The sequence below is a fragment of the Sphingomonas sp. genome (assembly GCF_036387595.1).
Classification (GTDB): Bacteria; Pseudomonadota; Alphaproteobacteria; order Sphingomonadales; family Sphingomonadaceae; genus Sphingomonas.
In genome coordinates this window covers 115,344-173,014 of sequence record NZ_DASVTL010000117.1, presented here as the reverse complement: position 1 = coordinate 173,014, position 57,671 = coordinate 115,344, and the positions used below count along the sequence as shown (strand labels likewise).

Annotated in this window: 46 protein-coding genes, 1 tRNA gene and 1 pseudogene (2 of these 48 cut by a window edge); 22 read left to right on the top strand and 26 right to left on the bottom strand. The window is 64.2% G+C overall.

The features are described 5' to 3' along the window. The 4 genes from VF643_RS14400 to VF643_RS14385 all read right to left on the bottom strand — a co-directional run. Positions 1 to 768, bottom strand: partial view of a DEAD/DEAH box helicase gene (locus VF643_RS14400; RefSeq protein WP_331044075.1) — the start only. Its footprint begins 2,676 nt before the window's first position; only the first 768 of its 3,444 coding nucleotides appear in the window; the start codon lies at positions 766 to 768; its stop codon lies off the left edge, out of view. Positions 769 to 899: 131 nt separating this feature from the next. Continuing rightward, entirely contained in the window at positions 900 to 2,261 is a 1,362-nt protein-coding gene (locus VF643_RS14395; RefSeq protein WP_331044074.1) for an EH signature domain-containing protein, read from the bottom strand. Beyond that, complete coding sequence (locus tag VF643_RS14390; RefSeq protein WP_331044073.1) at positions 2,258 to 3,025, bottom strand: OmpA family protein; 768 nt, start codon at positions 3,023 to 3,025, stop codon at positions 2,258 to 2,260. Before VF643_RS14390 ends, VF643_RS14395 begins: the two co-directional genes overlap by 4 nt. A 1-nt stretch (position 3,026) precedes the next feature. Further along, a complete protein-coding gene (locus VF643_RS14385; RefSeq protein WP_331044072.1) occupies positions 3,027 to 5,204 on the bottom strand; it encodes a hypothetical protein in 2,178 nt (725 codons plus the stop codon). A gap of 334 nt (positions 5,205 to 5,538) precedes the next feature. Here VF643_RS14385 and VF643_RS14380 point away from each other — a divergent pair, with 334 nt between their 5' ends. The 4 genes from VF643_RS14380 (at position 5,539) to VF643_RS14365 (ending at position 10,282) form a co-directional block, all read left to right on the top strand. Further along, the gene (locus VF643_RS14380; protein ID WP_331044071.1) at positions 5,539 to 7,248 is read left to right on the top strand and encodes a DUF262 domain-containing protein; all 1,710 of its coding nucleotides are present in this window, start codon (positions 5,539 to 5,541) and stop codon (positions 7,246 to 7,248) included. A 285-nt stretch (positions 7,249 to 7,533) separates the two neighbouring features. After that, positions 7,534 to 8,145, top strand: coding sequence for a hypothetical protein (locus tag VF643_RS14375; RefSeq protein ID WP_331044070.1), 612 nt, complete (start codon positions 7,534 to 7,536; stop codon positions 8,143 to 8,145). Positions 8,146 to 8,147: 2 nt separating this feature from the next. Next, positions 8,148 to 9,305: an ImmA/IrrE family metallo-endopeptidase gene (locus VF643_RS14370; RefSeq protein WP_331044069.1), complete on the top strand. Its 1,158-nt coding sequence runs from the start codon at positions 8,148 to 8,150 to the stop codon at positions 9,303 to 9,305. After that, positions 9,302 to 10,282, top strand: coding sequence for a toll/interleukin-1 receptor domain-containing protein (locus tag VF643_RS14365; RefSeq protein ID WP_331044068.1), 981 nt, complete (start codon positions 9,302 to 9,304; stop codon positions 10,280 to 10,282). Before VF643_RS14370 ends, VF643_RS14365 begins: the two co-directional genes overlap by 4 nt. On the opposite strand, the gene VF643_RS14360 is transcribed toward VF643_RS14365, so the two are convergent. The 12 genes from VF643_RS14360 to VF643_RS14305 form a co-directional block, all read right to left on the bottom strand. Next, complete coding sequence (locus tag VF643_RS14360; RefSeq protein WP_331044067.1) at positions 10,253 to 14,452, bottom strand: Eco57I restriction-modification methylase domain-containing protein; 4,200 nt, start codon at positions 14,450 to 14,452, stop codon at positions 10,253 to 10,255. The two genes, VF643_RS14365 and VF643_RS14360, sit on opposite strands and share 30 nt — an antisense overlap. Before the next feature lie 762 nt (positions 14,453 to 15,214). Beyond that, positions 15,215 to 15,835, bottom strand: a complete 621-nt coding sequence (locus VF643_RS14355) for a hypothetical protein (RefSeq protein WP_331044066.1) — start codon at positions 15,833 to 15,835, stop codon at positions 15,215 to 15,217. Positions 15,836 to 16,007: 172 nt separating this feature from the next. Continuing rightward, positions 16,008 to 16,841: a hypothetical protein gene (locus VF643_RS14350; protein ID WP_331044065.1), complete on the bottom strand. Its 834-nt coding sequence runs from the start codon at positions 16,839 to 16,841 to the stop codon at positions 16,008 to 16,010. Positions 16,842 to 16,943: 102 nt separating this feature from the next. Then, the gene (locus VF643_RS14345; protein ID WP_331044064.1) at positions 16,944 to 17,432 is read right to left on the bottom strand and encodes a hypothetical protein; all 489 of its coding nucleotides are present in this window, start codon (positions 17,430 to 17,432) and stop codon (positions 16,944 to 16,946) included. A 140-nt stretch (positions 17,433 to 17,572) separates the two neighbouring features. Then, positions 17,573 to 18,508, bottom strand: a complete 936-nt coding sequence (locus tag VF643_RS14340; RefSeq protein WP_331044063.1) for an AAA family ATPase — start codon at positions 18,506 to 18,508, stop codon at positions 17,573 to 17,575. After that, on the bottom strand, positions 18,508 to 19,155 hold the full coding sequence (locus VF643_RS14335) for a hypothetical protein (RefSeq protein WP_331044062.1): 648 nt from the start codon (positions 19,153 to 19,155) through the stop codon (positions 18,508 to 18,510). The genes VF643_RS14340 and VF643_RS14335 overlap by 1 nt, the downstream gene beginning before the upstream one ends. Positions 19,156 to 19,201: 46 nt before the next feature. After that, positions 19,202 to 20,020, bottom strand: a complete 819-nt coding sequence (locus VF643_RS14330) for a ribonuclease H-like domain-containing protein (RefSeq protein WP_331044061.1) — start codon at positions 20,018 to 20,020, stop codon at positions 19,202 to 19,204. Positions 20,021 to 20,566: 546 nt separating this feature from the next. Next, positions 20,567 to 23,344, bottom strand: a complete 2,778-nt coding sequence (locus VF643_RS14325; protein ID WP_331044060.1) for a hypothetical protein — start codon at positions 23,342 to 23,344, stop codon at positions 20,567 to 20,569. Between the two features lie 382 nt (positions 23,345 to 23,726). Further along, entirely contained in the window at positions 23,727 to 24,422 is a 696-nt protein-coding gene (locus VF643_RS14320; protein ID WP_331044059.1) for a class I SAM-dependent methyltransferase, read from the bottom strand. After that, positions 24,415 to 25,677: a DUF3526 domain-containing protein gene (locus VF643_RS14315; protein WP_331044058.1), complete on the bottom strand. Its 1,263-nt coding sequence runs from the start codon at positions 25,675 to 25,677 to the stop codon at positions 24,415 to 24,417. The genes VF643_RS14320 and VF643_RS14315 overlap by 8 nt, the downstream gene beginning before the upstream one ends. Further along, complete coding sequence (locus tag VF643_RS14310; RefSeq protein ID WP_414713876.1) at positions 25,674 to 27,113, bottom strand: ABC transporter permease; 1,440 nt, start codon at positions 27,111 to 27,113, stop codon at positions 25,674 to 25,676. The genes VF643_RS14315 and VF643_RS14310 overlap by 4 nt, the downstream gene beginning before the upstream one ends. A gap of 11 nt (positions 27,114 to 27,124) precedes the next feature. Next, on the bottom strand, positions 27,125 to 27,862 hold the full coding sequence (locus VF643_RS14305; RefSeq protein ID WP_331044056.1) for an ABC transporter ATP-binding protein: 738 nt from the start codon (positions 27,860 to 27,862) through the stop codon (positions 27,125 to 27,127). A gap of 158 nt (positions 27,863 to 28,020) precedes the next feature. Between VF643_RS14305 and VF643_RS14300 the strand changes: the two genes are divergently transcribed. The 7 genes and pseudogenes from VF643_RS14300 to VF643_RS16160 form a co-directional block, all read left to right on the top strand. Next, positions 28,021 to 30,165, top strand: a complete 2,145-nt coding sequence (locus VF643_RS14300) for a TonB-dependent siderophore receptor (protein WP_331044160.1) — start codon at positions 28,021 to 28,023, stop codon at positions 30,163 to 30,165. A gap of 12 nt (positions 30,166 to 30,177) precedes the next feature. Continuing rightward, positions 30,178 to 31,956, top strand: coding sequence for a M14 family metallopeptidase (locus VF643_RS14295; RefSeq protein WP_414713870.1), 1,779 nt, complete (start codon positions 30,178 to 30,180; stop codon positions 31,954 to 31,956). A 670-nt stretch (positions 31,957 to 32,626) separates the two neighbouring features. Next, positions 32,627 to 33,307, top strand: coding sequence for a hypothetical protein (locus tag VF643_RS14290; protein WP_331044055.1), 681 nt, complete (start codon positions 32,627 to 32,629; stop codon positions 33,305 to 33,307). Positions 33,308 to 33,416: 109 nt separating this feature from the next. Beyond that, positions 33,417 to 34,310, top strand: a complete 894-nt coding sequence (locus VF643_RS14285) for a hypothetical protein (RefSeq protein WP_331044054.1) — start codon at positions 33,417 to 33,419, stop codon at positions 34,308 to 34,310. 71 nt (positions 34,311 to 34,381) lie between these two features. Continuing rightward, entirely contained in the window at positions 34,382 to 34,648 is a 267-nt protein-coding gene (locus VF643_RS14280; RefSeq protein ID WP_331044053.1) for a hypothetical protein, read from the top strand. Next, complete coding sequence (locus VF643_RS14275) at positions 34,641 to 36,695, top strand: hypothetical protein (protein WP_331044052.1); 2,055 nt, start codon at positions 34,641 to 34,643, stop codon at positions 36,693 to 36,695. Before VF643_RS14280 ends, VF643_RS14275 begins: the two co-directional genes overlap by 8 nt. Positions 36,696 to 37,039: 344 nt before the next feature. Further along, positions 37,040 to 38,119, top strand: a pseudogene (locus tag VF643_RS16160) (recombinase family protein); the annotation flags it as partial. Positions 38,120 to 38,638: 519 nt separating this feature from the next. On the opposite strand, the gene VF643_RS14265 reads toward VF643_RS16160, so the two are convergent. Continuing rightward, a tRNA-Leu gene (locus VF643_RS14265) sits at positions 38,639 to 38,725 on the bottom strand. Between the two features lie 105 nt (positions 38,726 to 38,830). Between VF643_RS14265 and VF643_RS14260 the strand changes: the two genes are divergently transcribed. The 6 genes from VF643_RS14260 (at position 38,831) to gltB (ending at position 47,480) form a co-directional block, all read left to right on the top strand. Then, on the top strand, positions 38,831 to 39,772 hold the full coding sequence (locus VF643_RS14260) for a complex I NDUFA9 subunit family protein (RefSeq protein WP_331044050.1): 942 nt from the start codon (positions 38,831 to 38,833) through the stop codon (positions 39,770 to 39,772). Between the two features lie 25 nt (positions 39,773 to 39,797). Next, the gene (locus VF643_RS14255; protein ID WP_331044049.1) at positions 39,798 to 40,598 is read left to right on the top strand and encodes an undecaprenyl-diphosphate phosphatase; all 801 of its coding nucleotides are present in this window, start codon (positions 39,798 to 39,800) and stop codon (positions 40,596 to 40,598) included. 151 nt (positions 40,599 to 40,749) lie between these two features. Next, entirely contained in the window at positions 40,750 to 42,192 is a 1,443-nt protein-coding gene (locus tag VF643_RS14250; protein WP_331044048.1) for an NAD(P)-dependent oxidoreductase, read from the top strand. Continuing rightward, positions 42,150 to 42,485, top strand: a complete 336-nt coding sequence (locus VF643_RS14245) for a nucleotidyltransferase domain-containing protein (RefSeq protein ID WP_331044047.1) — start codon at positions 42,150 to 42,152, stop codon at positions 42,483 to 42,485. The genes VF643_RS14250 and VF643_RS14245 overlap by 43 nt, the downstream gene beginning before the upstream one ends. Beyond that, a complete protein-coding gene (locus tag VF643_RS14240; RefSeq protein ID WP_331044046.1) occupies positions 42,482 to 42,973 on the top strand; it encodes a hypothetical protein in 492 nt (163 codons plus the stop codon). Before VF643_RS14245 ends, VF643_RS14240 begins: the two co-directional genes overlap by 4 nt. Position 42,974: 1 nt before the next feature. Then, a complete protein-coding gene (gene gltB / locus VF643_RS14235; protein WP_331044045.1) occupies positions 42,975 to 47,480 on the top strand; it encodes a glutamate synthase large subunit in 4,506 nt (1,501 codons plus the stop codon). A gap of 29 nt (positions 47,481 to 47,509) precedes the next feature. On the opposite strand, the gene argB is transcribed toward gltB, so the two are convergent. After that, complete coding sequence (gene argB, locus VF643_RS14230; protein ID WP_331044044.1) at positions 47,510 to 48,406, bottom strand: acetylglutamate kinase; 897 nt, start codon at positions 48,404 to 48,406, stop codon at positions 47,510 to 47,512. 9 nt (positions 48,407 to 48,415) lie between these two features. Further along, positions 48,416 to 49,093, bottom strand: a complete 678-nt coding sequence (locus tag VF643_RS14225) for a queuosine precursor transporter (RefSeq protein WP_331044158.1) — start codon at positions 49,091 to 49,093, stop codon at positions 48,416 to 48,418. A gap of 115 nt (positions 49,094 to 49,208) precedes the next feature. On the opposite strand from VF643_RS14225, the gene VF643_RS14220 reads away from it, so the two are divergent. Both VF643_RS14220 and VF643_RS14215 read left to right on the top strand, forming a co-directional pair. Beyond that, complete coding sequence (locus VF643_RS14220; RefSeq protein WP_331044043.1) at positions 49,209 to 50,543, top strand: NupC/NupG family nucleoside CNT transporter; 1,335 nt, start codon at positions 49,209 to 49,211, stop codon at positions 50,541 to 50,543. A gap of 56 nt (positions 50,544 to 50,599) precedes the next feature. Then, positions 50,600 to 51,067 (top strand): PilZ domain-containing protein, encoded by a 468-nt coding sequence (locus tag VF643_RS14215; RefSeq protein ID WP_331044042.1) that lies wholly within the window; start codon positions 50,600 to 50,602, stop codon positions 51,065 to 51,067. An 8-nt stretch (positions 51,068 to 51,075) separates the two neighbouring features. On the opposite strand, the gene VF643_RS14210 is transcribed toward VF643_RS14215, so the two are convergent. The 7 genes from VF643_RS14210 to gluQRS form a co-directional block, all read right to left on the bottom strand. Further along, positions 51,076 to 51,231 carry a hypothetical protein gene (locus tag VF643_RS14210; RefSeq protein WP_331044041.1) on the bottom strand — a complete coding sequence of 52 codons (156 nt, stop codon included), beginning with the start codon at positions 51,229 to 51,231 and terminating at the stop codon, positions 51,076 to 51,078. Continuing rightward, positions 51,228 to 52,097 carry a 3-hydroxybutyryl-CoA dehydrogenase gene (locus tag VF643_RS14205; RefSeq protein WP_331044040.1) on the bottom strand — a complete coding sequence of 290 codons (870 nt, stop codon included), beginning with the start codon at positions 52,095 to 52,097 and terminating at the stop codon, positions 51,228 to 51,230. Before VF643_RS14205 ends, VF643_RS14210 begins: the two co-directional genes overlap by 4 nt. 73 nt (positions 52,098 to 52,170) lie before the next feature. Then, positions 52,171 to 53,163, bottom strand: a complete 993-nt coding sequence (gene egtD, locus VF643_RS14200) for an L-histidine N(alpha)-methyltransferase (RefSeq protein ID WP_331044039.1) — start codon at positions 53,161 to 53,163, stop codon at positions 52,171 to 52,173. 2 nt (positions 53,164 to 53,165) lie between these two features. Further along, a complete protein-coding gene (gene egtB / locus VF643_RS14195) occupies positions 53,166 to 54,422 on the bottom strand; it encodes an ergothioneine biosynthesis protein EgtB (protein WP_331044038.1) in 1,257 nt (418 codons plus the stop codon). A 29-nt stretch (positions 54,423 to 54,451) separates the two neighbouring features. Next, on the bottom strand, positions 54,452 to 55,018 hold the full coding sequence (locus VF643_RS14190; protein WP_331044037.1) for a cob(I)yrinic acid a,c-diamide adenosyltransferase: 567 nt from the start codon (positions 55,016 to 55,018) through the stop codon (positions 54,452 to 54,454). Between the two features lie 7 nt (positions 55,019 to 55,025). Continuing rightward, positions 55,026 to 55,256, bottom strand: a complete 231-nt coding sequence (locus tag VF643_RS14185; protein WP_331044036.1) for a twin transmembrane helix small protein — start codon at positions 55,254 to 55,256, stop codon at positions 55,026 to 55,028. Between the two features lie 9 nt (positions 55,257 to 55,265). Then, the gene (gluQRS, locus tag VF643_RS14180) at positions 55,266 to 56,129 is read right to left on the bottom strand and encodes a tRNA glutamyl-Q(34) synthetase GluQRS (RefSeq protein WP_331044035.1); all 864 of its coding nucleotides are present in this window, start codon (positions 56,127 to 56,129) and stop codon (positions 55,266 to 55,268) included. Positions 56,130 to 56,191: 62 nt separating this feature from the next. On the opposite strand from gluQRS, the gene VF643_RS14175 reads away from it, so the two are divergent. The 3 genes in view from VF643_RS14175 to ppc are tightly spaced (at most 48 nt apart) and all read left to right on the top strand, a layout consistent with a single transcriptional unit that may run on beyond the window. Further along, positions 56,192 to 56,758, top strand: coding sequence for an HNH endonuclease (locus VF643_RS14175; RefSeq protein WP_331044034.1), 567 nt, complete (start codon positions 56,192 to 56,194; stop codon positions 56,756 to 56,758). Beyond that, complete coding sequence (locus tag VF643_RS14170) at positions 56,755 to 57,123, top strand: hypothetical protein (RefSeq protein WP_331044033.1); 369 nt, start codon at positions 56,755 to 56,757, stop codon at positions 57,121 to 57,123. Before VF643_RS14175 ends, VF643_RS14170 begins: the two co-directional genes overlap by 4 nt. Positions 57,124 to 57,171: 48 nt before the next feature. Continuing rightward, on the top strand, positions 57,172 to 57,671 hold the 5' portion of the coding sequence (gene ppc, locus VF643_RS14165) for a phosphoenolpyruvate carboxylase (RefSeq protein WP_331044032.1). The gene runs 2,197 nt beyond the window's last position; 500 of the gene's 2,697 nt are visible here — the first part of the coding sequence; its start codon is at positions 57,172 to 57,174; its stop codon lies off the right edge, out of view.

Here is a 57,671-nt window from a genome sequence, read left to right as displayed (position 1 = left end):
TGCTTCACGCACCACGGCGAGCGCGCGTTGCAAGGCTGGGTCGAGAAACAGAATCGACCCGTCTTCTAGCAGGAACGCGCGTCGGCTTCCGTCGCTACGCCGGAACCGCTTCGCGAACGAGGCCTGCTGTGCGGGCGGAAGCAGACCATCGGCGACCTCGTCGATGATCGTGCCGTCCTCGGCCTCGCTCAGCCGTTCGGGGCTGAACAGAACCGGATCGAAGTCGAAACCGTTGGCGTCAGGCCTCAACGCCAGCGAAAAACCCGACGCATAGCTGAGCCGCAGCCGCTCGATGAATCCATCGGCGCGGACATGACGACGATCGTCGTCACCGATCGCCTGTCGCAGGCCCGCCAACGCGCTTTGCCTAGCGGCATCGTCGGTGGTCGCGTTCAACAGCGCGGCGGCCTCAAGCGTTGACCAGATCGGTTCGGCGACGCGCCAGTCCTTGCCCTCAGACCTGACGCGGGCACCATCGACCCGGACTGCGGCCGGCAGACCATTGGGCCGAGTCCAGCGCGTTTCGACGCGGAAATCGGGCTGATGCGCGACTCCGATCGACTGGATGTTGAGCGATAGCCGGGCGACGGGGGGCAGGCCGAGCGCCAGCGCTTCCGGTTCGGCTAGTGACGCGACCAGTGCGGGGTGCAGCAGTGCAGCATTCGCCTCTGGTACGACGAACGGCTTTCCGTCGCCCCCCTGCTCGTTATCGGCCCATGCCTGAAAGACGCGTGCCACCGCGCCGCGGGCCGCATCGGGGGCGGTCATCGCCCAGTCGTCGAACGGGACGATCGCGCGCGTTGGCTTGGAGAATGGCATGCGGGAGGGCGTCGATATCACGAGGGTGATCCGCTCGCTGCCGTCGTCCTGGGACGCTTCGAATGCCGATACGGTCGTCATTACCAGCCCTGCCCGTAGGACGGGTGCACGACACCCGTCCGGTCATAAATTCGCTTGGCGAATCGATTCTGCCAAGTGCTGCCCATATGCGGGAGCGGCTCAAACCCCCGCTCTGCGTCCATTGATCGCAGTACTAGGCCGAAATAGACCGACTGATACATAGGCGGCGCCTTTGGTCGAGACACACGCCAGAAGCGGCATGATCCGTTATCTGACCATTCGGCAACACGCACATCGCCGATCGTCATCAACAGCGCCGATTGATTGGCACTGGCTCCCGCACCTTCGATCCGTGCGAAGGCCATGCTCTGATCCTTCATGAACCGTCGCGCTTCCCGTTCCGCCTGACTACCGAATGCGAACCATGCATCGGTGATGTACCCGGCATCCAGGTAGCCAAGCCAGAAGGCGGTGCGATCTTTCCACTGGTCGCGGCGGTCCGTGGTCTTCGCGACGACCGCGAAGAATTCGCGCACGGTTGCTTGCACCAGCCAGCGACGGAGCACGGCAAAAACAGCGTCGATCGCGAAATCGATGCCCTGAAGTTGCAACTCGGCGGCTAAAGCCAACCATCTCGCTGGCGCGAGCCTGGGATCGCCGATACGACCGATCAGCAGCGTCGTAACTTTCTGTTGGTGTTCCGCTGGAGGGCTTGATCCTACCCAAGGCGCCAGCAGAGCCAGCGCCAGCAGGGCGTCGATTCCCTCGGCACCCCTGATCGTTGATGCAAGGGCGATCAGTCGGTTGCCGCTCTCGACAGCGGTCGACCCCGTCTGGGTTACCGCCACGGCGCAGGCGGAGCGAACGGCCTGACGAACGAATGCACCGGTCGCTAGATCGCCGTCGAGGCCTGCTCGACGCAGAACCTCCACTGGGCGGTCCGTCGCCAATAACGCAGTCGCCAACCGCTGCGGCCCGGCCTGTTCGTCCCACAGCCGAAAGTCTTCACCGCGGGCATGCCAAGGCCAGTCGCGACGCCGGGCAACGAATTGGCTCGCCCCGCGCAGGTCCGAAAAGGCCGGGTGCAATGTAGGAAAGCGCAGGAGATAGCTTTCGAGGATCGCTCGATCGATGCTTGTCCGATCCCGCCCGACGCCATCGTCCAGCAGCTTGCATTCGACACCTTCGCAGCCCTGTTCGACCCACATATCGCGCAGCAGGCGTTTGACATCCCGCGCGCGCAACAAAGCGGGCGCGGATAGGTCGACGCGTTCAATGATTGATGCCCATGGTTCGGCGTCACGTGCCTTCGTCGCAGGCCGATTGGTGAGACGCTCAGCGGCGCGTTCGGTCATGCTGCGTTCCGGCAGATGAGCATGGCGGACCTTGCCGGGATCGCAACCGTTCTTGAGGAAGCTCATCGTTGCGCCACCAGGCTGCGGCTCAACGCGGCGTCCTCTTCGCCTTGGGGTGTCACCATAAGGAACCGCAGGTCGATCCGGCGATTGCGGCGATTAACGTCTGCTTCGTTTCCCGACCGGTCTGGGACGGGCCGAGTCTCGCCGTAACCGGACACACCGAAGATCGGCGTCCGTTCAGTTTCGTTGATGCTCACCAGCATCGGCAGTCCGCCACCGGCCGCCATCATCGCTTGGAAGGTGCGCGTTGCGCGCAGCGCAGAAAGGTCGAGGTTGCTGCGCACCGCGCCGCCGCCGGTCAGCGGCACACGATCGGTATGCCCCTCTATGAAGATCGAATCGACCCGGTGCGCTGCCATCTTGCCAGTGCATTTCGGACCACCGGGGAGAGTGTCGGTGTAGCACGGCAGCACCGACGCTAGTTCCCCGGCCACGATCGCAACCGCCTGCTGCCCCTGAGGGGAGAGTTCGTAAGCGCCCGTCTCGAATAGGATATTGTCAGGCAGTCGCAGCACGCCCGTGCGCGTGTCCACCGTGACCTTCAGCCCCTTCGCTTTCAGGTCGCGTTCCAACGTGCGGAGTAGCTCAGTACGCGTCTGTCCCGCTCCCGTCAGCGTGTCCGTGGTCTGGCGGAACTGGAGCGCAAAATAGACGAGCAGGATAAGGAATATGAAAACCAGGCCCACCATCATATCGGCCATCGATACGAAGTAGCTCTCTTCTTCTTCCTCGCTGCGACTTCGGCGCACGCCGCGTGCGTCACTCACCTCAAGAAGCCTTCGGCATGCGACCGATCAGGTCGTCGATCTGACCGGCCAGTTCGTTCAACGGTTCGAGCGCGGCGGACAAGCGATCCACGGCGTTGCCCAGCGCCAGATCGATCTTCCCGACCTTTTCGTTAAGATGCGTCGCATGTTCGGCGGACGCCGATTTGATCTGCTCCAGCGTCGTCGCCAGCGCGCGATCGACCCCTTCGAACCGCTCGCGATAGTCGGACCATGCCTTCGTCGCGCTGTCCGTCGTCTTGCCGAGCCGCTCGCCGATCGTATCGATCGCCTGCCGGTGCGCCTCTGCTGACCTCGCATGCGATTCAAGCGCATCTCCCGTCCGGACGGTGGCGTTGCCTATCATCTCGCTGGCGAGGCGTATGGGATTGGCGGCGACCTGCATATCGTTCGCCGCGCGCGTCAGCGTTGCCGCAACGCCCTGCGTATCCTGACCGACCTGGGTCAGACGCGTCGCGTGGTCGTCGGATGCGCGAGCTGATCGTTCGATGCTGGTGGCGAGTTCTTCCATTCGCCCTGCGGTCGTCCGCAGCGTCGCTACAAGCCCGCTACTCGCCGCCTCGAAGCGCTCGCCGAAATCAGCAAATGCCTTGGTCATGATGCGGGTGCTTTCCTCAGCAGCCTTACCAATGGCGGTGTCGATAGCGTTCGCCATACCGGAAGCCGCGCGCAGAGTACCCTGTTCCAACGCCTCGGCGGCCCGTGCGAGGACGTCGGCGTTCCTTTCGGCGGCAGCCGCCGCGCCATCTCGCAGCCCCGTCCCCATTTCCGCGATCTGACCGCGCAGTTCGTCGAACGATGCGCGGATCCCGGCATTGGCGTCGGTGAAGTTTGAAAGAGCGGCACGGACGCCGGCTCCGCTTTCTTCGGTGGCCTGTCGCACGGCTTCGCGGACGGCCGTTACCAGTTCGCCCGTAGCGGTGGTGGAGGCAGCCCGGATATCCTCGCCCATCGCGCGCATGGTGCCACGTTGTTCGTCTGCGATAGCCTGATACGCCGCACGCTCCTCGGCCACGTGCGCCGTTGCGCGCGTCGATGCGGCTTCGGATTGTTCCACGATCCGGTCAGCCATGCCCTCTATGCGATCGTTGAGCGTCGCGAACGCCCGACCAATACTGTCCGAAGCGGCGAGAAAGTCTCGCGCCGCCGAGGCGATCTGGTCGCTCGCGGCCTGGCTGCTACCTTCCAGCCGGTCGTTCACCCCGGCCAACCGGTCGGTCATTGTCGTCAGGGCACCGGCCAGCGCCTGCATTTCACCACCGGCCTGCCGACTAAGCGCTTCGCCAAACTCGCGCCCGATTTCGTTGAAGCTGCCGCTCTTGAAATCGTCGATGCTGGCCTGGATCCCGCCGAGCGCGCCGATCATCGGTCCCATCTGCCGCTCCAGATTGTCGCCGATGGCCAGCGCCAGATCGTGGCTGAACGTCTTCATAGCTGCCGTCTGTTCGCGCGCCTCATGCAGTTGCAGGGCGGCAATACGCTGGGTCGGCAGGTATAGGGTGCCTAGATCCAGCAGTTCGACGATCTTTTCGAGTTTGCCTTGGGTAGAGGCATGCCAGCGCCGATCAACAGCACGCAGCCAGATCGACGCACTCACGCCCGCGATCGACGTCCAGAACTTCACTGAAGTGATTTCGAGTAGCTTGATGAGCGCGACCGTCATGGCGCTATTGCCCTGGCCGGTCTGCAGGGCAATCACAGTAGTGGTCAGCGCCGCCACGATGCCGAGGAACGTAAAGGTAAGTCCTACCGCAACGAAGATGTTAGCCCACCAGGCAAGAATGCGGGTGTCGTCTCCCAAGTGCAGAAAGTACCCATCTGCGCGAGCGGTCGCGCGCATCGGGATCTCGGTCTCGTCAAGGATCGTCTCGCGAAACTCTTTCCACGCCAGCTGCAATTCTTGACTTCGGCCGGAGCCAGCACCCATAGCAACTTCAATTTCATTGAAATGGTCGACAAACGCCTGCTGGGAGGCATCCGCGCCGTCCGCGACATCGATCGGCGCCAGCGCGGCGAGGCGGCCGTTTAATGCGCGCGTGACCGGCACGTGGAATCGGTGCCGGTTGCGCATGATGATCAGCGCGCACGAGATGAGTATGCCGAGCGAAATCCAGATCGCCGCCCAGGGATTCCCGAAGACGGCGACGACTACCGCGTTCAACGGATTGATAGATGCCTGTCCCGCCAACGCTTTGCCCCTGCTTTATTTTACGCTTGTGTGAAACAATGGCGGCGAGGGCGAAAGCCCGAATTCCATGACAACGCCGCACGAACCAGAGTTGCGGTCATAAATGCCGCATCCATTCGGTTTGGATCGATCAGTTCGGGGGTCCCCGCCCCTCGGTGACACCTACCCCTTCTTCACGCATCAACAACTGGCGTGTGGGCCACTCGAGATCATGGAGACAGGCTGGCGCCTGAACAGCCAGAGGCTATGCTGGCGCGTCAGGAGAGGTCCGAACATGCACACATCCGGGGGTACGATCGCCGACGCGTTGGCCGCGATCTATAAGAAAGATTACGTGTTGCCAGCAATCCAGCGCGAGTTCGTCTGGAAGGCTGAACAGATTGAGCGGCTGTTTGACAGCCTTATGCAGGGGTATCCGTTTGGTACATTCCTATTTTGGAAAGTCGAGCCGAAGACGGCGACGCAATTTCAATTCTACGACTTCATGCTCCACTATCACGAGCGCGACGCTGCGCGCTGCAAAGAACTAGGCAAGTTGCCTTCGCATCCAGTCACCGCCGTGCTGGATGGGCAACAGCGGCTGACGGCGCTCAATATTGGGTTGCGCGGGTCGATGGCGGTCAAGCAGCGAGGGGGATGGTGGAACAATGACGCCGCCTTCCCCAAGCGCCGGCTCCACCTCAATTTGATTGCACCGCGCGACCCGGCTGAGGATGGCTCCATTTTGCAGTTCAAGTTCCTGACCGACGCACAAGTAGAACGTGCCACGGACGAAGCTTGGTTCCCGGTTGAGCGCATCCTGTCGCTAACTGACGGCTCCGCGCTGCACGACATGATCGAAGATTTCGAGCTCGACAAGGAGGGACGTAAGCTGGCGTTCGGCGCCGCCGACCGGTTGCGAACAGTCGTGCATACTGACCCGTCGATTAACTTTTACGAAGAAAAATCGCAGGACGTCGAGCGTGTGCTCAATATCTTCGTCCGACTAAACTCCGGCGGCACGACGCTATCCTATTCCAACCTGCTGCTGTCGATCGCGACCGCGCAATGGAAGAAGCTGGATGCGCGCGCTGAGATTAACGGGCTGGTTGCTGGCCTCAACACTACCGGCCGCCGCTTTGCCTTTTCGCAAGACTGGGTGCTCAAGGCCGGGCTGATGCTGGCCGACATCAAGAGCGTGGGCTTCAAGGTAGAGAACTTCACCGCCGCCAACATGGCAACTCTGGAAAAGGGCTGGCCCGCGATCGACCGCGCACTGCGGCAGACCGTCATGCTGGTCGACAGCTTCGGCTTGTCGGGGCAGACGTTGCGCGCGGACAGCGCGTTGTTGCCGATCGCCTATTATCTCCATCGCCGCGAGGCGCCGGACAACTACGTCACACACTCCTCCTTCGCCGCCGACCGCGAAGAAATCCGTTTCTGGTTGGTGCGCTCGCTGCTCAAGTCGTCAGGCATCTGGGGCAGCGGGCTAGACGTATTGCTGACCGCGCTCAGGGACCAGATCAAGAAGCACGGCGCCGCCAATTTTCCGGTCAAGCAGCTGGGGGCGGAGATGGAGAAGCGTGGCAAGTCGCTGAAGTTTGAGGCGGCGGAGATCGATGACCTCCTGCATCTCCCTTATGGTGATCGCGCAACGTTGCCGCTGCTGTCATTACTGTTCCCATTCGTCGACCTCCGTCACGAGATGCACATCGATCACGTTTTTCCCATTTCGCGGTTTACGCCCAAGAAGCTGGCCAAGGCGGGCTTCGATGAAGATGAAGCCGAGGCAATGGCTGAGCACGCCAACGCGCTGCCGAATCTGCAGCTTCTCGAAGGAGCGACCAACAAGGAGAAGCTGGCGGCGTTGCCGACGGATTGGCTCGCAAAGCACAAGCCCTCCAAGGCCGCGCACGCCGACTATTGCGATCGGCACATGCTGGGGACAGTGCCCAACGACCTCGACGGGTTCGACGCGTGGTTCACCGCGCGGCGTAAGCGGATGGCGGCGAGGCTCAAGGAGATATTAGGGACGTAAGTTGCGTTCCGTCGCGCCGATTACGACCGTCTTTGGCCGCAAGGGCGCATGCACCGCCGCGAGTTTGCACGTTGCTTATACCAGTGCCTTCAGAAAGGGAGCAGCAGGACGGTTCGAACGGCTACCTCTCGCAGGCGGACGTTGCCGGTTCGATCCGGCGTTTGACGACCAATCGCGCCATACGCATCAGATTTCAGGGTCCGTCACTGCGGTGGTTGACATCATTCTATATGGTTGACAGAATTACGCATTCGCCTGATAAGTGAGGCTGATTGGGGACACCAGATGCGGCCTTGGGAATATTATCAGGAATTGACCGCAGAGCGGCTGGTGAAAGTCGCTCAGTTGCTAGCCTTGGGGCGCGGTAGCGCAGTCGATCGTTTCGATCCGACCATCGGAGACGACAATTGGACGCTGGGGGTCTGCGCCTACAATTACGGGTGCTTCCGGATTAGTCAGGCCGCGGGCACGCAGGGGTTCGAGTGGCTGGGTGTCATAGATCCCGGCAAACACTTTCAGTTCAGTATCGACGGCATACCGATGCGGTTTTGGCGAGGTGATCCTACCGAGCCGACCGCGAAGATCGTCGTCCCAACCCCGCGCGAGCAGTTTCTGCTCGACCTTGAGCCCGGCGTGCCGACCGCCGGCGTATTGTTCCGCATTGGCGTCACCACCGACATCGACGGCGCTCTGTTGGGTGCGAGCTTCGTCGCCCTTCGCAACGATCAGCCGGAAACCGTGTGGCCGCTGCCGCTCGCCGAAGCGGAGCCGCTGATCGTGACGCTGGGTGATGAGCGGCCTGAGGGACGCGACCTGCCGCCGCCGTCCGTTGGCGACATTGGAGACGACGAGATTTATCGCGACACCGAGGCCGGGTCCGGCCCCGACGGAGCTTAACCGTGGCAACGAAGGGCAACACACCGGGCCGCGGTCCGGTCGATGGTGCACGGATGTTTCATGGCGACAAGCTACGACTGGCTCGTCTGCTCGCTGGCCTTTCGCTCGACGAGCTGGGCGGGTCGGTGGCAACAAGCCGACAGTTCGTTCATCAGCTTGAAACCGGTGCCAAAGACCCGACCGACGAAATGCGGGATGCGTTGGCTGCGGTCCTGACAGTCACCCCCGCTTTCTTTTCCACGCCGGCGATCAATCCCGTACGTGAAGAAGATTGCCATTTTCGTCGGTTGGCGAGCGCCCCACGCGGGTTAGTCGCCCAAGCCGTGGCGCGGGGGACAGCGGTAGAAGCGCTGGTAACCGGGCTTGAAGCTCTTGTGCGATTTCCGGACGTAAACTTTCCGGACTCTGCGCGCCCGGAAGGGGCGGATGCGATCGAGCGTGTTGCCGAGGACGCCCGACTGCACTGGGCACTTGGTCTCGACGGTCCGATTACTAGCATGACCCGCGTCTTGGAAAATGCGGGCGCGGTCGTTGTTCAATTCGACGATCTAACCGACCGCATTGATGCGTTGTCGATGGCCCGGCGCCGACCGATTGTTGTCCGATCGACAGCGAAGGCCGCAGGTGCTCGATTACGCTTCGATCTCGCCCATGAGGCTGCACATCTGATCATGCATCAGGGCATTATCACGGGCGACAGCGTCACTGAAGGAGAGGCCCACCGCTTCGCGGGGGCGTTTCTAATCCCGCGCGCCGCCTTTGCACGGGAGTTCCCGCGCACACGACGTTTGCTCGATTGGAACGCTTTGTTCGCGATGAAGCTGCGCTGGAAGGTTTCGGTTCGCGCGATCGCCCGACGTGCGTTCGATCTGGGACTGATCGATGCCGCGCAATACCGAACGGCCAATATTCAACTGGTGAAGACCGGGCAGGCGAAGACGGAGCGGTATGATGATCGCATCGCCATTGAAGAGCCGGAGCTGCTGAATTCAGCCATTGCGTGGCTCAGGAACCGAGAAGGGGTCGATCTTCATCGCCTGCTGTCCGGCCTCGGCATGGCACCGGAGCTGTTCACCCGCCTGACCGGCCAGCTGCTGCCAGACCTCCCCGACAACGTCGTGTCATTCCCTACGACCGGCACCATAAGGCCACCGTCATGACCACCGGTTTCATTTCCTACACCCACGCGGACGCCGCGCTGAAGGAACAACTCGTCCGTCACCTTACCCCACTGCGGCGAGAAGGCTTGATAGACCTTTGGCATGACGGCCTGCTTCGCCCGGGCGAACATCTAGATCCGACGGTGCAAGCTGCACTGGCGTCGTCGGATGTCGTGATCCTGCTCGTGTCAGCCGACTTCATCGCCTCCGAATATTGTTACGAGCAGGAGATGCTGCGGGCGTTCGCGCGGCAGCGGGACGGCACGGTGCGTGTGATCCCGATCATCCTGCGACCGTGCCAGTGGAAGGGCGTACCGATCGGCAACGGCGAGACACTGTCGGAATTCGTTGCGCTGCCCAAGGACGGCAAGGCAGTCATCAGCTGGTCCGATACCGACACCGCGTTCGACAACGCGGTTGGCGCGATCCGGGACATGCTCAAGGCGAACCACGGGAATAGCACGCAGGACAAAGTCGGCAGTAGGCCCACGAATGATGCCCTGGTACGGACCCATCGAGCCGGTTCGACCAACCTGCTCGGGATCGCGGCGAAACCGACCGACCTCGACCGCGATCGCTTTCTCCGCAGCGGCTACACGACGACCGCCGCGCTCTTCGAGGAGAAGCTCGCCGAGTTGAAGGCGTCGGATGCCCGCATCGATACCGATTTCGAGCGGATCGACAGCCGCTCGTTCGCGGCCAGCGTCTATCTCGACGGCAAGCGCGTCGGCCAGGTGAGTATATGGCATGGCGGGGACATGTGGCGGAACGCGCTTTGCCTCAGCTACGACACCGCCACCAGCACGCGAAACTCGATGAACGACTGGTTGCCGATCGAGGATACGCCGCAGGGTCTCGCCTTCGGCGCCGGCAACGCGATGTCCCGACAGCGGGCCAACGGACCGCTCGATGCCGATGGGGCCGCGAACTATTTTTGGCAGAACTTCCTAGAGCAGGTCCGCAGCCGCATCCGTTGAGATCGGTTCGGTCGGCATCGGAGACGCCAGCGGCATGCGCGGCGGCGCTGTGCGCCACATCAGCGCGATGTCCTCCGGCGTCAGACCATAGGCGCGGTTGACGATGTCCGAGAGCGTGCGCTCATCGCCGAGCGCAGCTGCGCGTGCCGCCCGGGCCGGCTCTGCGGTGTCGGCGAAGGCGGCGCGCAGTTGCGCCAGCCGCGTCGGCGTGATTCCTGCTCGCTTCGGTAGTGCGGCTCGCACCGCAGCGACGAAGCCGTCACTGTCGAAACGGCTGGCGTGGGTCAGCGCAGCAGGCAACTTGGCGAGGCCTATCTCAAGTCGAAGCCAGTCGGAGACTGCATCGTCAGCGGCTCGAACTGATCGCGAACTCGTTGTCACCGATGCGACGAGTTCCGCAACGGTGCTCGCCGTCACGCCGTCAATGGTTGGAACGGGCAACTTCTCAACATAAGGGATATCGAGAGCAAGGGCTTCGTCTTTTTTATGCGGAAACTGCTTGAACATAAGCGACCAGATCGCAGGCGAATTCAGACACGTTGCAATCCACGGATCGATTGAAGGCAATATTAGGGCCGAGTCATTGACGTGATATTCACCGCTATCAATCGCCACCTGAGCGTAAAAGGCGATGCGTCGGATCAGAGTTTTAGGCCGACTAAAATCTGCGTGATATTCAACAGGATCTTGGATTTCATACCACGCGTAGGACCCGCCTTTGCGGCCTGGCCATTTATCGTTGCGCTTAGCCGGAGCCCAACTGTCCGGCTTTGGCTCAAGCTGTGTTTTGAAGGACTGGAGGTGGCGTAGTACCGACGGGTATCTTTCTATCTGAATGCCTTTACGCGCGAAGATCATCCACAGCCCGGCCCAATCGGGTAGCCAGCGGTCGATGTCCTGCCCACGCAAATATGGTTTGATGATCTCAGCCGCGCGGCCGTCCTCGGCAATCAGCCGCTCCTTCGTCGCGGTATCGATCATGAACGCTTCATTGAAGCCAGTCTTGATTCCGTAAAGCGGCTTCACCCCGGCGTAATCGACGAGCGGCACACCGTTCACCCTGATCTTGGCGAGCAGAGCGGCGACATCTGGCGGCTCCAGCGTCCACGGTTCGGCGGTCAGCGTCTCGCGGCGCGAGATGTAGGTTGCCGCCTGCACCGCATCCGCCAGCCCGCTGCGCGGCACGTCGTCGCGCGGGATGACGGCGAGATCGAAGGTTTCCGGCGCGGTGCTCTCATCGGGCTTACGCACGGCGATGATGCACGGGAATACGTCGGCATCAGGAAAGAAGCGTTTGGCGTGGCCGAAATCGGCCATGAACTCGACCCACGCATCCTCGGCGAACAGCCGGCGCAACCCCTCGGCATAGCCCGCCTTCAGCCACTTGTTGGTGACGACATAGGCCATGCGCCCGCCCGGCCGCAGCAGCTTCAGCCCTTGCTCGTAGAAATAGACATAGAGATCGGCGGTGCCGGCGAAACTTGTATAGGCACGCTCCAGCGATGGCTTGATCGCGCCGATCATCTCCTGCCGGACGTAAGGCGGATTGCCGATCACCGCGTCGAATCCACCGCTGCGACCCTGCGACGCGAGATCACGCCACACACCTGGAAAAGCGATTTCCCAGTTGAAGAATCGATGCTCGCTCGCAAGCCCGCGCGCTTGGCTGACCAGTTCATCGGCAAGCAGACGGCGCTGCCGATCAGGGGCGATGTCGGGCAGCAAGCTGGTCTGGTCGGCGACGCCAGCCGACGCTTCCGCCCGATCCGTCGCGTCGGCAATGTCGACCGCGCCCATCGCGATCGCGGCGGGATCGCCGAAGCTCCCCTCTAGCACCATCTTGAACGCCTGCGCGCGCTCGAACCGCGCCTCGACGTCCCGGGCGCGGGCAATGGCCTTGTCTATTCGCTGCGTTGCGGCGGCCACCTTTGTGGCGATGGTCGCTTCCGTCGCGCCCTTGCGCATCGTTTCCCTGGCGCGCTCCTGTTCGATGACGGAGGCGCGGCTCGCTGCGAGCTGACCGCTTCTCTCGCGCACGCGCGCTGGCGTGTCTTCGAACACGCCCATCAGCGCATCGGCCTGTACGAGGCCCAGCAGTGCATCCAGCGGTGCGCTCGCTTCCGCGACGGTGTCGAACAGCGCCTCCGACTGCTTGACCTCCGTGATGTCGTTGTCCGGGATGGTCTCGATCGCGGCCATCGTAGCGGCGACGTTGTCGATCATCGCCAGATGACGGTTGACCATCAGCGAGCCGCGATTGGCGAGCCACAGGCTGGTCGGCCGGACCCAGGCGCCGAGTACGCTGTTGCCGCAGCGCAGATGATGATTCAGGAATGACAGCGGCGCCCCGACGGTGAAGCTGTGCAGCCACAGCGCCACCTTGGCGAGCTCGACTGCCATCGGGTTGAGATCGACGCCATAGATGCAGCGCTTGAGCACCATACGACGGACGATGTGCGGATCGTCCAATTGTTCGGCAACGATGGGCCAGCCGTGCTCGACGGCCCGTGCGAGGATATCCGCTCGCAGCGCCGCGATGCGGCCGACCAGCGGAGAGGTGTAGCCATCGCCCGCCTCGATCTCCGCGTCGGCGGTCGCCTTCAGCACCTTGTCCGAAAGCCAATCGACCAGGCTGACCAGGAAATGCCCGCTACCCATCGCTGGATCGACGATCTTAAGATCGAGCATCCGGGTGGCAGGGTCGAGCGCGGCGAGTGCCTCGCCAGTCGTGCCCGCGGCAACCGCGTCGGCGAAGGTGAATGTCACTTCGTCCACCAACGGACCGACGGCGCGCTCGATGATCAACCCGACCAGATCTTCAGGTGTGTAATAGGAACCCGAGCGATGGCGCGCGCTGTTGTCGGCGCGCGGTTGCACGCCGCCCGCGCCGTCGGCTTCCACGGCATATTCGAGAATCGATTCGTAAATCGACCCGAGCTGCTGCACCGACAGATCGCGATAATTGATGTAGCGCGGCCGCGGGTGCGCCGGCGGTGCCGCCGGTCGGTGAGAAAGCAGGAAAATCACTTCGCCGGTCACCGTGTCCGGCAATCGCACACGCGCCAGCAGCGGGGCGCCCGCCGGGTCGAACAAGCCGCCATTATAGGGCGGGATGCCTAAACCATCGTCGCCGTCGGCGATCGCCCCGAAGATCGTCTCCAGCCGCCCCCAATATTCGGTACTACGCGATGCCGGAGCAATCTGGTGCTCGCGTGCATCGGCGATCTCCATGCGCATTCGCGTCAGACTATAGCGCGCATAAGGCCCGCGCTCATCCGGCAGCAGGTTGCGATCTTCGGCATAAAGAATGAAGAGTAGCCGATAGAGCAACACCAGCGCACCCGATCGTACGTCTTCGAGATAACCGTCATCGATCGTCCCCGGTCGATCGCGATCATGCTGTGGCAATGCCCGAACAAGGAGTGGAAAGACGCGGTCGAACACCACGTCCGACAGGTCGCGTGCGACGCGTTCTTCCCATTGCCGTGCGTCGATTAGCGCCTGGTCATGGAACGAGCGCCCCTGATCGGCCGGCAGGAACGCCTTGCGGCCGAAAAGCAGCAGGAAAAGACGTAATGCATGATCGGAGCTGACGCCCGCGTCGAGCAGGTCCGGCGTGCAGCCTGGCAAGTCGAACACCTTGCCAAGATCGATCTCGAGATAATCGTCTGCAACCGACAGCGCACCCTGCCAGTAAAGCCGCCAATGCCGTCCGTTGGTAAGGATGCCCCAGCGCATCTTTCCCTGCGTGATGACGTCGGCGCGGCTGAGGTAATGCATCACCTGCGCGGCAGGCACCCCTTGATCGCCCTGCGCCGCACGATCGAGCGGACGGTTCCAGCGCTTCGCCTCGACCAGGGCGGCCCCATGACGGAACCGCTGCCACGAATCGAGGCCAGCCGCCGCGGCATCGGCCTCGGCGTTGGGAAACAGCAGCGCGTCAGGAACATCGTTGCGGCCGCGCGCGTCCATTCGCTGCTGTACCGAAATGTGATCCCAGCCGAGCACGCCCAGCACCGGATAGACCAGCTTGCTTTCGGTCTCGGCTTCAACCGGAGCCTTGCGCTTAAGCAGCGCGGCCAGTTGATCACCAATCCGCGTACGTGCGTCCGCAACCGTCTGGTCGTCGAGATCGCGCCATGGCGCGCTCTCCGTTATGCCCTGCGTCAACCAGTCTCTTGTAAAAAGTCCGCCTTGCAGCACGCGTTTCCCCCCGACCCAGGATGCATAGCCGATTGCGAACAATCGACAATGTGCTGAAGCGTCAGAGGTTTTCGTCGCGATCGCCGGCAGCGCGTATCATCCGCTCGTATAGAGAGCGACCTGGTGGGAAATGTTGCCCCGACGGAGCCAGGCTAAAACTTGCAGTCCCCGGCACAGGGTAGAGCACAGATGTGTGCGTGCGGGGTTTTGCAGGTTCCCACGCTGGTTCAAAACGGTGCCAGTCGATCCGAAGTAGAAACTCGACGCATCCGATTTTGTTAGTCGCGCTTATAATGAGGGGATGAGCCGCGCTCACAAACGAACGCCGAGGGACTTGGGCAACGTCTGCTAAAGGGCGCGTACTCTGATACAGCGAGCTGCAGACTGTATCTAGAAGGCTTGCGCCAATTATCTTCAGTTTTGCGTGTCCGCTACCCTGCTCACTATAGATGTAATTAAGATAACGATGATGCAGAACCCAATACCTGCCTCGACGTTCCAGAGCATCATACCGGTCAGACCATACACCCGTATGAAATCGATGCGGATCGATACGTTGGCGGGATATTTGTCGTTCCGTCCCGCCATATCGCGAAGTCGTCGTGTCCAGATCCGCGAGATCTATCTCGTGACGCCTGATCCAGCGTCGTCCTGCCCCCGATATGTATTCCATATGCTTTCTCCTTCTGATGAACGGATCAATCCCGCCAAGCATCAGAAGAGCACAGGCTATTCTCGAATTTTCCAATGCTCCGGCAGGGATATGCTTTCTTCGAAATCAGGCCATAGTCGCTGAACATGCCGCTTCAGCGTTCGACGCGCGGTGGCGAGATCCTTCAATGTGACGCCCAGACGATCGGCGAGGTCCTGTCCCCGCAGGTCCAAGCCTATCGCCTCGATCAGCGCCGCCTGGCTTAGCGACGCGCTTGCTAACTGCTCGAGGACGTCGGCGCATAGGGTTCTTACGCGCTCGATTTCGATGACCTGCTCGGCCGAGACTACCGTGTAACCGCCGCCGCCCATGCGTTCAGCGACGTCTTCGGTCGGCATGAAGACGTGATTTTCCTTGCCGCGCTCGCGCGATCGACGTTTCGTGGACGCGATGCTGCGCATGACGCCGCTAAGGAATTTCTCGACGGTCAGGTCTTCCCGGCACTGACGCGTGGTCAGCGCCTTGCAGACCGCATCGTGCAAAAGGTCGCGGCCATCTCCGGGCAGGTCCTGCGACATGATGTCGGCCACGCGGCGTGCCTGCCCTCTGTCGGAAAGATCGAGCTTCTCGATTTCCCGGTTGACCTCGTCGCGGCTCAGAGGCCGGAAACCACCGTCGATTGAAAATGGTGCGGACACTGATCGCCTTACCTACTCATGCGCCGGATGCCGAATTCTCAGACAGACTGTCCGAATATTTTCGGACCGGCGCATGAGTAAGTAAGGCCCGTTTTTTCCTTGCCACGACGCTAACAGGCGGTGGTAAAGCAAGGTTGAAGGTCACGACCGATGGGCCGTGACCCATCAACGCCTATGCGGCATCCTGAGTGAGCCACGCCGCCAGAACCGCAGCGTCATTCGCCGCTTCAGCCAGCTTCTTTCCGAACCTTCGCTCGCGGTGTGCTTCGAGCGCGGCGATGTAGCCGCGACCTTCACGCAACTGGATAACACGACGCAGGATCCGATCTTCGACCGCATCCGCCTCGGCGCGCGGATCGGTCAGCCTGCGCCAGCGGGCGAGCAGCAGCGCCGTTGAGATCACATCGACTTCGCAGGCGCTTTGCAGGTCGTCCCATCGGCCGGCGTAGATCAGGTTCGTGACCGCGAATGGCGGGCAGGTCAGCTTGCCCGGGATGTCCATGACCGCAAGCACCTCAGCCAGGTGGATCGGTTTCATGCGCATGCCACCGGTGTATGCGCGAGCGAGATCGATGTGGCGGTCCTTGTGGAACCCGCCGTGTGCCAGCCAGCGCCAACCATGCGGCAGGGTCAGCCCGTGTTGCACGCACCCGTTGATGATAAGCGGCGCATCATGGGCAAGTCCCATCCAGGTGCAAAGTTCGGCATCCGCCGGTGCGTCTGCCAGCACCTGGAGAATGCCGGTTAGCACCTCCCGCTCGCTGTGGTCCGGTGCCGACAGGGTGACGAAGCGCTGTACGTCGACGCCGCCCTGCGCATCCTCGACCAGCACCATCATCGCGGCGGTGGTGATGGTCTGAAAAACCCATCGCGGACACGTCAGCGGGTCTTCGGCGCGCTGGTAGCCGCGGCGGATCGGCTTTTCGTCGGACGGAACCCAGCGTTCCATCTGCTGGTAGCGCCTATGTGCGGTGTCATCGAGCACGGCCGATTCGATGTCGAGCACGATCCAGGAACGCGGACCGCGCGGCGTGGTGATGTTATCGATTTTCATGATGGTTTCCGAATGGGTAATTGGCGGGCACCGGATGGCACCCGCCGTTGTGGGTCAGGCGAAGCGGACGACGGTTTCGACCGAAGCGACGTCTGGCTCGATCCAACCCTGTCCAGTCGGCACGAACCGGTTGGTGGGCAGAAGCGCACCATCCATCGTCGCGGCCCTCTCCCGGATGCGCTTCATCGCGAGTTCACGCCCTTTGCGGATGTCCTTCGGCTTACCCGGCGCTCGAACGAGGCTTCCGCGCTGGTCGATTGCGAAGAATTCGTCGGCGCGGGTGTTGACGAGAGTTAGCGAAGCCGTGTCGTTGGCGGCATAAGGTAACAGTTTGTCGACGATGTCGATGCTGAACATCATACGGTATCCGACAGTGAATCCTGACGGTCTGGGGGCTTTGGTGCTGGACCACCCCGCGTAGATCACGTCCTTGCCCAACATCGTCGCGATGTGGGCGATCTCCATCCCGGTCTCGACGTCCATCTCCTTGCCGGATGTGAACGCCAAGCAATCGTTTGCGGGTTTGAAGCCGGGCCAGCCCATCTCCAAGCGTAGGGCAAGCATCGTGTTCTGGTGGCGAAGCATCATTTCCATTGTGGTTTCCTCTTTTGTGACGGCCTGCTGGCCGGAGCTTTTTTCCGTCTTCCACGGTGCCCAACCGTGACTTTCCGAAAATTACTTCTTCAGTTCAGCATCCGCGGCATGTGCCTTGCGGACACGGCAACGAGCGTCTCGATCGCTCGGCGCAAGCGACGAACCGAGCGCGTATTGCGAAAGAGGCGCAGCAGCGCTGTCTCGGCGCCAGCCTCGATGTGCGGCAGCGCCGATGGCGGCAGACCGGCGTCGCGGGCGACATTGCGCCACAACGCCGCGAGGATCATCTCGCCATGCTCCGGCCCAGGGCCATTCACCTCGACGATATCCACCCGTGACAGCAGCGGTGCCGGCAGGCCGTCAATGCGGTTCGCGGTGAGCACCCAGTTGACGTGGCTAAGGTCGATCTGGGTGGCGAGACAGCCGTCGAAATACTGCGCAGCGGTCGATTGATCGAGCATGCCGAGCAGCGTGGCGACCGGATCTCCGTTGTTGCCGGTGCAGGCCTTCTCGACCTCGTCGATGATGACCACCGGGTTGGCGGTGCTGGTGCGCAGCATCACCATCGCCGGAAAGTTCGGCTGCTGGTGACGATAGCCCCTCGGATTGCCCGCTAGCTCAGCGTTGCTTCCGACCTCGGCGAAGCTGAGCACAGCATCGCCACAACCGGACAGCGCACCCAGTCTCCGCGCCAGATGCGTCTTGCCGGCGCCCGGCGGCCCGACCAGCAGCATCGGCCGCAGCGACAACCACGGTCTTCCCGCCCACAGGCTCATCGTCGCCTGGTCCGCGATCCGGTCGATTGCCGGCGCCATCCATGGGGCTTCCGCACGCAAGATGGCAGCAATGCGTGGCTCGCCCCCGTGACGAACGGGCGTCAGCACCGATGAGCCTGTCAGCGGCGTCAACACAGTCAGTGACCCGTACAGCGTGCCGATCGACGCGATCCACTCGTTGGCCTCGTTGCCGTCCGACGGGATGGAACGGCACGGGCGGACATGCGGCTTGCCATCGACGACCTGCATCACAGCCGCACCTGCGCATCCGGGGTTGTCAACCAAGCCTCGGTCGCCGCCGCCAGCGACTCGGTGTCCTCGCGACTTGCCAGCCAGAGCTGCCAGATCGCCTTCACCCGCGTCACAAGATGTTCGCGGATCGCACCATGGCAGCCGGTTCGGTGGCTTTCGGCGAGATCGGCCCGCGTCATCGGCACGAACGGGATGCCTGCGCCATGCGCTATCGCGTCGAACGACGTGGCGCTGGTGCCGCCGTAAGTTTCGGCAACATCGATTACCTCGCCCGTGAAGACTGAGTCGAGTTCGCGCAGCAGCTTCGCCGCGGCAATGGTATCGCGCGCCGTCTCGGCGACGGCGATGAGCGAGGGCACGACGATGTCTTCCGCGCGCCACAACAGCAGTCGCTCCGGCGGGATGTGAAAGGCGTCCGCGAGCCAGGACATCGTCTCGGCAGGGTCATCGGTGACGGTGGTGCTGTGCGCCGCCACGTGGAACCCCATGCTGCCGAATCTGAACCGGCAGGTCAGCATGGCTGCGCCGACGAGTAGCGTGCGCGCCGGACGCTCGCCGAGGGCGGACTGTTGGATCCAGGATGTGGCAAGAACAACTGTATCGGTGGGCATGAACGTTCCTTGAAATAAAAGCGGCCCGGCCATCACGAGGATGACCGGGCCGACAGGCGTTGATGACGAATCGGAGGGTTTAGGAAACGGCGAAAGCGCGCTCGTCTTCTTCTCGCCGCAACCGGCCGGTGACTCGCGCCAAGGCAGCCTGAATGTCAGCTTTCAGCGCGCGAGGGCGGCACCAGCGCATCAGCGAGCAGTCCACGAAGGCGCGCAGGTGGTGCAGGTCCGGCGTGCTCTCGATATGCCTGGCAAGCGCTGCCATCGGTCGCGTGATCGCCGCTTCGTCGGCAGCTCGCGACGCCGACCAGGCCAGATAGAGGCAGATCGTGGCGGTAGCGTCTTCCATGACGTATCGCCGAATGCGTTCGTGTTCGCCTGCTTCCCACAGTGCAGCAACGTCACCGCCCGCAACATCGGTTTTCACCGGAATCCCGACCTCATCGCAGATGGAAGACAGCCCAACCTTCCGGCCATGCGAGGAATATAGATCCGCAAGATCGACATGTTCGCCGCCGAAGCGGTTGGCAGCCGCGTGATCTGCCAGTGCCTTCAGCCCCCACAACCGTTGCCGCTGAGCGGCGAGGCGAAGAACGAGGGAATCGAATTGCCGCCCGTTGTATGAGGTCACGACGTGCGCTTCCCCAATCCGTCGGTTCGCCTCGACAAGCATCGACGCTTCGTCGGATTCCCCAGGCCTTGCGGCCATCGCGTCGATGGCAAACGCCCAATTGCCGGCGGAATACGTGGCTTTGGCAAAGCCGATGGCGATAGGCCGGTGGGTCGGCCACGGGGGAAACGACCCATCGTCGGCCGGCGGGGCTATGGTCTCGATGTCATAGGCCAAGACCGATGAGCACGGACGCGTAAAATCGGCTAGTTGCGGCTTGTCGCGCATGGTTCACCTCATTTCGTTGAAGCGGGTCGGTGCCCGCAGACGTCGACCGAGCAGGAGCGAGGTTTTTCCTCTCCCCCCTTCTCGGTCTCTCAGGACGTCACTGGTCGGCTTTTCCACGCACGTAACAAGCGAGGCCAGATCATAGAACCGACCGTTAATGCTGCCGCGCTATTCAGCGCACTATGAAACTCACGGAGCAAGATCGTGTCAGATGACCGCGTGCCGGTACGCCCGACACCTTGGCCGCACCGCGGGCCCACCCTGCGATCGGAGCCGAAAGACGTTTTCGGCGAAGCACCGCCACTCTGCGCGGAATGCCCGTCCGCTTGGTGGTACAAGGTCGATCGTCGGTTGGAATGTTATTGTACGCAGTTCCACGGGGTCATGTTTGGCCCAAGGCATCCCGCAGTGACCGCATGCGATGCACGCGAAGAAGCCATCCGCAACGTTCCGAAGCGTCCTGCTCCCGGCTCAGCATGAGCGGCCGTGGCCTGTGACGCGAACGAGTATCAACCGGCATCCGAAACTTTGTCTGCGATGACACGCTCAGCCTGCGACGCCGTTTCCTTGCGAGATCATAGCCGGGTGAGCACGCGCGGGGCCTCGATCCTGCGGACGTGGCGCATCGGTACTCGGCGCAGCATCCTGCCCAGGACGGGCAAGCGTTCTGCCGGGCCGCGTCATGCCGTTTGCACCGCTGCGTCCAACTCTGTCCCAATCTGCCATCGCACGCTGACGGACTGTGGCGGCGTCCATCCAAGGATCATCTGGAACCATCGCAGGTTTTGCGCGAGCCAAAAATTCGGTTTTGGAAGCCGCGACCCGTCGAGGCGGGGTGTTCGCGTTATCGGTCCGCAGGTTCGGCCATACCTTGGCGAAAAACGACATAAATTGCGGATCGGTGCTCCAGCGGGCGACGTCATTCCGCAGTCCGACAGGGAACCGGGCATTGAGACGGATTGCGCCCTGATCGAAACGGAACGGTGCCACGCCGGAGAAATCGTTGAACACTGGATTGAAGCGATCCACCTGTTCACTGCCGATTGCCTCAAGCGCGTCCTGCACAGCGGTCGTGGCGAGATCCCTGCGACTTAAGCCGGCGGAATGAAGCGCTTCGTCGGAAAGGGTAAAGGTCCCCCGGTCGTCTTGGCCGACCCAGTCGTCGCGCAAGCGCAGGGCGTCGAACGCAGCTGCATGAACGGCAATGGCGAGCGCCGAGGTGTTGCTTTGGGTGGCAGCGTCGCGCTTTGCTTCCTCGGGGCCGACGATATCGCGAAGGCGCTTCCCCGTCGCTTCGTCCAAGGGATCGGCTGTAACCATCTGACCAAGTGCCCAGATCGCGGGGCCGGCCACAGGCACACGTTGGAGGTGCTTGCCGATGCCGATAATCACTTGCGGTACACTTACCGGCGTCGCAACCTGTCGGCCCACCGCTGCGATCGTCGGCGCGGTATCGATCTGCGGTGCAGGCACGGGACAGATATGCGGCACGTTGACGGGCCGCTGGTAAGGTGCCGCATTGCCGATCGCGACCATCATCGACGGGGTTGGCGATCTTGGGCCTATTGCGCCGATGCTGATCTTCGGCGCTGACGCCACCGGCCTCACCTCTTTGGCCATGGCCAATATGGGTGGCATGGGCGGACCGGAAGCCGCGGTATCCCCTAGGGTCCTGACCAGTATCGCCATTTCGCCACCGACATACGGTGGCGCCGCCGCCGGGATGGCTCTGATGTTTAAGGGCGCGGACGACGGACGAACAGGCGTCGTGCCGACACCAACGGACATGAGAGCCGGTGCCACGTCTATCCTGAGGCTGGTCGGTTCAGCATTCCACAAGAGCAGCGGGACAGATACCGCTGGCGCTTCGCTGGAAAGAGAAACGACTGCACGCAAGGATGGACCTGCGTTCGGCAGTTCTTGATCTGTGATCGAAAGGAACGATGGGATTATGTCGGTGCGCAACACCGCCACGGGGACCGCCGTGATCGACTCGGACAATGCCGTCGCGGATGTCTCCTCGGTGAAATCAGTGACGGCAGGCGGAACGGGTATGGCAGGAACATCGGCCGCCAAGGTTCCAGTGATCTCCGCCACGGCGGGCACCGTGTCCGATTGCGGCCCATCGGCTATCGCACGCTTCAGCTGTTCCAGCGCCTCCAGCCGCTCGCGCGCCTTTCGCGCTTTCGTACGCGCCTCGTCACGGCGCCTTTTTGCTTCGTTGCGCTCTATCGAGGCGACGTGCTCGCCGCGTCGATGCGCGGCAGTGCCTTCCTGCCCGACATGCTCGCCGCCTTCGCGATCCATGCCACGTTCGCGGTAGGACAGTGCGGTGAAGGTGCGCTCCAACCCATGTTCTTGGGCAACCTCGGTCATCGCCTGCGCGACCATGTGGCGGATGAAGCGCAACCCCTCCTGGCCGTCGATATCAGTTCGAAGGTCGTTAGACACGATGTAGCTGCCGTCTGCCTGGCGGGCCATCGGCAGCGCACCATAGTCGAGATGGAAATGGGGATTGTCGACCTCGGCTGCCGGATCGGCATCATGCGCTGCAGCGGACCAAGGCAGGCCACGCGCTCCAAATACTCGTTCGCCAACGCGCTTGAGCACGTCGCGGCGCGCATCCACCGGCAGACCGTAAGGGAATGTACCGACCATCCGGAACCCGAGCTTGGCATTCTTGCGCATTGCGCGCAGCACCTGCTCCTGCAAGCCCAGCCCCTCGGCCACCTCGTCGAGCGTGTCGCCAAGGTTGCTGAGCACAATCGGCTTGCCCTCGCTGTCGAGCGTTACCGCCGCTTCACGGGCGATATAACGCCAGTGTCGGCGCAGACAGCCCGGGCTGTCGTGCTTGCCGCCCGCGCGGACATAGCGAATGCGAAGCATGATGCCCTCGCGGCCAAGCCGGTCGCGTCGCGCGAGGGCACTGCTGCCCTGCGGACGGTTCGTAACAACCAAGCCAGAATAACCCGTTCTGCGGGGCCCCGACTTTGACTGCCGTTCTGTCGATGCGCGGCGCTGCACGTCCGGTTTGATCCGCACCTGCTTCGACAGACGGCGGATCGCCGCATCCGTTTCGCGCTGGCCGGCCTCGAACTCGCGGCGGACGCGGGCTTCGCTGATCCGGTCGGCAACATCGGCCAGTGCCTCGGCGCGGACCTGCCGAAGCCGCTTCAGCGTGGCGTTGCGCTCTTGGCGCAGCTGCGCCGCAAGGTCGCGGCAGGTGACGCGGAGCCGGGAACCGTCGGCGAGTAGGACGTTGAAACTACGGGTGGGGGGCGCAATGGACGGGCTTGCCCCGGACACCGAATTCGAAGAATTCATTTCCTGCGCCCCCCCACCTAACTCAACCTGTCTTCTCCTATCCCTGCGCCCCTCGCCGAAGTTCCCGTCGTTGCCTCCCCATCCACTTTTCCACGGCTGGGTAAAAATCGGGGGTGGCTGCACTATTCAGCACCGCGCGTGACCGAGCCGGGCACCGACTACAGGCTACCCGAACGTTTATGTGCGCGCCGTCGTACGCGGTTCATATCGATGGATGAGATGGCAGAAGACGGGTCTGTTACGGAAAGCCACCGCACGCGTGGAGCGTACCGGTTGGTCGATCGCCACCATGCTGCGTCTATGGGCTGTGCTTATGCCCCCGCGACCTCGAAAGTTCCTGTTGGGGACCGCGCATAGGATTGAGATTCCAGCCACTGTAACATCACGCGCGCGCGAGCCATCCGCGCCAGGTGAATGCCGCGTAGAACAACTCGACCTCGCCAAAGCCGGCGTCGCGAAGGCATACTTCGTCTTCGTCGGGGGTCAGCAGGGCCAAGCTGGCCGAAACGGCAATGCGCGCCTGTTCCGTTTGCGCCGGGTCTGCACCGGACGCGACGGCGAAGGCGGCGTAGCGAGCTAGCCATCGTGTGCGAGCGGGTTCGTCCTGCGGAAAGCTCGAGTGCACAACAACGAGCGGCGCGCCCGGTTTCAAGCGCCGGTGCATCGCGCTCAACGTCTGCACGCGTTCTTCCCGATCGAGAAAGTGGAGCGTGAGAAGACAGGTCGCGGCATCGAACGGCCCGACTGGCGCAGCGTCGACATAGCCTTCCACAAGCTCGGCGCGACCTGCCTCTTTACCCATGGTCTCCCGGGCCAGGTCGAGCATAGGCCCGGCAGGATCGACGCCCGTGAAACGCCACCCAAGATGGGTGTCTGCCAAGGCCTTGAGTTCGAGCCCACCGCCGGCACCGAGCACCAGCACATGCGCGTCGTCTGGTGCATGCTCGGCAAGCAGAATCGACGTCATGCGATGCACCGCGTCGAGGCCGGGGGTGAAGCGCTTCGGACCCTCGGAATAATTGGCGATGCGATCGCGATCCGAAAACATCTCGAGGAACAGTCGGTTGCTGTCAGCCATGGGGTGTATCCTGGAATTGGGGCGCACGGTCGAAATCGGCCTTCGCGAACGGCCGGTCGCGAAAAAGATAGCCGTAGTAGAAAGTCCGCAGACGCTGGTGGAATGCGCGGATGCGGTCCTGATAGGCGAGTTGCGCGGTGAGATCGGTGTGCGCCAGTCTCGTCAGCAGCGCCTGCACGCCGACCGACGGGAGTACCCAGCCGAGCGCGCGTGCCGTCGCATCGCGCCGTTCCAGCCCGCCGCGATAGGCGCGGACCGCCCCGGCGACGCTCTCGTCACCATTCTGGTGGAACGCGAGATACCATTTGTAGTGGAACTCGGGGCCGAGCGGGGCCGAATCCGCCCATTCGGGGTGGTTGGCGTAGAAGCGCCGCATCGTGGCTTCGCGGGGCACGTCCCACGCTCCGTTCACCGCCTCGCGCTGCGCCATCGTGATCTCCGCGCCCTGGTTGACCGGAGTGGCGGCATTGATCGCGACGTTGGCGAGCGTGGGGACGATCAGCACGAGCACGAGCCACGCCGCCGCCAGCGTCGCCGCATTGGCGACCGAGCTCCAGCGCAGCCGCCCGACCAGCGCCGCGAGCGCAACCCAGAACAGCAGGTAGGCCGCGATCAGCGCAAGCACGATCACGATCGTCGCGAACGCGACGCCCGCGATTGCCGCGGCCACCGCGAACGGTGCACTGAGCACCACCCACAGCAGCAGCAGGCGAAGCATGCTCCTGCGCCGCCACAACCCCCGCCCGCCGTTCGGCAGCGCGTCGAGCATCCGCTGCCGCCCGGCTTCGCGCTCGCCCGAGACGAGATCGTGGAACAGCGCGATCACGAACAGGGGCGTTAGAAACACCAGCACGAATGCGAAGTCGAACCGGCCGGGCAGCGCGAGCTCGGAATTGAAGGTGTCACCGTCATAGATCTGCGCCTCCAGCCCCAACGCGCGGACACGCAGGATGTAGGGCGACACGTCTCGCATGCCGAGCGCGGCGAACGCGAGCGGGGCGGGGGCGTCCCAGGTCGGATGGAAGCTGTAGTAAGCGGCGCTGCCGGCGTCCTTGGTCCGGTCGACATAGTCGCGGACGGCGCCGATATCCTCGGCCTGCGCCGCCGGAATGGCGGCGATCGCGGCGCGTTGGCGGGCAACTTCGGCCATGCCGGTCGCCAGTGCGGCAACTGTCAGTACCGCCAGCAAGGCCAGCGCGACGACCGTCAGCCGCTGGCGCAGCAGCAGGCGAAGTTCGTGTCGAAACAGGCTCATTGGCGTGCTCCCAAACGGCGGGTGGCTAGCGCCAGCAGCGCGACCGCACCCAGCAGCCAGCCGAGCACGATCGCCAGATCCGGCAATGCGTCGGCGGCGAGGGTTCGGCCGTCGGGCGCGACGAAGCGGAAGTCGGGCATCGCTTGCCAGTTCTGCGCGCCGATGCGCTTGCGACGGTCAGCACCGGCGTCGGCAGCGATATCGTTGGTGTAGCTGACGTCCTCCATCTGCAGACGGTTCAGCCGCTGGACGAGCGCGTAGCGATGCGCCTCCGCCTGCGCGAGAAAGCGCTGGTGGCCGGCAAGGTCTGTACCCGCGGCCGCCATCGACAGCGAGCGGAGCGCGATCGCTGGGCTGAGCAGCCCCGCCGTCTCGACCAGCTCGTTCTGCCGCGACTGAGCGGCGTAGCTCGCGTTCGAATAGCGATCGAACAGCGAAGAGGTCATACGCTCGCCTTCGATCGCGAGCGCCCCCTTGTAGTTGATCGGTAGGTCCTCGACCTTCGTGACAGCGTATCGATCGAGCACCAGTTGCTTGAAGCGGGCAAAATGCGGGTCGTCCGGATTATGACTGTCGCCCATCGTCCGCAGGTCACGCGCGACCGCGACTTCGGTCTGGAACCGGTTGGTCAGCGGGATAGCGGCGCTCGCCACGTCAGGCGCGACGCGAGGCACCAACACCACCGCGACCGCCCATAACGCCACCAGCGCCAGCAGCGCGTCACGGCTGCGGCGGACCAGCGCGGAGACGAGCAGGATCAGCACCGCCCAAAGCGCGAGATAGCCGGCATTGCCGAGTGCGAGCGTCAGCATCGGCAACGCCTGCGCGCCGGGTTGAGTCGAGATCGCAACTAGGCCGAGCATCGCCGGCAGCCCTGCAAGCAGCGCCGCGACCCCGAGCGCGAGCAACTTGCCGCCAACCACCTGCCCGCGGCCCGCCCCCTGCAACATCAGCAGGCGCAGCGTGCCCCGCTCGGTCTCCCGGGCGAGCGCGCCATAGCCGAGGAAGATCAGCAGCAGAGGTGCCACCACCTGAAGCACGAACGCCGGCGTCAGCTGGCCGAAGCGAACCAGCAGCGAGCTCTGCCGCACATCGCCGAAATTGGCGGTGTTCTGACGATGCCCCTCCAGGAACATGCTGTTGCCGGTGAACGCATCGACGCCGGGATCGAACGCGGCGAGCGGCCCGAGCGGGCGGAAAATGAAGGTGCCGTAATGGACGACGCGGTGCGGGTGGCGGTCCGGCTGCGCCTTGAACGCCGCCTCGGCGGCTTCGGCGTGACGCGCGCGTAGATCGGCGATGCCGCGCTGGTGCGCCCACGAACTCGCCACCGCCACCAGGGTCAGCAGCACGACCAGCACGAAGGCGATCACCGCAACGCGGTTGCGCCCCATCAGCCGCAGCTCGTCGCGCGCGATTAAGCCGGCGACCTTCATGTTGCCGCCGCTCATGCCGCCAGCCGCTCGCCGCCGACCTGGAAGCGGGCGTGTAGCGCGCGGACGTCGAACCGCTCGGGGCCGCTCGTACGCACCTCATGCGCGACGCGGCCCGCCTCGAGAAATGCGATCCGGTCGGCGATGTCGGCAGCGGACAGCAGGTCGTGCGTAACCATCAGCACTGCGGTGCCACGCTCGCGCACCTGTACCAGCAGCGCGTTGAAGTCAGCGGTCGCGCGCGGATCGAGCCCCGACGTCGGCTCGTCGAGCAGCAGCACCGGCACCTGCCGCAGCAGCGCGACCGCGATCGCGACCTTCTGACGCATGCCCTTGGAGAAGCCGCCAAGCCTTTGGTTCCACGCCCGTTCCTGCAAGCCAGACGCGGCGAGCGCGTCGGTGATCGCGCCACGATCGTGTCGCTCGCCGGACAGCGCGAGCAGATAGTCCGTATTTTCTACGGCAGAGAGATGCTCGTAGAGCGCGACGTTCTCCGGCAAGTAAGCGATGCGCCGCCGGACCACGTCGGGATCGGCAGCCGGATCGATGCCGCAGACCCCGATCGTGCCCGATTGCGCCCGGGTGAAGCCGAGCAACGCCGACAAGGTGGTCGATTTGCCCGCACCATTGCCGCCCAACAGCGCGGTAATGCTGCCCGCTGGGACCCGTAGGGACAGGCCGTCCAGCACGCGATGCGTACCATATGCGAGGATCAGATCATCGATCAGGATCGAGTCGGTCTTGGTCGGCATAGGCACCTCGGTATTGACGATCCGATATCCATGCCGCATCGCAGCAGATGTAACAAGATATCATTGACGATGTTATACCATTACCCTCATAGGCGCGAATTCGGGTGTGCGCGGTGCGTCCGCCGATATCACTAAGGGGGTTTCTCTTGCATCGTCTCATGCGGTCTGCCTCGATGGCAGGCACCTTGCCACTCATCGTCGCGCTCTCGTGCTCGCCTGCCCTCGCGCAGTCGAATGAAGTGCCTCGCGCTGAAGATGAGCGCGACACCATCACTGTGACCGGCGTCCGCCAGTCGTACCGTGGAAATTTCGCGTTGCGCGAAATCCCGCAGGCGATCGCGACGATCGATGACGCGGTCATCGAGCAGAACACCATCCTGCGCCTGACCGACGCTCTCGATCTCAACGCATCCGTGGTGCGGCAGAACACATTGGGTGGGCTGTGGGACAGCTTCGCGGTGCGTGGGTTCGCAGGCGATGAGAACTTGCCAAGCGGCTATCTGGTCAACGGTTTCAACGCCGGGCGTGGGTTCAGCGGCCAGCGCGATGTCGCCGGGATCGAGCGGGTCGAGGTTTTGAAAGGGCCGGCGGCGGCGGTGCTCGGCCGCGGCGAGCCCGGCGGCTCGATCAACCTTGTCACCAAACAGGCAGAGCTTGGCCGCACCTTCGGCACGGCATCGCTGCAGTATCGCAGCTTCGACACGGTTCGCGCGGAGGGCGATGCCAATCTGTCGCTGACCGACGGGCTGTCGGCGCGGCTGATCGCATATGCCGAGCGCGGCGACACGTTCCGCGACAGGGTGGAGCAGAAACGCTGGGGCTTCTTGCCGTCGATCGGTCTAAAGCTGGGTGATGCGACGCGGCTGACCTATGATTTCGAATGGACGCGCGTCGAGGTGCCGTTCGATCGCGGAATTGTGGTGCTGAACGGCAATTTCGCCTTGGTGCCGCGCACCCGCTTCCTGGGCGAGCCGAGCGATGGCGACACGGTCGCCCGGGCGACGGGGCATCAGCTCCGCCTTCAACACGACTTCAACTCGCGATGGAGTTTATCGGTCGGTGCCAGCCACCGCGACACGCGGCTGACTGGGGCTTCGTCCGATGCGGAGACGCTGCGGTCTCGCCAGAAGCTCTATGTCGATGGCCGATCGCTGTCGCGACAGCGCCGTACGCGTCTCTACACCTCCGAACATAGCGTACTGCGCGCCGAAGTCGCCGGCGAGTTCGATACAGGTACGTTCCGCCACCGCGTCCTGATTGGCGGCGATTTCGACTATTTCGATACGGATCAGCTCTTCACCCGCTACCGTGGTCCGGTGGTTACGCCCGCCACCTCGGATCAAGCGGGTTATGTGCTCGACCTGCAGAACCCGGCCTTTGGCCGGTTTCCGCCGGCCGTCACCGCCCCAATCACCAACCGACTCGATGTCCAGCGTACGATGGGCGCGTACGTGCAGGATCAGATCAGCCTCACAGACCGACTGCAGCTTCGCGTCGGCGGGCGCTATGACGACTTCTTGTTGCGCGTCGATAACCGCCTCACCGCCGTACTTGGCCGGCGCAAGCGCAGCCGTTTCAGCCCGCAGGTCGGCATCGTCTATGAGCTGAGCAAGCCGCTGTCGCTCTATGCGGCGTATGGGGAGGGCTATCGCGCCAATATCGGTGCAGACGCCGGGGGCAATGTCTTCGAGCCGGAGACGAGCAAGTCGATCGAGGCCGGCGTGAAGTTGACCGCGCTCGGCGGCCGGCTGACCGGTACGCTGGCAGCGTATCAGCTCGAGAAAACCAACGTCCTGGCCACCGACACACTGAATCCGGGCTTTTCCGTTGCCATCGGCAAGGCCCGCAGCCGCGGCATCGAGGCGGACCTGAACGGCCGCCTTCCCGGCGGCATCGACGTGCTGTTCAGCTACGCCTACACCGATGCGGAGGCTCGGTCACGTGTGTTGGACCCCAACTTCTCTTTCCAGATTGAGCCAGGCGACGCGCTGATCAACATTCCGAGGCACAATCTGAACATGCAAGCTGCCCAGCGCTTCACCTTCGGAACGCGCAACGCCCTGCTTGGAGCGGGCGTCCAGTATGTTGGTGAACGCAAGGGCGAGACGGGCACCAATTTTACGCTGCCGTCGCACACGCTGTTCCGCGTCTTCGGCCAAGCAGATGTCATCGACGGCGTTCAATTGTTCGGCTCGATCACCAATCTGTTCGACGAGCATTGGTACGCGAACAGCTATTCGCCCGTCTGGGTGCAGCCCGGCGCGCCGCGAACCGCCACGGTCGGGCTGCGCGCCAGTTTCTGAGCCAGGATCATCATGCGTTCCCCTTACCTGCTGACAATGGTCGCCATACTCGCGTCGGCCCCTGCCATGGCGCAGGGGCTGCCCACGTCTGTCTTGCCACCTGCACGACCCTGGTCGGGCGCAAGCGAGCGACTGATCGTGGCGCATACCGACCCGTGGATCACCCCCGCCGAACGCGCCGAGTTCGCGGCGACGCCGCGTTATGACGAGACGCGCGCATGGCTCGAACGGCTCGATGCCGCGTCGCCGTTGATTTCGATCGAGACGTTCGGGCGCACCAGCCAAGGGCGCGACATGCTGATGGTCCGCGCCAGCAAGGGCGTGACGGGAAAACCGATCGTACTTGTTCAGGCAGGGATCCATGCCGGTGAGATCGACGGCAAGGACGCGGGGCTCATGCTGCTGCGTGACATCGCGTTGCGGGGCAAGGACGCGCTGCTCGACCAGGTCGATCTGGTGTTCGTGCCCATCTACAATATCGACGGGCATGAGGCGATGAGTCGCTGGAACTTCCCGGCGCTCCGCGGACCGCTCGAGAAGGGGTATGTGGCGAATGCGCGCAACATCAACCTGAACCGCGACTACGCGAAGGCCGATGCTCCAGAAACGCGCGCGATGATCGCGCTGCTGCAACGGCTCGATCCGATCCTCTACATCGACTGCCACGTCAGCGACGGCTTCGACATGCAGTATGACATAACCTTCACTTATGCCGGCTGGGGACGCTACGCCTATCATCGCGCCACTGCCGACTGGCTGATGGACCGGTTCGGGCCGGCAGCGAAGACGGCGCTGGAGCGCGCCGGACACTTGCCCACGATCTATCCCAGCCCGATCGACACGCGCGAACCGACCAGGGGCATCCGCCAAGCTCCCGAAGGCCCCCGGTACTCCACCGGCTATGGCGACTTCATCGGCGTGCCGACCGTGCTGGTCGAGAACCACATGCTCAAGCCCTATCGCCAGCGCGTGATGGGCACATACGTTCTGCTAGAGGCCGCGATGAAGCTGGCGGCAGAAGACCGCGACCAGATCATTGCGGCGAAGACAACCGATCGTGCCAGCCGGCCCGCCACGATGCTGGCGCGCTGGAAGCCAGCGGCGACTCCGATCGGCTGGATCGATAGCTTCAAGGGCATCGCGTTCGAGACCTATAGTTCGCCCGCGACCGGCCGTATGGAACAGCGTTGGACGGGCAGACCGATCACCTTCCGCATGCCGATCATCGGTCAGGACCCGGTTGAGACGGTGACGCTGCCGACCGCTTGGTGGGTGCCGCAGGAGCAGACCGAGGTGCTCGACCGCCTACGCCTCCACGGCATCCAGTTCGAGCCGATCGCCGCGCCGCGCACGCTGACGCTCGACCGGGTGCGCCTGCGCGACGCGATGGTGCAGCGGGCCCGGGACGGGCGCCTGCCGCTCAAGGCGTTGTTCGATCACGCCCTCGTTGTCGAGACGTTGCCCGCCGGCACGATCCGCGTGCCGTCCGATCAACCACTTGGCCTGCTGGCCGCCGCGCTGCTTGAGCCAGAGGCACCGGACTCGTTCGTGGCGTGGGGCTTCTTCCCGGAAATACTCTCTCCCGCGCCGGGTGCCGAAGATTTCGTGCGCGCACCGCTCGCCGAAGCGTTGCTGGCGCAGGACAGCGCGATCAGGGTGGTGTTCGATGCGAAGCTGGCGGCCGAACCGTCGTTCGCGGTCGAACCGGATGCGCGCCTGAACTGGCTGATGGAACGTCTTCCTGATCGCAGTCGGTACTACCTAACCTACCCGATCCGACGGGAATTGTAGCGGCCAAGCCAAGCCGCTCGCACCTGGACCCGCCATACTGCGATTGACCAATATAGATTGGGTAAGCCCGCGGAACGGCTGCCGCGTTCCTGGTGTTGGGCTGAAATGACATGAAGTGGTGCTGTCGCCGTCGTCCAAGTGAACCGCCTCGTTATCTGCCGAACAAATTTTCGGCCTTCGACTTTGTGAAGTCGCAGCCCTCGCCTATAACCACGATATGGAACGCGAGGCTGGCATCAGCGATCATAGGGACACGGCGACATTCTCAATGTCCGATGCCGCGTTCCTAGCGATGCGTGATTTCCTTTCGGCCTTCAAGAAGCTCTTACCAGACAGGGCCGCGTTACGGCGAGGCAATCTCGATACGATTCGGCAGATCGTGTCGCTGTTCGTGTTCGTGTCGATGCTAATCATCCGGGCAGTCATTCGCTGTAGAGAGCGCGTCGCCGCGGCTACAGTGAGCAGTGTCGTATGGGTACGTCGTAACCTCCGCCACCCGCCACAGGCCTGGGCCGCTCCCTAACGTCGCATCGTGGATCTGAACGCGCGTGACCGCTGACGGCGGTCGCGCGTCAATGTCCATGCGCTGACGATGAAGGTGCGATAGCTGCGACACCTGCGATATCGCAGGTGTCGCAGGATCATCGTCTCGCCAATTGCGAGAACGACTGTGAAGGAAAGTGAGAATTGGACCCGCCAGCCGAAGGTGGACGAAGCGGCCGACGCGATCGTCGCTACCGGTAAGTGCGGCGTAATCGACGTCAAAGGCTATCAGGTGGCCAAAGCGCTCGGTTGTGAACCCAATGGCGAGCTGTACACGAAGGTGCGAGACTGGCGCCGTCGTCGGCAAGATCAGGCGGTGCTCTCGACAATCGTCGTGCCGCCGGAGACGGAGGCTGCACTGGACGACGCCCTCGGTCGCATGACCGGAGAGGTGAAGGCGCTCGTCATTCGCTCGATCCAGCAGGCCGGCAGCGACTTCGAACGCTCGAAAACGCTTCAGATCGTCGATGCCGAGCGCCGACGCGACGCGGCCGAGGCCGAAACCGACAACGTGTTGGAGCTGTGGCAGAAGACGGAGGCGGATCTTTCCGACGCTTCCGCGAAGATTGAAGAGCTTGAGAAGAAGTTGGTAGCGGCAAGCAGCCGTGAGACCTTCCTGGCCGGCCGGCTCGAGCAGCGTAATGCGGATTGGGTCACCGCGCTGAGGCAGGAAACTCGCGACGCCGAGCACAGGGTGCCGAGCTATGCCCCGGATGTAGCGATCCCGAACCCTGGTGCCGTGCCGGTCACAGGGATTGATTCGGTCGCAAACGACGCGTCTGGCGGATCGACCGACGATGCGGGCTAGTCGAACATATGCCGTCGCCGCCGAAAGTCCCGGAAATCTGCGGGCTTTCAGCGGGAAGTTCGGCGCATCGGCTGGGCTCATGCTGGCCTCCTTTCACAAGGAGACCAGCATGCCCCATTCCGTAATCCCGCCTTATGCGGGGCCTATCCCAGATCCCAGTTCCCGCCTCGACAGCTTGATCGCGGACGCGAGAGCAGACCTCGCCGCGGCCGAAATCGCGGTCGATGCCGCAAGTGCCGTTATTGAAGCGATCGAGCCGCACCCGCATGCGCACGGGCATACTGCGGGCGAGGATTGTACCTATGCGGGCATAGGCGCCGACCATTTCCTGCCGCTGGCCGGATTGCTCTCACAGCCGTGGCGCGCAGCGCTCGACGTCATCGTGATGGCCCAGAAGCAGCAAAATTTCGATTATCTGCTTAAGGCTTTCCCCGCCGCTATCGCCGACGTTGGCGACACGCTGATCGACGATGGTGCCGATCTGCTTGATGCCCGCAGCGATCGACTCGAACAGGATCTGTCCGAGCTGTTCGAGCGCAAGCCGATCGTTGCGCTCGGGCTGATCTGGCGACTGTTCGGGTTCCACCGCCGCGACCGCGACCCTTGGGTCGGCATCTTCGCGTTCCGCTCCGATCTGCCCGCGCTGATCGTGTCGACCGGCATGATTGCCGAGGACACGATGCTGGGGGACGCGCTTGCCGCGACGGTCACGGCATGCCGCCCATTGTTGGCGGAGGTCGGCAAAGAGGAACTTTGCCGCCGCGCCGCACGGCGCGATGCAGAACGGCAAGCCTCCTGGGCCGAAGTGCCCGAAGCATATCGTCAGCGCGGTTCGTGGCGCGGCTGGGCGCCAACCAAGCGCCAACGCCATCTCATGCAGCGCATCGAAGCAGCACGCTGCCTGCCGATGGCTGCGACCGGTCGTCGTGGCGACACGTCCGACGGGATCACTCGTGCCGGGGGCAATCCTCGATTCGCACTCACAGGCGTGGAGAAGCTCTGATGTCTGAAACCATGATCCAATCGTGGGCACTGCAGCCCATGAAAATTACGATAGCTGACAAAGGGCAGACGGTGGAAGTTGCCGACGTTCAGCGCTGGATCGACGAGCGGAAGCAATTGCTCAGGAAGGCGCGCGAACTGCTGAGCGGGTATGACGGCAAGCCCGCCTCCTTGCGCCCGCATCACGGAACGCTCGTCGGCACTGCTCGGCGGCTATCCGAAATCGCAATGATCTTCGAGCGGTTCAATCAGGAACGCATGCGTTACGCCGACGCCAATATCGTCGCGCTGGTGAAGTATTTCGAAGACCCCAGGACGATGGAGGGGGTCGATGATTGACCTCGCCGACCCCGTTCAGCGCAACATCCACGCAATAATGGTGCGCGATGCGATCGTCCCCGACGATGCGTCGGACATGACGTTGACGGATGCATCGCCCAAGCAGATCGACCGACAGCTACGCGCCATGTTGCCGGGTGTAGATTTCGCCGGCGAGCCTTCGTGTGCCGCACTCGACGACCCACCCGGTCGCCGCCTCGGACGGGGCGCCTTCAACCCGCTGATCCGTGCGGGATGGATCGATGGTCGCTGGAGCCATCATGGTCCAGAACCCCATCGTCTTCCGGAAAGCGAGGAGGCCATCTGCCGCTTCACACTGCAGCAGACTCATCTTGATGGCGGCGGCGGCGAAGGGATGAGGGACCCGCAGATAGAACGGCTGTTAGGGTTCGGCATCAACGACCACGCCCGAAATTCTGACGCGTTACGCGCTAACGGTCCGGCGTCACGGCTCTTCATCGCGGCTTCTATATTGTCGGCTGCCTGCGCGAAGTACGAGCGGGCCCGGAGTCGCACGGAGGCAACCGGCCGCAACATCGAGAGCGTCGAGATCACGGCGTTATCCGTCGAAGCGGCACTGATCGGCACTGCGCGAGTCGCTACCGAAATCCTGTTTGCGGATGGCGACGCACCGCCACGCATCCGCCGGGTCGCCATGCATCTGACTGCTCGGGCGGAGGCGTTCCGCCGGACCCGGGCATTGGGGGATCTGAAGCGAGCAGTGCGTCTGGCGGCTACGGCAGGCGATGCCGTCCACCTCTATCTTACCCGCGGCACCGTGCACGACATTCCGCTTGATCATGATCGTGATTCCGGACGCCTTCGCGAGCGGCTGAAAGTCACGCGTGCCGCATTGGAGACCGTAGTTCAGACCATGCTGGACGACTTGGAAGCGGTTGATGGTTTCCAGGTCTATTTGCTGCTGATGGCGCGCCGTCTGGATGTCGCGCTGGCCCGTCATCCCTGGCTCGCCGCACCACATCCGATCTTCCGCCTGAACTATGCCTACATCGGCGGGCATGCCCTGTTCGCCGAGCTAGAGCGGCTAGGCTTGATCGTCAGCGCCATGGCCGCCCGCCAGAACCTTGACGATGGCACCGTCCTTGACCCCATCACGATGAAGCCCTTCCTACGCACCGCGAGGGCAACCCATGACGAGCTTGTTCGTCAGGCACCGCCGGGCCGTTACCTTGACCTTGGTGCCTACCACCGCGCCGTCACAACGAACTTCATCCGGCGCAAAGCGCATTGGCTGAGCGCGACAGTGCCGAGCTATACGCATCACGCTTACGCAACTGGCTCTCGGTTCTGTGATCTGGCTTCTGCGGCCCTCGATGTCTCGACTCATGATTTCATCCGGCGCTCCGAGCTCGATAAGCCGACTCAGCGGGGGCGACGCCGCGAACGCCTCGTGCTGTTCTATGGTTTGGACATCGAGGAAACCGTCATTCTAGCCCTGCGCCAGATCCTTTCGCGTCTGATGCAGCCCAGCGCTGGCAGCGACGACTGGCGCGTTGCTTTTGGTCGCACCGTCCATCGCATCCTATCGCACACCGCGCCCTCGATCGCCGCGAAGCTCGAGACGACCTCCTGCCTCAAGACGGAGGCCGCTACATGCAAGGGTCTGAGCAACAGAGCCACCGAGCTTGCCCGGCGCTTCGACGACCGTGACTATGATCGCCCTTCCGGCGTTGGGTTCGACTACGCGCTCTGGTTCGACCGCGACCGCGACGCCTCGTTCTGGGACCGCCTTCAGAAGAACGCGAAGCTGTACGCGGGGTTCGGATCAGCCTTTATCCCTGCACCGACATCTGCGGAGCGCGAGTCGTTACCCGGGCGGCAAGGGCGACGCGCAACACCAGTAGAGTCGCCACCATCTCGTTGGCGGATCGTCATGATCGAAGCGAAGAAAGCGTTCGACGCCTATCAGCCACTCTATCTGAAAAGTCGGCCCAGCAAACTGACCGCCCGAATCATGGCACGGATGAACCAAGGCTACTCCGCCTTCGCGTCTGACCCTCAGTTCCGCACACTGTTCAACAGCTGAAAACGTAGGAATTGGGCCGTGTTTTGACGGGAACCTCTCTGCGGTCGTGATCGGCAGGTTCGGCCCATGGAGAGGCCACCGCCCACCACTGTCGACACTGACGAACCCGCACCGGCGCTCGGGGTGGCCGAGGCGACACGATCGGTATCCGTGTTATCCGACGCCGCCCCCGATCTGACGATCGCATCTGCAGCCAAGCGCCATAGCAAAGCACGCGGCGTAATGCGTCCCCTTCCGGCATACAGCGTTTTCCCTTCCGACTTGCCGATCACGGCCGAGGAGATTCATAAGGTTCTGGCAGCGCTTGGCCCCGATCTGGCCGCGCTTTTCGAGGAGTAAGGTTGATGGCGCGCGGACGCGGAACGAAGGTCGATGGGAACGTTCGCGCCTATGCTTACCTGCGGCTCTCGGTCGACAAGGAGGACGGGAATGCCCAGAGCATTGAGGCTCAGCGTAACGCCCTACGCGCATACGCATTGCGCGAGAATATCGAAATCGTCGAGGAGTTCGTCGATTCCGGCTTGAGCGGCCAGTCGGCCAAGCGACCCGAATTTAACCGAATGATCGCGCAGGCGACCGACGGCTCGAAGCCGGTTCAGATGGTCGTTATGTACCGTCTAGCTCGCATGGCGCGGAATATGCGTATTTTCTTCAACGCGCTCGATGACCTCGGAGACGCGGGCGTCGAAGTCGTATCGATGACCGAAAATTTTGGCGAGGGACGCTCGAAGCGGATCGGCCAGACGATCAGCGCCATGATCGCTGAGCAGCAGGCGATCGATTCGTCCATCTACACCCGCAAGAGCCGCCGGGAGAACGCGCGTCAGGGCTTCTACAACGGTGGTCCAGTCGCGTTCGGTTACGAAACCTACGTCGCGCAGCAGGATGGTCAGAAAGAGCGCATGAAACTGCGGACCGTCCCCTCCGAGGCCTCGGTGCTTCAGGAAATCTTCGATTGGGCGGACATGGGCCGGGGCGGTCGCTACATCGTGAAAACGCTCAACGAACGCGGCACGACGCTCCGCGGGGCGAAGTTCTCCAATAGTAATCTGGCCGGCATCCTCGCACGCGGCATGTATGCTGGAATTTACTATGATAGAACCGCCGACGACGACGGCAATGTCCCGGAGCCCGAGGACTGGATTGCGGTGCCGTGCCCCGTGATCATCAATCGAGATCAGTTGGAGCGGGTTGCAGCGCTCCGCGCTAGCCGCAACCCGCGCAAGACCGCGCCGCACATCTCCGCCGGCACCACAATGCTCATGGGGATCGCCAAGTGCGGCATGCCCGGCTGCACATGCGGCATGACCGTAAGATCAGGAAAAGGCGGGAGGTATCATTATTACGTCTGCAACGGCCGGGTGAATCAAGGCCGCACCTGCGACGGGCCGAGCATTCGGCGCGAACAGCTGGATGGTGTTGTCCTCGACGCCGTAGAGCGCCAACTGCTCGCGCCGTCACGCCTGCAGGCGTTGCTTGCGGACGTCGTAAACCTCTCGGACCAGAAGCGCGTTCAGCACGAGCAGGAGCTTGCTCATGCTCGTGCTGAACAGACCCGGCTACGCACTGCTATCGATCGCCTGCTTGTGCTGGTGGAAACTGGTCAGATGGGTCCGCGCGATCCGATCTTTGCTAGCCGGATGAGCGAGAACCGCGCGGCTCTCGCGGCCGCCTCAACCCGCATAGACACGCTGGAAACGCAGCTATCGCGTGGATCACGCAAGATCACCGCCGAAACGGTTGATCGTTTTGGCGCTTTGCTGTCGGCCAAGCTCCGAGATGACGATCCGACCCTGCGGACGGCGTACCTGCGCATGCTGGTATCGGTCGTCACCGTCGCGACGGACGAGATTCTCATCTACGGCCCGAGGGCGGCGTTAGAGAACGGGGTCGCCAACGGCGTCCCGCGTCTCGAAGGGACGGTGCCCATCTTTGACCGGAAGTGGTGCCCAGAAGAGGACTCGAACCTCCACGACCTTGCGATCGCCAGCACCTGAAGCTGGTGCGTCTACCAATTCCGCCATCTGGGCACGGGGTAGGTCGGCGCGTCTAGGGGACGGGGCTTAGCCTTGTCAACCGCGCGGTGACTCGGCAAGGCGGAGATCACGATACCCAGGTCGAGGGACGGGCGCTTGATGAAGGACAAATTGGTCACTCTGTTCGGTGGCGGTGGCTTTGTCGGGCGGTATGTCGCCCAGGCTCTGCTCGCCGGCGGCGCACGCATCCGCGTGGCGCAGCGCGATCCGCGTCAGGCGTGGTTCCTCAAACCGCTGGGCCAGCTCGGGGGTACCCATGTCGTCGCCGCCGACATCACGCGGCCGGACACCGTCGCGCAGGCGGTGGCCGGGGCGGACGTGGTCATCAATCTGGTCGGCGTGCTGACCGGCGACTTCGCGCGCTATCATGTCGAGGGTGCCCGGATCGTCGCGGAGGCGGCGCGGGCCGCGGGCGCCAGCGCGCTGGTCCATATGTCGGCGATCGGTGCCGATCCGCACAGCCCGTCCGCCTATGGCCGCTCCAAGGGCGACGGCGAGGCAGCGGTGCGCGCGGCGTTTCCCGATGCCACGATCGTGCGTCCGTCGATCGTGTTCGGGCGCGAGGATCAGTTCGTCAATCGCTTCGCGGCGATGATCGCCAAGGCGCCCGTGGTCCCGGTTCTGCGCGCGGGCGCCAGATTTCAGCCGGTGTTCGCGAGCGACGTGGGAGACGGTATCGCGCGGATCGCTGCCGATGGCCCCGCGCATGCGGGCCGCACGTATGAATTCGGCGGACCCGACGTCATCACGATGGGCGAATTGATCCGCTGGATCGCCCAGGCGATCGGGCGCGATCCGACCATCGTCGAACTGCCCGATTTCGCGGGTGACCTGATCGCACGCGCCGGTTTCCTGCCGGGCGCGCCGATCACGCGCGACCAGTGGCTGATGCTCCAGCGCGACAATGTCGTCGCGCGAGATGCCGATGGTCTCGCGGCGCTAGGCGTCGATGCCACGCCGCTCGCCGCGGTCGCGCCCGCCTGGCTGGTGCGCTTCCGCCGTAAGGGGCGCTTCGGAACCCGCGCCGAGCCTGTCGCCTGATCCCTCGAATCGTTAGGCCGAACCCGTGCAAGACCTGCTCACCATCATCCTGCTCGGCATCGTCGAGGGGGTTACCGAGTTCCTGCCCGTCTCATCCACCGGCCATCTCATCCTGGCGGGTGCGCTGCTGGGGTTCGAGGGACAGGCGGCAGGCACGTTCGAGATCGTCATCCAGCTGGGCGCGATCCTGGCCGTGGTCGTCCTCTATTGGCGGCGGTTCGTCGATGTCGCGGCGGGGCTGGTGAAGCGTCAGTCGAGCGCCTGGGCGTTCGCGCGCAATATCGCGCTCGGCTTCCTGCCCGCCGCAGCCGTCGGGCTGATCGTGTACAAGGCGGTCAAGGCGCTGCTCGAAAGTCCGACAACTGTGGCGGTCGCGTTGATCCTGGGCGGCATTGCAATCCTTATCATCGAACGACTGGTGAAGGCCGCTCGCATTCCCACGGTCGAGGCGATGCCATGGGCGACGGCGCTCGGCATCGGCGCGATCCAATGCCTGTCGATGATTCCCGGAGTCAGCCGCTCTGGCGCGACGATCATGGGCGCATTGACGCTGGGTGTGGACCGGCGTGCGGCCGCGGAATTCAGCTTCTTCCTGGCCATTCCAACGATGCTGGCCGCCTCGGGGTACGACCTCTACAAATCCGGTGGCGCGATCGGCGAAGGCGGCTGGAGCGCAATCGCGATCGGTTTTGCGGTATCGTTCGTCGTCGCGTTGGTCGTGATCCGCTGGTTCGTCGGCATCGTCAGCCGCCATGGGTTTGCGCCCTTCGCCTGGTATCGCATTGTCGTTGGGACGATCGCGCTGATCGCGCTCCAAGCCAGGTAGGTCCATTTCGTATCTTTTTGGCGTTGTCGGTTAGCCGCCAGTTTGCTCGACGGATACTGATGTGGGTTTTTAACGGCCGAGTCGGTCTTATCCAGCCGATTTGACGTGACATCGGCTGTCACAGGTCATATTCCGTCCGTGGAGGACGGCGATGGCGAACGATTCTATGCTGAAGTTCGTGGGGTTGCCTCAGGCTTATCCGGCCAAGCGCGACGCTCACGATCGTGCCGAAGACTTTCGCGAGATCGCCGACCGTTATGCAGTGCCCACCGCCGAAGATCAGGCCGGACGCTGCTCGCAATGCGGGGTGCCCTATTGCTCGGTCCACTGCCCGCTCCACAATCACATCCCCGATTGGCTGCGGCTGACGGCCGAGGGGCGGCTGCGCGAGGCGTATGAACTGAGCAACGCGACGTCGACCATGCCCGAAATCTGCGGCCGCATCTGCCCGCAGGATCGGTTGTGCGAAGGCAATTGCGTCATCGAGTTTTCGGGCCACGGCGCGGTCACGATCGGGTCGGTTGAGAAGTTCATCACCGACACCGCCTGGGAAGAAGGCTGGGTCGAGCCGATTCATGTCGGCCCCGCGCGCGGCCAATCCGTCGGCATCATCGGGGCGGGGCCGGCGGGCCTCAGCGCCGCCGACTATCTGCGCACCTACGGCTATGAGGTGCATGTCTATGACCGCCACGATCGTGCGGGCGGATTGCTGACCTATGGCATCCCCGGCTTCAAGCTGGAGAAGCCCGTCGTCATGCGCCGAGTCGATCGGCTGAAGGCTGGCGGCATCGTCTTCCACGAAGGTTTTGCGGTCGGCGAGGATGCGACGCTCGACGACCTGCGCCAGCGCCACGACGCGCTGCTGATCGCGACCGGCGTGTACAAGGCGCGCGATGTTGAAGTGAACGGTGCCGCTGCGCGCGGGGTGATTGCCGCGCTCGATTATCTGACCGCTTCGAACCGCAAGAGCTTCGGTGATGCAGTGGCCGAATTCGACAGCGGCGCGCTCGATGCCGCTGGCAAGCACGTTGTCGTGGTCGGGGGCGGCGATACGGCGATGGATTGTGTGCGCACCGCCGTCCGGCAAGGCGCCGCATCGGTCAAATGCCTCTACCGCCGCGACCGCGCCAACATGCCCGGCTCGCAGCGCGAGGTCGCGCACGCCGAGGAGGAAGGTGTCGAGTTCGTCTGGCTCTCCGCGCCCCAGGCCTTTGGCGGCGAAGGCGATGTCGCAAGCGTCCAGGCGCGTCGCATGCGCTTGGGCATCCCGGACGCGAGCGGCCGGCGAGCGCCCGAGGTCGATCCGGGCGGCGACTTCGAACTTCGCGCCGACATGGTCATCAAGGCGCTCGGCTTCGACGCCGAAGACCTCCCCACCCTGTTCGGCGCGCCCGAACTCGGCGTCAGCCGCTGGGGCACGGTGCTGGTCGACGGCAAGACGCTGATGACCAGCCTCGATGGCGTATTCGCGGCAGGCGACATCGTGCGCGGCGCATCGCTAGTCGTCTGGGCGGTCCGCGACGGCCGCGACGTGTCGGCAGCGATGCACAAGTGGCTGAAGGCGAAGGCGACGAACGCGAGGGTGGCGGCGTGAGGCTGGAACCGGAGGAGCTAAAGGCCATCAAGGCGGCCGCAGCATATGCTTTCGGCCCGGACGCGACTATCCGGCTGTTCGGAAGCAGGGCGGATGATTGCCGCAAGGGCGGCGATATCGATCTGCACGTGGAAGTCGATCCAGATGTCGATACCTGGCAGGCAAAATGCCGGTTCGAGGACAATCTATTCGCCCGCATCGAGCCTCAGCGCGTGGACGTGGTCGTGCGCAAGCGCGGCACGTCGGCAAGCGGCATCGATTTGATCGCGCACCGCGATGGTATCGCCTTGTGACGAGAGAAGGCGAGATCGCCGTGCTGCGCGAACATATCGCGGCGTGCGATCGGCTTGAATCCGGTCTCGTCCGGGTACGAAGCCGGGTCGAGCCGCTGATTCCGATCGGCAGCGACCGCATGCGATCGCTCTCAGACGACGAGCACGTCGATGTGCTCGCGTTTTTGAAAACCTTCGAACAATTGGAAGACACGCTGGGCCGCACGCTCAAGACAATCGCCATGCTCATGCAGTTTGGAAAAACAGAGCGCCTGATGCCGCGCGACGTCGCGTACCGGGCCGTGTCGCTAGGCATCCTGGAAGACGGCAAAGACTGGGCCGATGCCGTGCGCGTCCGCAACGAACTTGCCCACGAATATCCGCTTCGTCCCGATAAACAGTCCGAACAGGTCAACAAGGCGTGGGAAAAATGCACCACGCTCTTCCAGACCGCGAACGCCATTCGGAACTTCGTAGAACGCGAAAGGCTGCTGCATGGCGACCTCTGACATGACCGACCAACGCGCCCATCTCGCCGAGCACGGCATGTACCGCCCGGAATTCGAGGGCGACGCCTGCGGCGTCGGCCTCGTCGCCGCGACCGACGGCAAGCCCTCGCGCCGGGTCGTGCAATCCGCGGTCGACGCGCTGAAGGCGGTCTGGCACCGCGGCGCGGTCGATGCCGATGGCAAGACCGGCGACGGCGCCGGGCTGCACATCGACCTGCCGGTGCGCTTCTTCGACGATTGCGTTCAGGCGTCGGGGCACAAGGTGCGGCCGAACCGGCTGGCGGTGGGCATGATCTTCCTGCCGCGCACCGATCTGGGCGCGCAGGAATCGTGCCGGACGATCGTCGAATCCGCGATCATCGAGGCGGGCTATACCATCTACGGCTGGCGGCAGGTGCCGGTCGACGTGTCGGTCATCGGCCTGAAGGCGCAGGCGACGCGCCCCGAGATCGAGCAGATCATGATCGCCGGCCCCCTGCCCGAAGAAGCCGACGCCGCGGAGTTCGAGAAGAACCTCTATCTCGTCCGCCGCCGGATCGAAAAGCGCGTGATCGCCGCGCAGATCCAGGGCTTCTACATCTGCTCGCTCAGCTGCCGGTCGATCATCTACAAGGGGCTGTTCCTCGCCGAATCGCTGTCGGTCTTCTATCCCGATCTCGTCGACCAGCGCTTCGAATCGCGCGTCGCGATCTTCCACCAGCGATATTCCACCAACACCTTCCCGCAATGGTGGCTGGCGCAGCCGTTCCGCTGCCTCGCCCACAACGGCGAGATCAACACGATCCGCGGCAACAAGAACTGGATGCTCAGCCACGAGATCCGCATGGCCGCGCATGCGTTCGGCGACGATTGCGAGGATATCAAGCCGGTGATCCCGGCGGGCGCATCGGACACCGCGGCGCTGGATGCGGTGTTCGAGGCGATCTGCCGATCAGGGAGAGACGCGCCGACCGCCAAGCTGATGCTGGTGCCCGAGGCCGCTAGCCCCGACATGCCCGCCAGCCATTCGGCGATGTACCAATATCTCGCCAGCGTCATGGAACCGTGGGACGGCCCCGCCGCGCTGGCGATGACCGATGGCCGCTGGGCGGTGGCGGGAATGGACCGCAACGCGCTGCGCCCGCTGCGCTACACGCTGACCTCCGACAAATTGCTGATCGTCGGTTCCGAAAGCGGCATGGTGATCGTGCCCGAATCGACAATCGTCGCCAAGGGACGGCTGGGACCGGGGCAGATGATCGCGGTCGATCTCCAGGACGGCGTGCTGCTCGACGATCGCGCCGCCAAGGACCGAATCGCGGGCGAATACGACTATGCCGCGATGATCGGCGAATTCCTGACGCTCGACGATCTGCCCCCCGCCAGCGAGGATGCGACGATCCGCTATCCCCGCGCCGAACTCGCGCGCCGGCAGGTCGCGGCCGGGCAGACGATCGAGGACATGGAGCTGATCCTGTCGCCGATGGTCGAAGGGGGCAAGGAAGCGATCGGATCGATGGGCGACGATACGCCGCTCGCGGTCATTTCCGACAAGCCGCGGCTCATCAGCCAGTTCTTCCGCCAGAACTTTTCGCAGGTTACGAACCCGCCGATCGACTCCTTGCGCGAACGCTACGTGATGTCGCTCAAAACCCGGTTCGGCAATCTCGCCAACATCCTCGACACCGAGGACCGGCGCACCCGCGTGCTCGTGCTGGAATCGCCGGTGCTGACCGGGGCGCACTGGACCCGGCTGAAAGCGCATTTCGGCAGCGCGGCGGCCGAGATCGACTGCACGTTCGAAGCGGGCGGCGGCCCGGAGCGGCTGCGCGCCGCGATCCAGCGCATCCGCAACCAGGCAGAACAGGCAGTGCGCGAGGGCAAGAGCGAGCTGTTCCTGACCGACGAAGCCACGTCGGAGGATCGCGTCGCGATCGCCGGCGTGCTCGCGGTGGCGGCGGTCCACACTCATCTGGTGCGGAAAGGGTTGCGTTCGTTCGCCAGCATCAACGTGCGTACCGCCGAATGCCTGGACACCCATTATTACGCGGTGCTGATCGGCGTCGGCGCGACGACCGTTAACGCCTATCTCGCCGAAGCCTCGATCGTCGACCGCCACGCACGCGGGCTGTTCGGTACGCTGACCCTCGACGAATGCCTCCGGCGCCACCGCGTGGCGATCGACGAGGGGCTGCTCAAGATCATGTCGAAGATGGGGATCGCGGTGATCTCCAGCTATCGCGGCGGCTATAATTTCGAGGCGGTGGGCTTGAGCCGGGCGCTGGTCAACGACCTGTTCCCCGGCATGCCCGCCAAGATTTCCGGCGAAGGCTATGCCTCGCTTCATCTCAACGCGGCGCTACGCCACGAACAGGCGTATGACGGGGCGGTCGCGACGCTGCCGATCGGCGGCTTCTATCGCCAGCGCCATACCGGCGAGACGCACGCTTATTCGGCGCAACTGATGCACCTGCTGCAGACGGCGGTGGCGACCGATAGCTACTCCAGCTACCTGCAATTCAGCCGCGGCGTCAGCGACATGCCGCCGGTGTATCTGCGCGACCTTCTCCAGTTCAACTTTCCCGCCGAAGGTGTCGCGGTCGAGCAGGTCGAGGCGATCACCGAAATCCGCAAGCGCTTCGTGACGCCGGGCATGTCGCTCGGCGCGCTAAGCCCCGAAGCGCACGAGACGCTGGCGATCGCGATGAACCGGATCGGCGCGAAGGCGGTGTCGGGCGAAGGCGGCGAGGACACGAAACGCTTCACGCCCTACGCCAACGGCGACAACGCCAATTCCTCGATCAAGCAGATCGCGTCGGGGCGCTTCGGCGTGACCGCGGAATATCTGAACGCCTGCGAGGAGATCGAGATCAAGGTGGCGCAGGGCGCCAAGCCCGGCGAGGGCGGGCAGCTGCCCGGCTTCAAGGTCACCGAATATATCGCCAAGCTGCGCCACGCGACGCCCGGCGTAACCCTCATCTCGCCGCCGCCGCATCACGACATCTATTCGATCGAGGATCTGGCGCAGCTGATCTACGACCTGAAACAGATCAATCCGCGCGCGCGGGTGTGCGTCAAACTGGTCAGTTCGGCCGGGATCGGCACTGTCGCGGCGGGCGTGGCGAAGGCGCATGCCGACGTCATCCTGGTGTCGGGCCACGTCGGCGGCACCGCGGCGTCGCCACAGACCAGCATCAAATACGCCGGAACGCCGTGGGAAATGGGGCTGAGCGAGGTCAACCAGACGCTGACCCTGAACGGCCTGCGCGGCCGCATCCGGCTGCGCGCCGACGGCGGGCTGAAGACGGGGCGCGATATCGTCATCGCCGCGATCCTGGGCGCCGAGGAATTCGGCATCGGCACGCTCAGCCTCGTCGCGATGGGCTGCATCATGGTCCGCCAATGCCATAGCAACACCTGCCCCGTCGGCGTCTGCGTCCAGGACGAGCGGCTGCGCGCCAAATTCACCGGCACGCCCGAAAAGGTCATCAACCTGATGACCTTCATCGCCGAGGAAGTCCGCGACATCCTGGCGCGGCTTGGGGTCAAGAGCCTCGACGAGGTGATCGGCCGCACCGAATTCCTGCGCCAGGTCAGCCGTGGTGCCGAACATCTCGACGATCTCGATCTCAACCCGATCCTCGCCAAGGTCGATGCGACCGACGCCGAACGCCGCTTTTCGCTGAGCACCTTCCGCAACGATGTGCCCGACAGCCTGGACGCGCAGATCCTCAAGGATGCCGCCGCCGTCTTCTCGCGCGGCGAGAAGATGCAGCTGACCTATTCGGTGCGCAACACCCACCGCGCCGTCGGCACCCGCCTGTCCAGCGAGATCACGCGCACCTTCGGCATGTCGAAGCTCAACGATGGCCATGTCACCATCCGGCTGCGCGGCTCCGCGGGGCAGTCGCTGGGCGCTTTCCTGTGCAAGGGCATCCGTCTGGAAGTGTTCGGCGATTCCAACGATTACGTCGGCAAGGGATTATCCGGCGGTGTCATCGTCGTACGCCCGGCGGTCTCCTCCCCACTAGCGTCTCAGGACAACACCATCGTCGGCAACACCGTCCTCTACGGCGCGACCTCCGGCAAATTGTTCGCGGCCGGCCAGGCGGGCGAGCGGTTCGCGGTGCGCAACTCCGGCGCGACCGTCGTTGTCGAAGGCTGCGGCGCCAACGGCTGCGAATATATGACTGGCGGCACCGCCGTGGTGCTGGGCGCGGTCGGCGCGAACTTCGGTGCGGGGATGACCGGCGGCATGGCGTTCGTCTATGATCCGACCCGAACGTTCGACGCGCGCGCGAATCCCGAGACGATCGTCTGGCAACGCCTGACGGCGCGGCATTGGGAGAACCAGCTCTACCTGCTGGTCAGCGAACACGCCCGCGCGACCGACAGCCGCTGGTCAAAGGGGCTGCTGGACGATTGGGACCGCATCGTCGGCGACATGTGGCAGGTGGTACCCAAGGAAATGTTGAACCGGCTGGCGCATCCGCTCGACGACGCGGAGGTGCTGGTCGCAGCGGAATGATGTCCCCTCCTCTAAGGAAGGGGGATAGGTTATCGGCGAACCAGCGTCCCCGCCCCGCGCTGCGTGAAGATTTCCAGTAGCAGCCCATGGGGAACGCGGCCGTCCAGGATAACCGCGGCATCCACCCCGGCCTGGACCGCGGCGACGCACGTCTCCAGCTTCGGAATCATCCCGCCGCTGATAGTTCCGTCTGCGCGCAGTTCGGCGATCCGCGCCGGATCCAGATCGGTCAGCAGTTCGCCCGATTTGTCGAGCACGCCCCGCACGTCGGTCAGCAGAAAAAAGCGCGCCGCCCCCAGTCGCCCGGCAATCGCACCTGCCATCGTGTCGGCGTTGATGTTATAGGTGTGGCCGTCCGCCCCCATTGCGATCGGCGCGATGACCGGGATCACGCCGTCGGCCGACAGCGTTTCGAGAATACGCGGATCGACGGCCACGGGCTCACCGACAAAACCCAGATCGACGTGCCGTTCGATGCCTTGCAGCTTGTCGGGTTCCGACCGCTGCACCTTGGCCGCGGTGACCAGCCCGGCGTCCTTGCCAGACAATCCTACCGCACGTCCCCCCGCCTGCCCAATCCAGGCGACGATTTCCTTGTTGATCGATCCCGCCAGCACCATTTCGGCGATGTGTGCGGTTTCGGCGTCGGTAACCCGCAGACCATCCACGAAGCGCGATTCCACCCCGAGCCGTTTCAGCATGGCGCCGATCTGCGGGCCGCCACCGTGGACGACGACCGGATTGATCCCCACCGCCTTCAGCAGCACCACGTCCTCGGCGAAGTCGCGCTGCAATTCGGGGCTGCCCATCGCGTGGCCGCCGTATTTCACGACGAAGGTCTTGCCGGCATAGCGTTGCAGATACGGCAACGCCTCGGTCAGCGTCTCCGCCTTGGCGAGCAGGGCTGCGTCGGGTCCATCGGTCATGGCAGCCGGTTACTTTCGCGCGGGGTCCGCGTCCAGCCATCGTCCAAGCGCGACGAAGGCATAGATGAGCGGCGGGACCAGCACCGCCGAAAGTATCGTCTTGGCCAGCAACTGCCCGGCGAGCAGTTGCCCGATCGGAAAGACCCCCCAGAATGCGATCGTGACGAAGAGCAGGGTATCGACGATCTGGCTCAGCACGCCTGCTATCCCTGAGCGAAGCCAGAGCATCGGCTTGCCCTCACGTCCCTTCAACCAGGAGAAAATGGTGACGTTGAGCGTCTGCGATATTCCGTAAGCGACGATACCGCCGAACCAGATGCGCGGGGTACCGTCCTCCAGCCACCGGCCGGGCTTGCCGCCCATCATCAGTTCGAACGCGGCGATCCGGTCTGGCGCCATGCTGGGCGACGCGGGCACCGCGAGAACGATCAGGGTCAGCCCCAGGGACATGACGAGCGGTACGAAGCCGAATATCACCAAGCGGTTGGCGACGGTTCGGCCGTACAGTTCGGCAATCGCGCTGGACGTTACGACAAGCAGCAGAAAGGCAAAGATGCCCGCCTCGATTGCAAGCGGGCCGAGCGCGACCTGCTTGTTGCCCAGCACCCCGGCGATGCAGACCATGCCGCCGTAGAAAACCGAAAAGGCGAACAGCGCGCGCGGGATCGCGGGGGAGGTCGTATCCATCGCGCGGACGCTACCGCGAAATGCCGCCACGTCAAATCACTAGCCGATGCGTGATCGCGGTGTATGGTGCGGCGCCGCACCGACGGGGGGCTGCGGACGCTTGAGCGGGATGCGCATGACCAGACTTCTCATCGGCCTTGCCGGTATTCTCGTGATCCTCGGAATCGCGTTTGCGCTCTCCACCGACCGCCGCGCCATTCGGCTGCGGGTCGTCGGCGCCGCCTTCGCGCTCCAAACGGCGATCGCGGTGCTGGTGCTGTATTCCAGCGTCGGCAAGGCGGTGCTCGGCACGATGTCGCAGGGCGTCGCCAACCTGCTGGGCTATTCGCAGAAGGGCACCGAATTTCTCTTCGGCAAGATGGCCTCCCCCGAGATCGGCGGAGCCAGCTTCGCCATCGCGGCGCTGCCGGTCATCATCTTCTTCGCCAGCCTGGTGTCGATCCTCTATTATCTGGGCATCATGCAGATGATCGTCCGCTGGGTCGGCGGCGGGATCGAGAAGGTGATCGGCGTGTCGAAGGTCGAATCGCTGTGTGCCGCGGCCAACGTGTTCGTCGGGCAGAGCGAATCGCCGCTCGTGATCCGTCCCTATCTGGCGGGGCTGACCCCGGCGCAATTGTTCACCGTCATGGTCAGCGGCATGGCGGGCGTGGCCGGCACGATCCTGGCCGCTTATGCCTCGATGGGCATCCGCATCGACTATCTGCTCGCCGCCAGCTTCATGGCCGCGCCCGGCGGCATCCTGATGGCCAAGATCATCATGCCCGACCGGGTGACGCCGCCCGAAGGCGAGCTGCCGCTGGGCGATGCGCCGGATGAGGACCGCGCCATCGCCATCGCTGAATCCCGGATCAGCGGCCGCGGTCCCGCCGCACTGCTGCCCGAAGGCGCACCCGGCGAACCGATGCCCGAGGCGAGCCACGACGAGGAGAAGCCCGCCAATCTCATCATGGCCGCGGCACAGGGTGCGCAGACCGGTGTGCGTCTCGCGGTGGCGGTCGGCGCGATGGTGCTGGCGTTCGTCGCCCTGGTCGCGCTCGCCAACGGCCTGCTCGGCGGGATCGGCGGGTGGTTCGGCTACCCTGCCCTCTCGTTCCAGCAGATGCTCGGCTATGTCTTCCAACCCGTCATGCTGCTGCTCAACGTGCCGTGGAACGAGGCGGGGATCGCCGGCGGGCTGTTCGGCGAGAAGATCGTGCTCAACGAATTCGTCGCCTATATCGACCTCGGCAAACAGGCCGGCGCCCTCAGTCCCCGCACCGTCGCGGTGGTGACGTTCGCACTGTGCGGGTTCGCCAATTTCTCGTCGATCGCAATTCAGATGGCGGTGACCGGCAGCCTGGCGCCGAACCAGCGGCCGATGATTGCCAAGCTCGGCGTACGCGCGCTGATCGCCGGGAGCCTCGCTAATCTGATGAGCGCCGCCCTCGCCGGGCTGCTGATCGGTTAACGCTTTTACCCGCGGTTAAGCCCTTGTGCCTATCCTCTTGACGAAGGGGTGTGGCGATGGCCGTGAATGCACGATTGTACCGGGATTTGCGCGGGTCGCCGCGGTACAGCGTCGTCATGGATTCGACGTTGCGCGACGAATCGCTGCGGCCCTTCGACGTGGTGGTCGAGGATCTGTCGGCCACCGGCGTCCGCGTGCCCGCCGTCGCCGATCTCGACACCGGCGCGCTGATTACGCTCGGCATCCGCGGGATCGGCATGTGCAACGCCCGTGTCGCGCGCGTAGACGATCATGGCTACGGCTGCGAATTCCTATTTCCGCTCAGCGACGACGAACTGGCCGAAGCGCTGGCAACCGTCCCCGCACCGCCGCTCCCGCTCCCGTTGGCGACCCCGCTGCTGCCGCAAACGGTGGCGACGAGGGCACAATACTCTCTCGGCGATAACAAGCGCGTGGGCGTCGGCCTGGCGCTCGCAGCGGCGGCGGTCACCGCATCCTATTGGGCGTTGCACCTGCCATCTTGAGGGCGCGGTCACTCGTCGGTGCGCAGCTTGACCTTGTTGGGCAAGTCCTTGCCCTTGGTCCGTCGGGACGGCAGCTGGACCGGGTTCTTCTTCTTCCATTCCCTGAACGTCATCGGGCCTTCGGGCGTTTCGATGATCGTGTCGTCCAGACTGCCCGTCGTCATCGCGTCGGCTCCGGCGTCTCGCCCGAATAATCGTAGAAGCCGCGGCCCGTCTTGCGGCCATACCAGCCGGCTTCGACATATTTGACCAAAATTGGCGCCGGGCGGAACTTGGGATCGCCGGTCCCTTCGAACAGCACGCGCGTAATCTGCAGGCAAGTGTCGAGCCCGATGAAATCGGCAAGCGTCAACGGCCCCATCGGATGGTTCAGCCCCAATTGGCACGCCAGGTCGATGTCGCGGATCGTCGCCACACCCTCGCCCAGCGCAAAGCATGCCTCGTTGAGCATCGGCATCAGCACGCGGTTGACGATGAACCCCGGCGCGTCGTTGGCGTGGACCACCTGCTTGCCGAGCGCGGTCGCGAACGCCTCGATACGCGCGACCGTGGCGTCCGACGTGGCGAGCCCGCGGATCACCTCGATCAATCCCATCACCGGCACCGGATTGAAGAAATGGACGCCTACGAACCGCGCGGGATCGGGCGATGCCTGGGCCAGGCGGGTTATTGGGATGGACGAGGTGTTCGACGCCAGCACCGCATCGTCGCCCAGCACGCGCCCGACCTGCTCGAAAATCGCGCGCTTGATATCCTCACGCTCGGTCGCGGCTTCGATCACGATTTCGGCTTCGGCCATCCCCGACGTATGGCCGACCGTCTCGATCCGCGCGATCGCGGCATCGCGGTCTGCTGCCGCGATCTTTTCCTTGGTAACCAGCCGGTCGAGCGCCTTGGCGATGCCCGCCTTGCCCGCTTCTGCCCGTTCGAGCCCGACATCGGCGAGCAGCACCTGGTAACCCGCCTGCGCCGCGACCTGCGCGATTCCGGCGCCCATCTGCCCCGCCCCGATCACACCTACGATGCTCATGCGCACTTCATCCTTCGTTATCCCTGCCGCATAGCCGGCTGCGGTACAGCCCGCCACCGCTCCCCGCTGTCTTTCAAGGTGCGGCACGAACGGCCTGGGCCTCCGCCAGATAGATCGCGAATAGGCCTTCGGGGTCGGTCCAATCGGCCACCGGCGTCCATCCACCGCCGCGCAGCAGGATGCGCGCATCGCGGGCACCATATTTATGGCTGTTTTCGGTGTGGATCGTCTCGCCCGCCGCCATGGCGAACCGGTACCCGTCAATGGCGAAGTCTACCGCGCGTTTCGCTTTCAGATGCATCTCTACACGCGCGCGGTCGTCGTTCCACATCGCCTTGTGGCCGAAGGCATCGACGGGAATCGTGCCGTCCAACTCGCGGTTGATCCGCTCCAGCAGGTTGAGGTTGAACGCCGCGGTGACACCTGCGGCATCGTCATAGGCGTGCTCCAGCACCGCGACGTCCTTGATCCGGTCCATGCCGATGACCAGCATGGCGCCCTCGCCCAGCGACGCGCGCATCGCGCGCAGCAGGTCGATCGCCATTGCAGGCGTCATGTTGCCGATCGTCGAGCCGGGAAAGAAGCCGAGTTTCTCCCGCTCCGCGATCCGCGGCGGCAAGGTGATCGGCCGCATGAAATCGGCCTCCAGCGGGATCACCTCCAGCCCGGGATGCGCCGCCGCAAGCACCCGCGATGATTCGCGCAGGAACTCGCCAGAAATGTCGATCGGCACATAGGCGCACGGGCGGACGGCGCCGAGCAGGATCGGCGTCTTGGTCGATGATCCCGATCCGAATTCGATCACCGCGCGCCCCGCGCCTGCCAGCCGAGCGATGTCCGCGCTGGCTTCACGCAGGATCGCAGTCTCGGTCCGAGTCGGATAATATTCCGGCAGATCGGTGATCGCCTCGAACAGCTCCGAACCACGGCGGTCGTAGAACCAGCGCGCGGGAATCGCGCGCGGACGCCGCGTCAGCCCGGCGATCACGTCCGCGCGGAAAGCAGGATCGGCGCCGGACAGACGGGCATGACTGGCCGGCCCATCCTCGATCTCGGGCTTGAGCAACGCTAAAGATCCTTCGCGAGGCGGACGCCGGTGAACTGCCAGCGCTGCTGGGGGTAGAAGAAGTTGCGGTAGCTCGCCCGTGCATGGCCGCGCGGCGTGGCGCACGATCCGCCGCGCAGCACGAACTGGCCGCTCATGAACTTGCCGTTATATTCGCCGACCGCGCCGTCCGCCGCGCGAAAGCCGGGATAGGGCCGATAGGCGCTGCCGGTCCATTCCCAGACGTCGCCGAAGAAGCCCGCGCCCGTTTCGGCGGGCCGCGGCTCGACCGCTGCGGCGGCGTCCATCTGGTTGCCGCCTGCGGGATCGTGCGCGGCAGCCGCAGTCTCCCACTCGAACTCGGTCGGCAGCCGGGCACCCGCCCAGGTCGCATAGGCATCGGCCTCGTAGAAGCTGACATGCGTCACCGGCGCCGCGGGGTCGATCGCGCGCCGACCGTCGAGCCCGATCCGCGTCCACGCAGCCTCGCCCTGCTCCCAATAGAGCGGCGCCGCGATGCCGTTCGCCTTCACCCAAGCCCAGCCGTCGGCCAACCACCAGCGCGGCTCCCGATACCCGCCGTCGGCGATGAACGTCGCCCATTCGCCGTTGGTGATCGTGCGATCGGCGATGGCATGCGGGCTGAGCAGCGCAGCGTGCCGCGGGCCTTCGCAATCGAACGCAAAGCCACCGCCGTCATGGCCGATCTCGACCAGCCCGCCGCCATGCTCGGTCCACGCGATCGGCCCAGGCATTGCCACCGGCACCTTGCGCAGCGGTGGGTAGAGTGCTGGCTCCAGCGGATTTTCCGAGAAGAGGTGGAGTATGTCGGTGACCAGCAATTCCTGGTGCTGTTCCTCGTGATGACAGCCCAGCGTCACCAGATCGAGCGCCGCTGTGCCCAGGTCGGGCAAGGCCGCCGCCATCGCTGCATCGACATGCGCGCGATACGCCCGCACCTCGTCCAAGGTCGGCCGGGTTACCATGCCGCGACGGTCGCGCGCATGGCGACGGCCCTCGGCTTCGTAATAGCTGTTGAAGAGGAACGGCCAGCGTTCGTCGTGGAGCCGATAGTCCGGCACCTGATCGCGCAGCACGAAGGTCTCGAAAAACCACGTCGTATGCGCCAAATGCCATTTCGCGGGCGATGAGTCGGGCATCGATTGGACGGAAGCGTCGGCATCCGACAGCGGCTCGGCCAGCGCCATCGAGAGTGCGCGGACCCCGGCATAGCGGCGTTCGAGAGGAGCAGCACCGGGCCACACCGCGAGCTTGGTCATCCGGCTTTTCCCTCATCGGCTGACGCCGGCTAATCGCCGCGCGTCGCGCCCGGTCGCCATAGAACGTCGCCCGCATCGCCTTGGTTCACCGCACGTGCGGCGACGAAGAGAAAATCGGACAGGCGGTTGAGATAGGCGAGCGCTGCCGGGTTGATTCCTGCACCGGCCGCCACTGCCGCACGCTCCGCCCGCCGCACGGTCGCGCGTGCCAGATGCAGCGCCGCCGCCCCAGCGCTGCCGCCCGGCAGGATGAAGCTGGTGAGCGGCGGCAGATGATCGTTCATCCCGTCGATCTCACGCTCCAGCCGCGCCACCTGCGCGGGCACGATGCGCAGCACCATCTCGGACGGCGCGAAGTCGCTCCCAGGCGTGGCAAGATCGGCGCCGAGATCGAACATGTCGTTCTGGATACGCGTCAGTGCCGCCGCGACCGGCCCGTCGAGCGCCGCCGCCGCGATGCCGATCGCGCTGTTCGCCTCATCGACGTCGCCGATCGCGATCAGCCGCGCATCGTCCTTGGCGACGCGAGAACCATCGACCAGCCCCGTCGTGCCGTCGTCGCCCGTGCGGGTGTAGATGCGGTTGAGCTTGACCAATCCGCGCTCAGGTCCGTCCGGCGGCGAACAGGATCACGACCACGATCAGCACCGCGATCGCCTGAAAGAAGATGCGTTGCTGCATCATGCGGTTCGACTTGAGCGATGCGGCCGACGGGCCGTTTCCGCCCCTCACTTGCGCATGGCTGTCCTGCAGGAAAGCGATGACGCCGCGCACGAGCGCCACCACGGTCGCGATCATCGCGGCCACGAGGAGGATGACGAGGAAGGTTTGCATGAACCCCATCTAGGAGCGAAGCCCGCGATTTCCAATGCCCGCGCGCAAGCGATCTGCGAGCGCACGGCCATCGTCTCCCCGCTCGCGCATCGCTGCCAGCGTCGGCGCACCGTGGCGCTTGGCCAGCCGTTCGCCGTCGGCGCCGGTGAGCAGCGGATGGTGGTGATAGCGCGGTGTCGGCAGGCAGAGCAGCGCCTGAAGCAGGCGGTGGACATGCGTTGCAGCGAACAGATCGACGCCGCGGACGACGTCAGTCACGTCCTGGCTCGCATCGTCGATCGTGACCGCGAGATGATAGCTGGCGGCGACATCCTTGCGCGCGATCACCACGTCTCCCTGGGCAAAAGCATCGCACGCGACCTGGCCCGCGGTAGCATCATGCCAGACGAGTGGCCCACTTGGCGCCGCCGCCATGTCGAGGCGCCAGCAATGCGGCTCGCCCATGCGCCCGCTGGCATCCGACCCGCGGCAGGTGCCGGGATACACCGGCTCCGATCCATGGGGCGCCGCCACGCTGGCCGCGGCGATGTCCGCACGGGTGCAAAAGCATGGATAGACCAGCCGCCGCGCCTTCAATCGTTCGACCGCGTCGGCATAAAGCGCCATACGCTCCGACTGGAATATCACCGGCCCGTCCCACGACAGGCCGAGCCACGCCAGATCGGCGAGGATCGTCTCGACATGCTCGGGCCGGCTGCGCGTGGTATCTATGTCCTCGATCCGCAGCAGGAACCGCCCACCGCGAGCACGCGCAAAATCGTAGGCGCGGATGGCGGACCAGGCATGGCCCAGATGCAGCCGCCCCGTCGGTGAAGGCGCGAAGCGCGTGACGATCGCCTGGCGCACGGGGGTTGACCCCATATCGCCGGTCATGCTGTCATGCCCGTGTCACGCCCCCGCGGCATCGCGGGCGGCGAACAGCCACGGGAGGGCGCGTGTTTCACCCCGACCTGATCCGCCACCCGGACGGTTGCCCCGCACTCGTCCTCAATGCCGATTACACGCCGCTGTCTTATTACCCGCTGTCGGTCTGGCCGTGGCAGACCGCGGTGAAGGCGGTGTTCCTCGACCGCGTCGATATCGTCGCGCATTACGAGCGCGAGGTGCGCAGCGCGAACCTGCGGCTGAAACTGCCCTCCGTGATCGCGCTCAAGCAATTCGTGAAGCCTTCGCAATTCCCCGCCTTCACCCGGTTCAACCTGTTCCTGCGCGATCGCTTCGCCTGCCAATATTGCGGATCGCCGCGCGACCTGACCTTCGACCATGTCGTGCCCCGCGCGCAAGGCGGCCGGACGACCTGGGAGAATGTCGTCACCGCCTGCGCGCCGTGCAACCTGAAAAAGGGCGGCCGTACCCCCCGCCAGGCCCATATGCCGCTGCACGTCGAGCCGATCCGGCCGACCAGCTGGCACCTGCAGGAACATGGCCGCAGCTTCCCGCCGCACTATCTCCACGACACATGGCGCGACTGGCTCTATTGGGACATCGAACTGGAGGCATGATGCGGGTTGCGATTTCGATGCTGGCGATAGTGACCGGGGCCTGTTCGGACAAAGTCGAGGAAGCGGCCAAGGCGGATGCACGCGCCGCCGGCTTCGTGCCGCCCTCGATCGTCTCGCGACTGGATTACGGCAGTGCGCAGCAACGCCGCTTCGTCAACCTCGATCGCGACGGCAACGGCATCATCACCGGCACCGAGATGCCGCGGCGCAATTCCCGGCTGGCAAGGCTGGATCGCAACGGCGACGGCGAGGTCACGTCGAGCGAATTCGGCGAAGGCACGTTGGCACGCTTCGATGCGATGGACCTCAATCGCGACGGCACGCTGACGTCGGACGAGCGCGTGGCGGCGAACGGCCGGCTTTGAGGCGCGCACCCGGTTGACCGCTGCCCTGCCGCGATGCAGCATCGCCGCATGGCCAGCGCTCCCCCCACTCTGCCCCCAATCGCCAACAATGCCGACGTGCGCTTCCTCGGCGCGATGCTCGGCGACGTCATCCGCGCCTATGGCGGCGACCGGTTGTTCGAGGCGACCGAGGCGATCCGCAAAGCGTCGGTCGAGCGACACCGTGACGGCGGCGACGGCGATGGTGTCGACCTCGGCCTCGACCGGCTCGGACTCGACGAGACGCTCGATTTCGTTCGCGGCTTCATGCTTTTCTCGATGCTCGCCAACCTCGCCGAGGATCGTCAGGGCTTCGCGGTGGAGCAAGGCGCCGACCTGACCTCCGCGCTCGGAACGCTGGCGGAGGCGGGCGTCGATCGCGACGCGGTCATGCGCCTGCTGGATCACGCGCTGATCGCCCCCGTGCTCACCGCCCACCCCACCGAGGTGCGGCGCAAGAGCATGATCGACCACCGCAATCGCATCGCGCAGCTGATGGCGCTCAAGGACGCGGGGCGCGACACCACGCC

What these genes read in the sequence shown, in the direction of transcription:
- VF643_RS14260 (WP_331044050.1), top strand. Translation starts at nt 38,831, where the DNA reads ATGAAGGACAAATTGGTCACTCTGTTCGGTGGCGGTGGCTTTGTCGGG.
- VF643_RS14320 (WP_331044059.1), bottom strand. Translation starts at nt 24,422, where the DNA reads ATGGCTGACAGCAACCGACTGTTCCTCGAGATGTTTTCGGATCGCGAT.
- egtB (WP_331044038.1), bottom strand. Translation starts at nt 54,422, where the DNA reads ATGACCAAGCTCGCGGTGTGGCCCGGTGCTGCTCCTCTCGAACGCCGC.
- VF643_RS14325 (WP_331044060.1), bottom strand. Translation starts at nt 23,344, where the DNA reads ATGAATTCTTCGAATTCGGTGTCCGGGGCAAGCCCGTCCATTGCGCCC.
- VF643_RS14295 (WP_414713870.1), top strand. Translation starts at nt 30,178, where the DNA reads ATGCGTTCCCCTTACCTGCTGACAATGGTCGCCATACTCGCGTCGGCC.
- VF643_RS14305 (WP_331044056.1), bottom strand. Translation starts at nt 27,862, where the DNA reads ATGCCGACCAAGACCGACTCGATCCTGATCGATGATCTGATCCTCGCA.
- VF643_RS14215 (WP_331044042.1), top strand. Translation starts at nt 50,600, where the DNA reads ATGGCCGTGAATGCACGATTGTACCGGGATTTGCGCGGGTCGCCGCGG.
- VF643_RS14285 (WP_331044054.1), top strand. Translation starts at nt 33,417, where the DNA reads ATGCCCCATTCCGTAATCCCGCCTTATGCGGGGCCTATCCCAGATCCC.
- VF643_RS14205 (WP_331044040.1), bottom strand. Translation starts at nt 52,097, where the DNA reads ATGAGCATCGTAGGTGTGATCGGGGCGGGGCAGATGGGCGCCGGAATC.
- VF643_RS14315 (WP_331044058.1), bottom strand. Translation starts at nt 25,677, where the DNA reads ATGAGCCTGTTTCGACACGAACTTCGCCTGCTGCTGCGCCAGCGGCTG.
- VF643_RS14185 (WP_331044036.1), bottom strand. Translation starts at nt 55,256, where the DNA reads ATGCAAACCTTCCTCGTCATCCTCCTCGTGGCCGCGATGATCGCGACC.
- VF643_RS14170 (WP_331044033.1), top strand. Translation starts at nt 56,755, where the DNA reads ATGATGCGGGTTGCGATTTCGATGCTGGCGATAGTGACCGGGGCCTGT.
- VF643_RS14310 (WP_414713876.1), bottom strand. Translation starts at nt 27,113, where the DNA reads ATGAAGGTCGCCGGCTTAATCGCGCGCGACGAGCTGCGGCTGATGGGG.
- VF643_RS14375 (WP_331044070.1), top strand. Translation starts at nt 7,534, where the DNA reads ATGCGGCCTTGGGAATATTATCAGGAATTGACCGCAGAGCGGCTGGTG.
- argB (WP_331044044.1), bottom strand. Translation starts at nt 48,406, where the DNA reads ATGACCGATGGACCCGACGCAGCCCTGCTCGCCAAGGCGGAGACGCTG.
- VF643_RS14300 (WP_331044160.1), top strand. Translation starts at nt 28,021, where the DNA reads ATGCGGTCTGCCTCGATGGCAGGCACCTTGCCACTCATCGTCGCGCTC.
- VF643_RS14395 (WP_331044074.1), bottom strand. Translation starts at nt 2,261, where the DNA reads ATGAGCTTCCTCAAGAACGGTTGCGATCCCGGCAAGGTCCGCCATGCT.
- VF643_RS14345 (WP_331044064.1), bottom strand. Translation starts at nt 17,432, where the DNA reads ATGGGCTGGCCCGGCTTCAAACCCGCAAACGATTGCTTGGCGTTCACA.
- VF643_RS14250 (WP_331044048.1), top strand. Translation starts at nt 40,750, where the DNA reads ATGGCGAACGATTCTATGCTGAAGTTCGTGGGGTTGCCTCAGGCTTAT.
- VF643_RS14275 (WP_331044052.1), top strand. Translation starts at nt 34,641, where the DNA reads ATGATTGACCTCGCCGACCCCGTTCAGCGCAACATCCACGCAATAATG.
- VF643_RS14365 (WP_331044068.1), top strand. Translation starts at nt 9,302, where the DNA reads ATGACCACCGGTTTCATTTCCTACACCCACGCGGACGCCGCGCTGAAG.
- VF643_RS14335 (WP_331044062.1), bottom strand. Translation starts at nt 19,155, where the DNA reads ATGGCCGGGCCGCTTTTATTTCAAGGAACGTTCATGCCCACCGATACA.
- VF643_RS14210 (WP_331044041.1), bottom strand. Translation starts at nt 51,231, where the DNA reads ATGACGACGGGCAGTCTGGACGACACGATCATCGAAACGCCCGAAGGC.
- VF643_RS14220 (WP_331044043.1), top strand. Translation starts at nt 49,209, where the DNA reads ATGACCAGACTTCTCATCGGCCTTGCCGGTATTCTCGTGATCCTCGGA.
- VF643_RS14225 (WP_331044158.1), bottom strand. Translation starts at nt 49,093, where the DNA reads ATGGATACGACCTCCCCCGCGATCCCGCGCGCGCTGTTCGCCTTTTCG.
- VF643_RS14330 (WP_331044061.1), bottom strand. Translation starts at nt 20,020, where the DNA reads ATGCGCGACAAGCCGCAACTAGCCGATTTTACGCGTCCGTGCTCATCG.
- gltB (WP_331044045.1), top strand. Translation starts at nt 42,975, where the DNA reads ATGACCGACCAACGCGCCCATCTCGCCGAGCACGGCATGTACCGCCCG.
- VF643_RS14340 (WP_331044063.1), bottom strand. Translation starts at nt 18,508, where the DNA reads ATGCAGGTCGTCGATGGCAAGCCGCATGTCCGCCCGTGCCGTTCCATC.
- gluQRS (WP_331044035.1), bottom strand. Translation starts at nt 56,129, where the DNA reads ATGACCGGCGATATGGGGTCAACCCCCGTGCGCCAGGCGATCGTCACG.